This is a genomic window from Soehngenia longivitae, from assembly GCF_004684055.1.
In the GTDB taxonomy this organism is placed as follows: domain Bacteria; phylum Bacillota; class Clostridia; order Tissierellales; family Tissierellaceae; genus Soehngenia; species Soehngenia longivitae.
In genome coordinates this window covers 173,014-230,684 of record NZ_SRIB01000002.1, presented here as the reverse complement: position 1 = coordinate 230,684, position 57,671 = coordinate 173,014, and the positions used below count along the sequence as shown (strand labels likewise).

The window sequence follows — 57,671 nt, the reverse complement described above, 5'->3', positions numbered from 1 at the left end:
TAAACATCAGCTAAATAATTGTACCACAAAATTTTATTTATTTCAACTACAACCAAATTTTATTTCTCATTTCTTCAATAAATTCTTCATTAGTCTTTGTTGATACGATTTTGTTTATTAAAAATTCAGTTACCTCTTGAGTAGATGCATTTCCAAAAGCTTTTCTCATAGCCCAAACTGTTTCTAATTCTCTTTGGCTCATCAGAAGTTCTTCTTTTCTAGTCCCTGATTTATATATATCTATAGCAGGGAATATCCTCTTTTCAGATAACTTTCTATCTAAGTGGATTTCCATATTTCCTGTTCCTTTAAACTCTTCAAAGATAACATCATCCATTCTGCTTCCCGTTTCAACTAAAGCTGTAGCAAGTATAGTAAGGCTTCCGCCTTCTTCTAAATTTCTTGCTGCTCCGAAAAATCTCTTAGGTTTGTGAAGTGCTCCTGGATCAAGCCCTCCAGATAGAGTTCTTCCAGTGGGAGGAATGCTTAAATTATATGCTCTCGCAAGCCTAGTTATACTGTCTAAAAGTATTACAACATCTTTCCCATGCTCTACAAGTCTCTTTGCTCTTTCTAAAACCATTTCAGCAACTCTCGTATGATTTTTAGGTAGTTCATCAAAAGTTGAGTAAACAACCTCACCTTTTACAGACCTTTTCATATCCGTAACTTCTTCAGGTCTTTCATCTATAAGTAAAATTATCATTTCCACTTCTGGATGATTTTTGGCTATACCGTTGGCTATCATCTTTAAAAGAGTTGTCTTACCTGCTTTTGGAGGGGATACTATCATCCCTCTTTGACCTTTCCCAATAGGTGCGACTAAATCTATTATTCGAGTAGCGTATTCGATAGGACTTGTTTCAAGTCTTAATCTCTGATTTGGGTAAATTGGAGTAAGGCTTTCAAAGTCTGGTCTATTGATTGCAGTAGCAGGAGGCATGTCATTGACTTCTTTAACATAAAGTAAAGCACTGAATTTTTCTCCTTGTTTAGGAGGTCTTGTTATCCCAGTTATTTTATCTCCGGTTTGAAGGTGAAATCTTCTTATTTGAGATGGGGAGATGTATATATCATCATCTCCCGGCATATAGTTTTGGCGTCTTAAAAAACCATATCCATCTGTGTGAAGCTCTAATACCCCTTCTGCTAAATCTATATCTTCTAATTGCTCCATTTCAACACTTGCATTTTCAGATAGATCTTCTATATCCATGTCTTTTATGTCTATTTTGACATCTTCTTTAGATTCTTCTTCATTTTCCAATGCATCATCAACCACGTCATCATATATTGCCAACTCTTCATCAGAATCTTCATAAGGGTCTTTTCCCATGATTAGGTTTATTAGCTCTTCCTTCTTGTATTTATAGTAGCCTGGGATATTGTATGCTTTTGCAATTTCTCTTAACTCTTGTAGTTTCTTACTGTATAAAATATCCTGATCCAAATTCACACCTCTTAACTATTATTTTGCATATCTAGGTTTTTTATCGAGTTGATGTATAGATTTTATAAATCTTACAGTACCCGTTTCTGCCCTTAAAACTATAGTTTCTGTTGTCGCTTTGTTGTTGTCTAAATATTTAACTCCTGCTAAAAGTTCACCATAAGTAACTCCAGTTGCAGAAAATGCAACTTCGTTTCCTTTTACTAAATCATCTGTAGTGTAGACTTTATCTAAATCTACTCCCATTTTTTTGCATCTCTCTATTTGAGCATCATCTTCAGGCAACAATATTCCTTGAATTTCTCCCCCTAAGCATTTGAGTGCGCATGCCGCTAATACTCCCTCTGGAGCTCCTCCACTGCCCAATAAAATATCTACATTGGCTTCTTCAAAACAAGTATTCATAGCCCCTAAGACATCGCCATCTGTTATAAATTTGATTCTAGCACCAGCTTGTCTTATCTCTTGAACCAAGTTTTTATGTCTTTCTCTGTCTAAGACGCATACAGTTATCTCTGAAACATTTTTATTGAGAGCTCTTGAAACATTTAATATGTTCTCTTTAACAGAAGCCTTGATGTCAATTACCCCTTTAGCCTTTGGGCCAACAGCGATTTTTTCCATGTACATGTCTGGGGCATTGAGCAAACACCCTCTAGGTGCAACTGCTACAACAGATATGGCATTCGGATACCCATTTGCCACAGATTGTGTGCCATCCAGTGGATCAACCGCAATATCTACCTTTATGCAACCTTCAGTTGAGTGACCTATTTGTTCACCGATATATAGCATAGGAGCTTCATCCATTTCACCTTCTCCTATTACTACAACTCCGTCGATGTTTATCGTGTCAAACATTCTTCTCATCGCATCGACCGCTAACTGATCTGCCTCATTTTTATCTCCTCTACCCATGAGTTTTGCACTTGCAAGTGCAGCAGCCTCAGTTACTCTGGCTAAATTAATCGCAAGACTTCTATCCATTTTTCTCCCCCTTATTTAGTTTTAACTCCTTCCCAGTCCTTTAAGAACCTTTCAATACCACTATCAGTCAATGGGTGATTTAACATTTGCAAAAATACTTTATACGGTATCGTTGCAATATGTGCCCCAGCTTTAGCCGATTCGATTACGTGCATTGGATGTCTTATGCTTGCAGCAATTACCTCTGTCTTAATCGAATAATTGTCAAATATTTGAACTATATCTTTGATAAGTGGTATCCCTTCTGTACTTATATCGTCAAGCCTGCCAATAAATGGGCTTACGAAACTAGCCCCAGCTTTAGCTGCTAGCAAAGCTTGGTTAGGAGAAAAAACAAGGGTTACATTTGTCTTTATGCCCTCTTTTGATAAAACGCTCACTGCTTTAAGTCCTTCTTTAGTCATAGGGACTTTGATAGTGATGTTTTTGTGAATTTTTGCAAGTTCCCTTGCTTCTTTTAACATACCTTCTGCTTGAAGTGAAATTACCTCTGCACTTATAGGCCCGTCTACAATTTTTGTTATTTCTTCAACAACCTCTTCAAAAACTCTTCCTTCCTTGGCAATCAGACTTGGATTAGTAGTCACACCGCTTAATACTCCCCAACTATTGACTTCTTTAATCTCATCAATATTTGCTGTGTCGATAAATAGCTTCATAATTATTCTCCTTTCAATGGATGTTAATAGAGCAATTTGTATCAAACGACCTGCATATAAAAAGGGAAAAATTTGTAATTTAGAATGAGCGCCTTCTATACAAGCCTATAGAAAAGATAATTGATACTAAGAATTCTTAGTATCAATTATATCATATTTTTAAAAAATATTTAAGCGTTTAATGGTTTTAATCCTAATATTTCTCTAGCTTCATTTGGAGTGGCTATTTCTCTCCCCAATTCTTTAGCTATTCTTACTACTTTTTCAACTAATTCACCATTGGATTTTGCTAAAACACCTTTTGAAATATAAGTATTATCTTCAAATCCTACTCTTACATGTCCGCCCATTACGATGGCTAATGCTGCCATAGGGAATTGATTTTTCCCAATACCTGCAACTGTCCAAGTAGATCCTGCTGGAATTGAGTCAACAAGAAATGCTAAATCTCTAGCAGTTGCTGTCATTTGTACTCCCAAAACAAAATCAAAATGCATTGGAGCTTTTATAAAACCTTGCTTATGGTATTTTATAGCATAATCTACCATTCCTTTATCAAAAACTTCAATTTCAGGTTTTATATTTCTTTGATTCATGATATTTGCAAAATTCTTTATCGTGTTTTCAGTGTTTATAAATATTTCATCTCCACCGAAGTTCAATGTGCCACAGTCAAGAGTTGCCATTTCAGGATATAATTCAGTTGGTTGAAGTCTTTCTTCGTCAGACATGCCTACTGCTCCACCAGTTGATGGTTGTATGATTACATCTGGGCATTTTGCTCTAATTGCATCCATGCATTCTTTAAATCTCTCTTTTCTTTGAGTTGGGGTGCCATCATCTTCTCTGACATGAAGATGAATGATGCTTGCTCCAGCTTTATATGCACTTTTTGCTTCTCTTGCTATTTCCTCTACTGTATAAGGAACACTGGGGTTATTTTCTTTTGTTACTTCAGCCCCACATATTGCAGCAGTTATTATGAGTTTATCCATCTTATTCACCTCTTATTTTCTTTTTTTATCTTTTGGTACTACGCAAGTCCCTTCAGCTACGCAGACTACAATTGGTTCTTCTAATACATCACATGCTGAATCATTTATGTCCGGTCTAGCTTGAATTACTTTTCTCGCTTCAAACTTCATCTTTCTTGAAGTATTTCCAACGCTTACAATTTCTCCGTAAGCTTCTATATAGTCTCCTGCAAATACTGGAGCTTTAAATTCTACTTTGTCGTATGCTACAAATAATCCTTCATCGCCATCTAACCTGATGAGTAGTTCTGTAGCTACATCTCCAAAAAGTCCTAACATCCTCGCTCCGTCAACTAAATTTCCACCATAATGAGCGTCATGTGCGCTCATTCTCATTCTTATCATAGCTTTTTCCATAATAAATCCTCCTATCATTTGATCTTTGTCTTAATTATAACATACAGAAAACGTTTCTTCTAGTGAGTATATATTCCTTATATTTACAATTTTCGTAAATGTTTTGTAACTATTTATATCTCTAGATATGATAAACTATTTAAAAGATCAGGAGGTGATTTATTCTGAATGAAATAATAAAAACCAAAAACCTACGAAAAGTATATAAAATGGGCGATGAAAAGATAATTGCTCTAAATGATGTAAATTTAGAAATTTACAAGAAGGAAATTGTTTGTATAATTGGTACTTCAGGTTCTGGCAAGAGCACATTGTTAAATATGATGGCAGGCTTAGAAAAACCAACAAAAGGTGAAATTATTGTCAATAATATGCATTTAGAAAAAATGAATGAAAAGCAATTGACTAAATTTAGACAAAAAAATGTAGGATTTGTATTCCAATCGTATAATCTCATCCCAACTCTTACCGCATTAGAAAATGTGAGCTTAGTTCTTACATTTAGAGGAGTTCCTAAAAGAGTACGTGAAAAAAAAGCTACAGAGATGCTCAAAAATGTGGGATTAGGAAAAAGGTTACATCACAAGCCATCTGAAATGAGTGGTGGTCAGCAGCAAAGAGTAAGTATAGCAAGAGCTTTTGTGGGAAATCCAAAGATAGTATTTGCGGATGAACCTACCGGAAACCTTGATACTAAGACGACATTTGAAATAATGGATCTAGTGACATCCATGGTAAAGGATTTAAATCAAACTTTAGTAATAGTAACTCATGACGATGAAATCTCAAGCTATGCAAATAGAATATTTCACATGAGAGACGGAAAAATCGAAAAGGTAGAAGAACTGCCACTTAAAGGAGATGTTGTCAATTGAAAAGAATAATAAGTTTTACGCTTGTCTTAATTCTTATATTAATTCCACTTTCTGATTTAGCATATGCATCAACCGCCATAGCAGAGCCAAACATCACGATAAAAAATCAAGATATGCCTGAATTACAGGCTGGGAAAGTAAACACTATAAAACTCCAGCTTGAAAATACCAACTCAGCCTTTAACATTGTTTGTACTCCCCAGATTGGAGAGGACACACCTTTTTTACCAAGTAATATAACTGAAAGTATTTCTATATCGAATCCTAATCAACCCTTTGAATTGAAATTAAACGTGCTTCCAAATACACCAGCGGGAATATATCCTTTGGAATTAAATTTCCAATATGACTATAGCAGTGGTACTACGGACAGCTATACTATACAGCATGGAAAGAAAGATATAACTGTGTATGTAAAGATAAGTAGTTCAGCAGTACAACCCAAAATCTTAGTTACCAAACTTACTACAAATCCACAATTCATTGCTAAAGGTCAAAGCTTTCAAGCAAGTATATTCTTTCAAAATATAGGAGATGCAGATATATCAAACATTTCCACAAAATTATCAGGGCTAAGTAAAGACACCATATTTTTAGAGTCAGGTTCTGATTCAGGATTTATTAAGAACATAAAAGCTAATGGCAATGGATATATCACTTACAACTTAAAGGCCGCATCCACAGTTGCTAGTGGAACATATGAATTAGAAATAACTTTTAAATACAACGGAATAGAGGAAACGCAAAAAGTATATATAACAATAAGCCAGTCATCAACACAATCATCAAATGTAATTATAAAAGACATGATCTTCGACACAAAACAGATAACGCCTAATGACAATTTTCAAGTTAGTTTTAACTTGTTAAATTCAGGTCCAATTTCTGCATCAAATATAATTGTAAAAGCAGAAAGTCAAGACCCTCAAGTAGTACCTAAAAGCACTTCGATAATAAAAATAGACAATTTGAAATCTGGAGAAAGCAAAAATATTAGATTTTTATTTTCCCCAACACAAGATGCAATCACAAGAAATTATCCAATAAAAATAACTGTAGAATATCAGGATATTTACAGTGGAGCAGAAAAATATACATTTGAACAATATGTTGGATTAAATGCATATGTAGCAGCTAAACCAGGTGAAGAAGATACTCCTAAGGGAAAGCCTAAATTGATAATTGATAAATATAGTTTTGAACCAAAATTAGTAAAAGCTGGACAAAATTTTACGATGAGTTTGTCGTTCTTTAACACAAATAGCACAAAAACTGTTAAAAACATAAAAATATTTTTAACTGCTGATACTGTAGCAAATCCTGACAGTCCATCTTCAGGTGGAAGTGTATTTACTCCCGTAGATAGCTCTAATACATTTTATATCGATAGCATCGGACCAAAAGGAAAAATTCAAAAAAACATCGTCATGTATACTGTCCCAGATGCTCAAGCAAAAACTTATACTTTAACTGCGAATTTTGAATATGAAGATGCCAATGGAAACGAATACACAGCAACTGAATTAATCGGAGTTCCCGTAGTTCAAGAGTCAAAACTTGAGATAGGCGAACTAGGGTATATGCCAGAAGCTTATTTAGGACAATCAACTCCGATTTCAGTTGAATTTTTTAACACTGGTAAAGTTACACTATACAACATGATGGTAAAATTAGAAGGAGATTTTCAAACCGAAAATGGCCAGTATTTTGTCGGAAACTTTGAATCAGGAAGCAGTGAATTCTTTGAAGGCTATGTAATTCCAAACCAAGCTGGTGAATTAAGCGGAGCATTAGTCTTTTCATTTGAAGACTCCACAGGTCAAATGCAAGAGATAAGAAAAGAATTTACGTTGAATGTAATGGAAATGGCTCCTCAACCAGAGTTCCCTGTAGAACCACCTATTGAACCTGATAACGGAGGAATAAGTATGTGGGTTTGGATAGGACTAGGGGCTGTAGCTCTCGCAGCAATTGGAGTAATAGTCCGTAGAAAAAGAAAAGCCAAAAAAGAAATAGAGGATTTAGAAATAAATGAATAGCATAGATCTCATTTATATGGGAATTAAAAATCTGTGGAGAAGAAAATTAAGGACATTTCTTACAGTATTGGGAGTGGTGATTGGGGCTACATCTATTATTGTAATGCTCAGCATTGGGTTTGGATTGACACAGTCATTCGAAGATCAAATCTCTCAATGGGGAAGCTTAACTACCATAAATGTATACCCCAAGTGGTCCGATCCAAGTATGCCAAGTACAGGAAATACTCAAGTGTATTTAAATGACGAAGCAGTCACAAGCTTTAAAGCCATACCCCATGTTGTCGCAGTAAACCCAATTATTGAAACATATGGTACAGTAATAGATGGAAAATATATAACTAATATCCCTATAAGAGGAATTGACCCAAGCATAATGGAAGATTTTGAATTTGAAGTAGCTGATGGCAGATTATTAGATGAATCAGATGAAATGACAGCGGTGTTCGGAGGACAAGTCGCCATGAGTTTTTACAATCCTAAAGCTACTGTTTGGAGAGAACCTAAGGTAGATTTAATGAAAGATAAATTAGTCATTACATTAAATCCTAATTACGGATGGTCTGATCCCAATCAAGAGACTATAAATTACAAATCTTATAAGATAAAAGTAGCAGGTATACTTACAGAAGACAATTATGAATACAGCTACGCAGTTTATATGCCAATGGCAGATGTAAAAAAGATGATTAAAGAAAAAGAAAAAGCTGAAAATGTAAAACCAAGCCCTAACAAAAGCAAAGACGACTATCAAAATATAACAGTCAAAGTAGATGATATGGATAATGTTAAAGATGTTCAAGATCAAATAAAATCATTAGGATATGAAGCATATAGTTTAAATGACCAGTTAGAATCCATGAAGCAAACCGCTAGATCAATTCAACTTGCACTAGGCGGCATAGGGGCAATATCTCTATTAGTTGCGGCTATTGGAATAACAAATACTATGGTAATGAGCATATATGAAAGGACAAAAGAGATAGGTATAATGAAAGTAATTGGAGCATCTATAAATGATATTAAAAAATTGTTTTTATTCGAATCAGCTATGATAGGTTTATTTGGCGGAGTAATAGGAATAGGATTGAGTTATCTATTGTCTTTCCTAATAAATAAATTTGGAGCTAACTTTGGAAACTTCATGGGCACTGGCATGGGTACTAAGATTTCTATCATACCAGTATGGCTTGTATTTGCAAGTCTTGCTTTTTCAGCATTAATTGGAGTAATTTCAGGATACTACCCAGCAAGAAGAGCTATGAATCTTTCTGCAATAGAAGCTATAAGGACAGAATAAGTCGGATCTAATGATCCGACTTATTTTTTTCTTTATATACTAAGCTCGCCCTAATAAAGTCTTTAAACAGCGGATGACTTCTAGTAGGTCTTGATTTGAATTCAGGATGAAATTGAGAACCAATAAACCAAGGATGCTCTTTTATCTCTACCATTTCTACCAATCTTCCATCAGGTGAAAGCCCTGAAAAAACCATTCCCTTATCTTCCATAGGCTTTCTAAATTCATTGTTGAATTCGTATCTATGTCTATGTCTTTCATAGATTATTTCTTCATTGTATATATTTCTCGCCTTTGTGTCTTCCATCAATCTACAAGGATACACACCTAATCTCAAAGTTCCTCCAATTTTATATACATCCTTTTGATCGGGCATTAAATCTATTATTGGGTATTTAGTATCTTTGTCAATCTCAGTGGTATTTGCATCCTCAAGTCCCAATACATTTCTCGCAAATTCTATCGTTGCAAGCTGCATGCCTAAACATATTCCAAAATAAGGCACTTTATTTTCTCTTGCATATTTTATTGAGCTTATCATTCCTTCTATTCCTCTATCGCCAAATCCACCCGGAACAATAATTCCATCATAGCTACCTAATATAGTATCCACATTCTCATCATTTATATTTTCAGATGATATCATGTCGATTAAAACCTCTGCGTCATTGTAGATTCCACCATGATTGAGCGCCTCGATAACAGAAAGATAAGCATCTTTAAGCTCTATATATTTGCCCACTAATGCGATTTTTACTTTTTTATTTAAATTTTTAACTTTTTCTACAACTTTATTCCACTCTGTTAAATCAAGTTCTTTACAATCTAGATTAAGATGTTTAACTACCAATTCTCCTAATCCTTGGTTTTCAAGCATTTGAGGTATTTCATAAATGCTTTCAACGTCCCCATTTTCAATTACTTCGTCTTTATCTAAATCACAAAAAAGGGCTATCTTTGCTTTTAAATCTTCCCCTAATGGCTTTTCAGTCCTGCAAATGAGAGCATCTGGTTGGATTCCAATACTTCTTAGCTCTTTTACGCTGTGTTGTGTTGGTTTTGTCTTTAACTCACCAGCTTTGCTTAAATAAGGAACTAATGTAACATGAATATACATGACATTTTCTTTTCCAACATCGTATTTTATCTGTCTTATTGCCTCTAAAAATGGCAACGATTCAATATCTCCTACTGTACCGCCTACCTCTGTAATAACTACATCGACGTCTCTATCTTTAGATGCTCTGATGATTCTTTCTTTTATTTCATTGGTGATATGTGGTATTACTTGGACAGTTCTTCCATTGTATTCTCCGTTTCTCTCTTTGTTTAATACCGTCCAATAGATTTTACCAGTTGTTACACTGCTATTTTTAGTTAAATTTTCGTCGATAAACCTCTCATAATGCCCTAGATCAAGATCAGTTTCTGCTCCATCCTCTGTTACAAAAACCTCTCCATGTTGATATGGGCTCATAGTCCCTGGGTCCACATTTATGTATGGATCAAATTTTTGAATTGTTACTTTTAGCCCTCTGCTTTTTAATAATTGTCCTAAACTAGCTGCAGTTATTCCCTTTCCCAGAGAAGAAACAACTCCTCCAGTTACAAATATATATTTTGTATTCATAAAAACCTCCTCATTAAATATTCCCATTAAAGATAATATGCTTTTTTGATCTATAAGACAAGTCTTAATTAACTGTAACATTAATTTAATATTAAATCAGTAAAACTATAGTATAATTAAGTAAAAGGAAGGGGTAATATGAAAAAATTAGTAATAATACTTTTAATATTTTCTTTATTTTTATCTATACCACTTAATTATGGGTATGCAGATAATGTAAGTATAGCTGAAAAATTAAATAAACTTGGAATATTAACTGGGGATGACAACGGAAATTTAAATCTTGATAGCTATTTAAAAAGACAAGATATGGTCGTAGTAATTAGCAGACTTCATAAAGAAGAAAGCACCGCTAAATCATATCCTGTAGTAAATAAATTTGATGATTTTACTGAAGAAAATTCATTCTATCACAGCTATATAAGTTGGGCAGTTAATAAAAAGCTAATAGAAGGTGTAGGAAATAATAAATTTGGATTTGATGAGGCTGTTACTGTAGTACAATTCCAAACTGTCTTGTTAAGAGCACTTAACTACACTGAAGAAGCTAAATTAAATGAATCAATACCTGATATAGCTAAAAAAATTGGACTGATGGAGGGTCTTAGTCATTTATCTCCTAAAGATAGTTTGACTAGAGGCGATATGGCTGTTATGATATATAACGCTTTAAACACAAGAGCAAAAGGAAGTCCTTTGAAATTAACCGAGATATTGAAAGTTGATTTATAAAGTGGAGATTAATCTCCACTTTTTTCTTTATCTAACTTGTCTTTGTCTTCGTTTATCTTTTTTAAATTTTCAAAAATCGCTTTGTCTAATTCTTCCATTGTTTTACCAAACATTATCTCCACACCATCTTTTACATCCTCAATAGCATAGATATTAAATTTCCCTTCTCTCACTTTTTCAACAACTTCATCTTTCAAAATTAAATTTTTAACGTTGCTCTTTGGAATTATAACCCCTTGTTCTCCAGTAAAGCCTATTTCTTTGCACAATCTAAAAAAGCCCTCGATTTTTTCATTAACTCCACCAATTGGTTGAACCCTACCTTTTTGATTCATAGAACCTGTTATAGCTATAGACTGTTTAATTGGATAGCCTGATAAAGCTGAAAGAATTGCATAAAGTTCTGCGCAAGAAGCACTATCTCCTTCAATGTATGAATAGCTTTGTTCAAATCCTAGCCCTATAGTTACTCCTAGAGGTTTATCTTTAGCATATCTTTCGCCAATATATCCGTTTAAGGTTAGTACTCCTTTAGTGTGAATTGGCCCACTTTGTTTGGTCTCTCTTTCTATGTTTAATATACCATCTCTTCCACTGTAAACAGTTGCAGTTATCTTATTTGGTTTTCCAAAAGAATATTCACCTGTTCCAATGACAGCAAGTCCGTTTATCTCTCCCACTCTTTCTCCATCTATGTCAAGTATTAAAGTTCCCTCTTTAAACATCTCGTTTATCTTCTCTTCATATTTATTTACTCTAGAAATCTTTTCATCAATAGCACGTAATACATGGTCTTCATTTATTAATAGAGCTTTATCTTCATTGGCCCAAAAATCAGCTTCATATAATATTTCAATTATTTGATTGAAATTTGTGCTTAACTTATCTTTATGTTCAGCAATCCTTGAACTGTATTCAATAATTCTCTCTACTGCTTTTTTATCTAGATGCTTTAGTCCATTTGTTTTACACTGGTTTGCAATAAAATATCCCATATTTGCTAGGTTTTGTGAATTCTTATTCATTTCCACGTCAAAATCAGCCATTACTTTGAACAATTTTCTGAAATCATCATCATATGTGTATAATAAATCATATGTGTAATTATCTCCTATTATTATTACTTTAACATCTAATGGTATAGGCTCAGGTTTTAATGAATCAGTTATAGCTAGTCCTAAAAGCCGATTATAATTTTCAATATTTATTTCCTCCGTCTTTAAAGCTCGCTTTAGCATTTCCCAAGAAATCGGATTGTTTAATATTTCTTTCATCTGAAAAATAATATAACCGCCATTTGCTTGGTGTAAAGAGCCTGGCTTAATTTGAGTAAAATCTGTCGTCAAAACTCCCATTAAGCTCTTATATTCTACATTGCCCATAAGGTTTATATACACTGGATTTGTCTCATTTATGATAGGTGCATGCTCTAAATTAGAATTATCTACGAACAAATTCACTTTATATCTTGTGAAAAAACTCTCTTCCATGTTTTCATAAAAAGGAAATCCATAATTCATCGGTGTGATTTTCTTCTTAAATCTATTGATATTCTCCATTATGTCTTCTTCTAGTCTTTCAAAAAAATTCAGGGTCTTCTCAGAGCCATCATATTTATTTTTTAATTTATTGATTTGAAATGTAACTACTTCACTAGCTAAAGTCTTATCAAGTTGTATAAGGCTCTTTTCTAATTCTTCATCTAATATCCTCAAAGCATCAAACTCTTCAACTGTAGCACTTCTTAGTTCTTCATAAGAAGCTATCAATTTCTCTCTTTCTTCTAAAGAAAGGTTTGCATATTCTTCCTCACTTATTGGTTTGCCATTTTTCACCGGAATAGACACTAATCCTGTTTCACTTGGTGTATACACAAACCCATATTGAGTAGACTTCTCGTTTAATTTTTTAACAATATCTGATTTCTTCTGATTTATTACTTTAAAAATATCATTCATTCTGGTCTCATATTCTATGCCTTGAAATTTCTCTGGAATCTCTTTTCTTAAATCATTTATTGCTCCCTCTAAATCTTTTTTAAATTCTTTGCCCTTCCCCGCTTCAAATGATAGAGCCTGAGGAGAGTCATTATTCGAAAAATTGTACACATACACCCAATCTTTAGGTACAGGTCTTTTCTTGCAAAACTCCTCTGCAATAGAATAAGCAAAACTACTCCTCCCAGTTCCACTCATGCCCGAAACATATATGTTATATCCCTTTTTATTCATCATAAGTCCAAATTGTAGAGCTTTTGTGCCTCTTTCCTGCCCTATTATACCTCTTAAAGGTTCCAAATCTTTTGTTGTTTCAAAATCAAATTTATCTAAAGAACAATTGCTCTTTAAATCTTCAGGATACAGTCTATATTGTTTATTCACTTATACCCACCCCCTATGAATATGTATTATATACCCAAAAAATTAATAAATGCACTTAATACATAAGTGCATTTATAAATATAGGTAGTATCATGGCTACTGCTAAAATTACAACTAAAATACGAGATATTAATTTATTGTTTAACATTTAATCCCCCCTAACTAACTATAAAGTTACCGTTGAAAGATGTTAAAATATTTTTTAATTCATTTACATCTTTTACCTTTGAATTAATCCAAATTTCTTCATCTTCTTTTCTTAAAATCGAAGGCATTCTGTCGTGTATATTTGCTATTTTTTTATTTGCATTCGTTGTTATGATTACAAATGATAAATGTTTTTCTAAACCCCATGTATGTATATTATATATTCCGGCCAAAGAAAACAAGGAATTCTCCTCTAACCTTATCTTTCTCTTTATTTTCTTTCCATTTACCTCTTCCCATTCATAGTAACTATCTACTGGTATTATACACCTTCTATTTAAAAATGCATCTTTAAATGTGTCCTTTGTATCTATCGTTTCACATCTTGCATTTATAAGAGGCCTTTTTGAGAAATTAGTTGGGAATCCCCATTTTAAACTTCTTATCTCTCTTTCATTTAATTCTAAAACAGCTAAAGCATTATCAGTAGGAAATATCTCATTTCTAGGAGTATACTCACCCGCCTTGTTTACAGCTTTATATCTAATAATTAAATCTTCCATTTCCTTATCAAGTGAATATCTTCCACACATTTAAATCTCCCCTAATCTTTTTTGATAAAACTTATATCCTGCCAAAATTAAATATGATAAACTCAACGCAATTATAGAAACTAAAAATGGGGATCTGCTGTTATAAGCATAAATAAAACCAGCTACAAGTGCTCCTAGCATCTCACCAAGTGATTTTGAAGCATTGAATATACCAGATAGAAGTCCAGCATTGTCTTTATTTTTCTCCACTGCAAAACTTTGTAGTATTGGCAGTTGAATTGTATTTAAAGTAAAGTAAATTAAGCTTGACAGTAAAAATAATATATTGTTGCTTCCTATATAAATAAATATAGAAATAACTATTGAAATTAAAATAGAATACCTCAAAGCTTTTTTCAAATCAAAATGTTTTATCAAATACACATTTATCGTCAAATTGCTGACTAGCCCAAGTATACCTGTTAAAGCCTTTAAAGCTCCATTTATTATTGGCATAAAACGAAGTTCATCTCTTAAGTAATAGTTAAAAGCATTGTTAGTCGATGAAAATGCTAAAAATATAAAAAATGTTACGCTTAGAAAAACAATTATCCAAGGCGATTTTATACTTTTTAATTTTCTCTTGTCCATTAATTTATAACTCGTACTGGTTATTTCTAAAGTACTTTTTTTAGGAATGTCTTCACTAAATAGCATAAAAAGAATACTAATTAAAATCATGCCTACCCCTTGTATATAAAAAACATATCTAATGGGAAGATATCCTAAAAGTCCCCCGATTAAAAATCCAATTGAAGTAAAAATACTAAGTACGGCCGAATAAGTTGCCATATTTCTTGATAGATTGTCTGAACTATCTATCTCTACAATCATTGCCATTAGCCCTACAACTATTCCACCAGTAAACCAACCTGCCATAGCTCTAAGTAGCAGTATTTGCCATAAATTGTAAGAAAATCCATATAAAAATTGAGCAATCCCGTAAAAAAGAGTTGAGATTACTAAAGTTTTCTTTCTACTGTACTTATCTCCTACAGCTCCCCAAAATGGTGATGATAGAAATGAGAAAAAACCCATCATCGCATAAGAAGTCCCAAATACATGACTTGGCAAATTTAGCTCTTCAAAAAAAGCTGGATTTACCGGATGATGAAAGTTCATCAGCATCCACATAAGACTTGCAAATATCATTAACTTTTTAAAGTTCATAGTATTCTCCATAAATGTTTTTTAAATTATATCATAGATAGCTATTTATTGCATAAAAAATAGAGGGTCCCCTCTATTTTTTTAATCTTCTTCATAAAAAATCTTAATATTCGGGTCAATTTTCCCCTCTTTTAAATATCTACTTCTATAGTCTTTTAAAAGCCTAAAAAATACAGGACTTAGTATCAAAATGGTTAAAACATTTAAAAATGTCGGTATGGCTGAAGTCAAATCTGCAAATAGCCAAAGTGTAGTTCCAGGCATCTCGCCGAATACCGCTATCAAAACTATAATTATCCCTGGTACAGGATAAAATAGTCTGAAGAATTTAAGTATCTTGTCTCTAAGTGATATTTTGTTTTTCATTAAATGCCTTAGGATTATTTCATAATATGCGTACCACCCAGTAGTTGTAGTTAAACCAAATAAAAATACTGATATAGCGATTATATACCTTCCGATTGAGCCTATTTCCATTTCAAAAGCTGTAAGAGTAAGAGTAGCTCCTGATTCTCCCGTTTCCCATGCCCCAGTTAAAACAATAACTAGTGCTGTTACTGAGCAGACTAAAATAGTGTCTACGAATACTTCAAACGCACCCCAAAGCCCTTGTTTTACAGGATGATCAGTTCTTGCTGTTGAATGTATCATAGGAGATGTCCCCCAACCAGCTTCATTAGAGTATACGCTTCTTGCCATGCCCATCTGCATTACTTTAGAAACCGTAGCCCCAGCAAATCCTCCTACTGCAGCTGTACCAGTAAATGCAGATTTGAATATTTCAGCTAACCCAGATGGCAATATTGTTATGTTTTTTAGTATTATGAAAATGCCTGCCAATAGATAAAACAAGGTCATGAAAGGAACTATCTTACTAGCAATCTTTCCTAAACCAGGTATACCATTGCTTATTATTAAATATACAAACAATATATATACAACTGATACTGCCAATATAGGTATGTTAAAAGTATTGCCTACTGCTTCTGATACCGTGTAATTTTGCATAGTTATAAAATAGGTTGAAAATATTCCAGCGCCAAATAAAATAGCTATTATGGGCCATATCTTTATATGTCTTTCTTCTCCAAGACCTTTTTCCATATAATAAGTTGGTCCACCGTAAGGGTTCCCTTCTTCGTCTTTTGAACGATAATAAACCGCTAGAGTAACCTCTACCATTTTTATTATCATTCCAAATAATGCAGCAACCCAAATCCAAAACACTGCACCAGGGCCTCCAGAAGCTATAGCAGTAGCTACGCCTCCGATATTTCCCACTCCAACAGTTCCTCCTATAGCAGTTGAAACAGCCTCAAATGGGGATAATACTCCTTCTTTACCCTCTCCCTTATTTTTAGACGAGAGCTTTCCAAAAGTGTTTTTCATGATATGCTTAAAATGAGTAAATTGAAAAAAATTAGACCTAATACTAAAATAAATTCCAGTCCCTAAGATTGTTACTATCAAAGGAATACCCCATAGCCAACCTGCTATCTTTTCTAGAATCTCCATACATTTCGCCTCCCTTAATTTTTTATAAACTATTATAATATCAAAATTATTTGTTGTAAATAATAAATTTGTAATTTTCTATATTATTTCAATAATTTAATAAAATAAACCTCCGTCAAATCAATTTAACGGAGGTTTTATTATTTATTTTTATACGGCACAAGGGCTATAACCACAGTCTTGGCATTCTTCACATCCACCAGAATGGTTCATTTTACCGCCACACATAGGACATGTATCAGGGTCTTTTTTTAGCTCTTCTTCTGCTAGTTTATTGATTTCTTCTTTTAATTCATCAATTCTCTCTAGATTTGACTTTTTCTTTTTATCTGTAATTAATATTCCACTTCTTGCACACCCATCTCTGTAAATAGTTATTCCCTTAAGTCCTCTTTCCCATGCATACATATATAAATCTTCAACTTCTTCTACAGTAAATTCATTTGGAACATTAACAGTAGAGGAAATGCTTGCATCAATGTATTGCTGCCATGCAGCTTGCACTTCGATTCTTTCTCTATAGTTTAGATTTGATGTGGTTACTATAAAATCTGGCAACTCTTCCTCATATGAAAGATTGTTCTTATCCATATATTCTTTTACTATAGGTGTAAATACTTTGTAATAAGTGTCCTCAGAATGTAGAGATTCTGATTTTCTTGTGTAGGAAACTTGAAATATTGGTTCTACGCCATTGCTGCACCCTATCAAAGTTGCGATACTTCCTGTTGGAGGTATAGTTAAGAGTTGACTATTCCTTAAACCGTGCTCTTTAATCAGTTCTAGAACATCATCATCGGCATTAGAAATTAAAAATGGTGAAGCTAAAACAGCATCTCTTTTGTATTTAGGGAAAGGACCATATTTAGAAGCAAGTAGAGCTGATTGTCTTAGTGCTTCATTTATCATTATCCTTCCAATTTGGTGTATTAAAGAAATAGATTCGCTGCTGCCATATCTTACTCCCATCTTTATGAACATATCTGCAAGTCCCATGATCCCGAGTCCAATTTGTCTATATGCCTTTGACATCTCTCTTTGTTCTTTCAGAGCATGCAGATTCATATTTTCATCCAACACTTCGTTTAGATAGATTACCCCGTTTCTGACCATTTCCCCGAATTTTTCAAATTCAAATCTTGCGTATTTTGTGAATGGATGTTTTACAAACTCGCTCAAATTTATTGAAGAAAGATTGCAACTGCCAAAAGCTGGTAGAGTCTCTTCTGCACAAGGATTTACTCCCGCAAATTCAAATTCATCATCTTCACTCAATAAATGCCATGAATTTATCCTATCTACATATAAAACCCCAGGTTCTGCCATATTCCAATTGTTGTATGCTATTTTTCTAAATATGTCTCTTGCTCTTACTATTTTTTCAATCTCTTCACCTGTAGCATCAACCTTAAAGTACAATCTAAAGTCTTTATCTTCTTTTACAGCTTTCATAAATTCATCGGTTATATTTACTGATATGTTTGCGTAGGTTACTTTTGACAAGTCATTTTTGACATCTATAAAGTCTTCAATATCAGGATGATTTATATCCATATTTAACATGAGAGCTCCTCGTCTGCCTCTCATGCCAATAAGCCCAGTTACCATTGAAAAAAGGTCCATAAAACTAACCGCACCTGTAGTCGTGCTAGCAGCATTGTTTACTTTAGCTCCTTTTGGTCTTAGCTTTGATATGCTAAGTCCTACTCCGCCTCCATAAGAATAAGTCTTTGCCATGTATTTTGCTGTGTCAAATATCGATTCAATATTATCTTCAACCTTTGGCATTACATAGCAATTGCTTAATGTTACTTTTCTACCTAATTTATCTAACCCTCTACCAGCTAGTATTCTACCTGCTGGCATGAATTTTTTGTCTTTTATAGCTTTCTTAACAGGACCATTTCCACCGCTTACTCTTTCTAAGAAGTCTTCAAAGGATTCAGAATCATATCTGTATTTCTTTTCGTATATATCCCTTTGAAGATCAGACATGCTCCAGCCTTGTTCTCTTAGTTTTGCCCTTTCTTCACGATAAATTATATATTTTCTAGCGACCTCGGGTCTGGTTTTCATAAGTTCAACTTCTACAAAGTCTTGTATCTGTTCAATATTTACTACATCCAAGTCTTTGAAAGTCTCATACGCTTTTTCACTTATCTCTTTTGCAAGTTCCTCATCAATACCTTTTTCGGTCTCTTCCATAGCTTTTTTTACTGCAATCTCTATCTTTTCGCCCTCAAAATCTACGATCTTTCCATTTCTTTTCTCGACTCTAACCATTTAAAATCCTCCCTTGTTTATAACTAACTATACTATATATTGTATGTTTTTTATATTTATATACTATATGTATACAATATAGCATACAAATAAACCTTAAACAAGGAAATAATTATTAATCTTTCTTCATTATTTATAATAGCTATTTAAGTTCTTCATCTAATTTTTTAAAAACATCAAATAAAATCTCAATAAATTTATCTCTGTCAATGTCTAAGAGAGCAAAAGTGTTTGTATCATCGTGATTTATCCATTCCCTTAAATCAGCTGCCGTTCTTCCTCTGTGTAATGTATCTGAAGTATCTATTTGAACTGATAAATTTTGCCCTTTAAAAATATCTTTATTTAATACGTACATCACTGCACATACATCATGTAGGGGGAAATTTTCATAACCTTCATTCATATGAAACTTAGTGAAAAATTTTAATAATTTAGCACACATTCCAGTTACTTTGCCATTTATTTTCTCAAGTTCTAAGATGTCCTCATTGGTGATGTATGCTTTATGTGTTACATCTAACCCACTCATCACTATAGGTATACCGCTATTAAAAACTATATGAGCTGCTTCAGGGTCAGCATATATATTGTATTCAGCGAAAGGCGTCACATTTCCTTTGTATATAGATCCTCCCATTAAGGATATATACTCAATTTTCTCTCTTACTTCAGGGAAAGCTCTTAGCAATAACCCGATGTTTGTCAAAGGTCCTGTAGCAATCAAAACAACTTTTTCATCACAATTAATCAGTGCATCCCTCATAAATAATAACGCATTTGAAAAATCCACATCCACTGTTGGGATAGGAAAATCAAAGCCATCAAGTCCACTTTCTCCATGAACAAATGCTCCAGTTTGTAATTGCCTAATAATTGGTCTATCTGACCCTACTGCGATTGGTGTCTTTACTCCAAGATATGTATAAAGCTTTCTTAGATTTAACGTAACTTTATCTAGTGTTTGATTGCCCGCTACGGTGCTCACTCCTAATATATTCAGTTTATCTCTATTCGCTAGAGCTAAGAGAATAGCCATTACATCATCGTGTCCTGGATCGCAGTCGATCAATATATTTGTTTTTCCCATGTAAATTTCCTCCTATCAACAAAATTAAGAGGATGCTAGGCATCCTCTGTTTAAGCTAATTCTAAAGCTATTTCCATCATCTTTGTGAAACTTTTTTCTCTTTCTTCTGCAGTTGTTTCTTCTTTTTTTACTATTGAATCACTTACAGTAAGGATAGTTAATGCATTTACTTTTGCAAAATTCGCATTGCAATAAAGTGCATATGCTTCCATCTCAATACCTAGTATATTCATCTTTTGCCATCTTTCAACTTCAGTATCATCTGCTGAATAGAAAGTATCGCTAGATAAAATATTTCCAACTCTTACAGGTATGTTTTTTTCTTTTGCCACACTTACTGCCTTTTCTAGCAATTCAAATGAAGCTATAGCAGAATATGTTCCAGGAAGATTATATTGATGAGCATAATTTGAATTTGTGCAAGCACCCATTCCTATGATTACATCATATAAATTTAAGTCATCTTGTATTGCTCCACATGAGCCGATCCTTATCAAGTTTTTAACTCCATAGAAGTGGATGAGCTCATAAGAATATATACCAATTGAAGGGATTCCCATCCCAGTTCCCATTACCGATATTCTTTTGCCCTTATATGTTCCAGTGTATCCAAACATATTTCTTACTGTATTAAATTGAATTGGATTTTCTAAAAAATTATCTGCAATAAATTTTGCTCTTAGAGGATCTCCTGGAAGTAAAATGGTTTCAGCGATATCACCTTTTTTTGCACTATTGTGAGGTGTAGACATTTAATCACTCCTTTTTAATTTATTCCTTTATATGATACCATAATTTTAGTTAAAATAGCATTGTAAAAAATTGATAAATATATATTTAATTTAAAAAATATGGGTATTATGTAGATACAGATATTTTTATTATATCTTGAGAAAGGGGAGAGTAATATGAAAAAAATCTTAGTGCCACTCGACGGATCAGAAAACTCAAAAAGAGCTTTGGCAAGAGCTAAAGAACTTGGCGAATTGTATAAAGCCCAATTAATACTCCTTACTGTAATTGATAACGGAAGATTTTTTAGCATTGAATTTAAAGATGAACTAATTAGAATTTTAGAACAAAATGCTAAAGAATTATTGGAAAAACAAGAAAAAGAATTAGAAGATTATCCATTTGGCGTAAAAACAATGTATAAATTAGGAGATGTACCAGATGAGATAATTAACGTAGCTGATGAAGAAGATGTAGATTTAATAGTCATCGGTACTAGAGGTTTAGGAGCTTTCTCAAGGGCAGTTCTAGGCGGTGTATCGCATAAAGTTGTCACACATGCAAATAGATCAGTTTTAGTAGTCAAATAAAACTGGCATATCAATTGATATGCCAGCTTTGTTATTCATTTTTTAAAGGATTTAATTCCCATTCTTCTTGATTCGTGTGCAACAGTTTATGAGATGTATGTGAAAGAGGTTTTTGTAAGTATCTTTCATAACATTCGATGACAGCTGGGTTTTCGTGTGAAAATCTTAAATCATTTATTTCGTCTAATCCATATAAGACCTTTGCTCTCTCTTCCGCTAATTCCTCTCCATCCCATATAGGTTGCCCTCCACCTCCTGCACAGCCACCAGGGCAAGCCATGATTTCTACAAAATCATATGAGACTTTACCACTTCTCAATGTTTCAATTAGTCTTCTTGTATTACCCAGCCCACTTGCTACTGCAACATTTAATTCTATTCCATCAATAGTAAATTTAGCTTCTTTCCAACCTTCTTTATTTCCTCTGACGTCTTTAAAAGCATCAGGCTCTGGGTTTTTACCTTCAACTAAATAATATGCACTTCTCAAAGCTGCTTCCATTACTCCACCCGTAGCTCCAAAAATAACTGCAGCTCCTGTGCTAATTCCGAGTGGGCTATCTAACTCTACCTCCTCTAAAAACCTCACATCAATATGCTCAGATCTAATCATTCTGTCTACTTCTCTAGTAGTCAATACTACGTCTACATCGTGACCAGCACCTGCATCATTTAGGGCTTCTACTCCCGCCTCATATTTCTTCGCTGTACATGGCATGATAGACACTACAAATATCTTAGATGGATCGACATTTAATATCTCTGCATAATAGCTCTTTGCTATAGCTCCAAACATCTGTTGAGGCGATTTTGCTGTAGATAGTTGATTAACCATATCTGGATATTGAGTTTTTATAAATCTAACCCATCCAGGGCAACAGGAAGTAAACATAGGAAATTTTTCATTCTCCCTATTTTTAAGTTTCTCAACAAATTCACTGCCTTCCTCCATTATGGTTAAATCTGCAGCAAAATTTGTATCAAATACATAGTCAAATCCCATCATCTTCAAAGCACTAGCCAACCTATTTACTGTGGCTTCTTCTCTTTTTAATCCAAGGGATTCTCCCCATGCAGCTCTTACTGCCGGAGCAATCTGAACTACTGTGATTTTTTCTTTATCTGCCAATGCTTCAAATACCTTGTCTGTATCATCTCTTTCTCTTAATGCACCAACAGGGCAATGTGTTATGCACTGTCCACAAAGTGCACAATCAGCCTCTTCTATTCTCCGATTTTTAGATACGTCAACTCTCGTTCTTGATCCTGTGTTTGCTATATCCCAGATATTTAAGCCTTGTATTTTATCACAAACTTCTATACACCTCATGCATTTAATACATTTCTCATAATTTCTAACTAGCGGAAATCCTTCACTCCATTTTGCGTGAGGCAATTGCAACTCATAAGGTATATCCAATATACCTAAATCATTTGCTATCTCTTGCAAACTACAGTTGCCGCTTCTAACACAGCTAGCACATCTGGCATCATGTTGAGAAAGGATAAGCTCTACATTTGTCCTCCTTACTTCTCTTACCTTTGGACTATTAGTGTAAATTTTCATTCCTTCTTCTACTACATTGTTGCACGCAGTTATAAGCCTATTTACTCCCTCGATTTCTACAACGCAAACTCTACACGCACCTATCTCATTTAACCCTTCAAGGTAACATAAATTTGGTATCTTTATGTGATTTAGTTCCGCAGCTTTAAGAATTGTAGTTCCCTCTGGGACAGTGACTTTTTTATTGTTTATAGTTAAATTTACCACTTTTCAGTCCTCCCTCCTTTAAATACTCCAAACCCGAAGTGGTCACACCTTAAACATCTCTTTGACTCTTGATTTGCTTCTTCTAAGCTCATTGGGCACTCAGCTAATAAAAAGTCATCTATTCTTTCTTCAATAGGTCTTTCTTTCATGTTAACTCTCCCACAAGGAACTCTATCCGCTAATCTAGGTTGAGGAATGCTAACATCAGATTCAATCACATGATGATATCCTAAGTAGTTGTCTATATTTGCAGCAGCAACTTTCCCTGCAGCAATAGCTTGAATAACAGTTGCAGGTCCGGATATACAGTCTCCGCCCGCAAATACTCCAGGTATATCCTTAACTCCAGCAGAACTTAGCGCATCAATTACTCCTCTTCTTACAGGTATCCCATCTTTTTCAAAATCCTTGGATTCTATACCTTGTCCTATTGCTATTACAACAACATCGCATTCAATTGAAATGGGTTTTTCTTTGGCATCCTGCATCTTTGGCCTTCCATTTTCTATCATTCCAACGATCTGAGGTTTTACTATTAAAGCTTTGACTCTTCCATCTTCGTTTGATTCTACCTTTATAGGATTTGAAAGTTCATACACTTCACATCCTTCAGCAATAGCAGCTTCTACTTCTTCTTTTAGTGCTGGCATATCATCTTTTCTTCTTCTATAAATTATATTTGCATTTTTAGCGCCTAATCTGATAGCAGATCTTGCAACGTCAATCGCAACATTTCCACCACCAATTATGGCAACTTTCTTGTCTTTAAAATCAGGATATATCCCATCTCCAATTTCTTTCAATATGTCAACAGCTGAATATACTCCTAATATATCCTCGCCCTCAATCCCCATATTTTTGTGGATTTGAGCACCTATGGCAATGTAAACGCTGTCATATTTATCTTTTAGATCCACAACAGAGATATCTTTACCCACAGTAACATTTGTAAATACATTTACACCATACGAAAGCAATGTATCTATTTCTTTGTCTAATATTTCTCTAGGTAATCTATAACTTGGTATACCGTATCTAAGCATGCCGCCAAGTTTATTTCTTCTCTCGTAAATATCTACCTGATGTCCCATCATAGATAAGAAATACGCACATGTAAGCCCACTAGGCCCAGCACCTATTACAGCAACTTTTTTACCTGTCAAAGGCATTCTCTCAGGATTTTTAACTTCACTAGCATTGTCAACAGCAAATCTCTTTAATCCTCTAATATTTATTGAGTCATCAATCATGTTCCTTCTACATCTAGTTTCACATGGGTGTTCGCATACATATGCACAAGTTGCTGGCATCGGATTATCTTTTTTTATTAACTTAATTGCATCATCATATCTTCCTTCTGATATAAGAGCTATGTACCCTGGTATATCTACACCTGCTGGACAAAGAGATACACAAGGAACTGATTGATATATCCCAAAATTGCATCTATCTCTGAGTATATGCTCCTCAAAATCATATCTAAAACCTTCTATCCCTTTTAACACCATGTTTGCAGCTTCATACCCAATTGCACAGTCAGCTGATAAATAAATACTCCTCGCTGTTTTTTCAATTAAATTGATTGTATCAAGTGTTGCTCTACCGTCAAGTACATCTCCAAGTAGTGCTTCCAACTGTCCTAGTCCTACTCTACATGGTACGCACTTGCCGCATGTCTGAGCATGTGCCATCTTTACGAAAGATATAGTTAAGTCAATAGGACACAAGCCAGGAGGTGAAGCGATGATACGTCTTTCAAGATCTTTATACATCTCTTCAACAGTAGCTTGGGCTTTATCTTTTGTAATCATACTAAGCCTACTCATAAAATCTTCCCCCTTTGTTATTAAACTAACATAATTATATAGTATTATGTAAATAAAATAAAGAATATTTTTTTAATATTTGCAATATTGCACGTTGTAAATAGCATCGTTAATTATTTTTTAAACAATTCTGAGAATACTACTTTTCTCTGCTATATTTTTTTTAAGCTGGGTATAACTATGATAATAGGAGGGGATTTTTATGAAAAAAATATTAGTGCCAATTGATGGCTCAAAATGCTCTCAACTAGCTATGCAAAAAGCAAAAGAATTGGCTATTGCTTTTGATAGTTCAATAACTGTTATCACCGTAGTAGACAGTATAAAGTACTTAGACATGGAATATCGATATAACGCTGTACAAAAGGATATTGAATATGCAAAAGAACTTCTAAAATCAGCAGAAATGTTCTTTGCAGATCTAGAAAGAGATATTAACACTCTTTATAAAACTGGAGATGTAGCCGAAGAAATAGTTAATTTATCTGAAGAAGGGAATTTTGATTTGATTGTTATTGGTTCGCGAGGAATGGGAAGATTTTCTAGGGCAATTCTCGGGAGTGTAAGTCAAAAAGTGTCCCAAGTAGCTAAGACCAATGTGCTGATTGTTAAGAAACCTTAATATTTTGCGAATGTATTGATTTTATCAATTTGAGCAGATTTAAAACTCTTATTTCAATTACTTTAATTTTTAGAATATATTGAAATATTTTTATTATTATAGTAATCTATTAGTAATAACTATACTTATAGTTAGCATATTAATAGGAGGTGTATTAAATGAGAGAAAAGAAACAAGCAACAATTGGTTATGCACTAATACCAATAATAGTTCTAATCGCTTCACTATCTTATGGAATCATAGTTTTAGGTGCAGATCCACATATTCCTTTGCTTGTTGCAATTGTTGTAGCTTCTTTAGTTGGAATATTTGGTTTAGGTTTTAAATGGCAAGAAATCGAAAAGGGTGCTGTAGAAACTATTTCAATGGCAATGCAGGCAATACTTATTTTAATGGTTATTGGTACAGTAATAGGTTCTTGGATACTTAGCGGAACTGTACCATCAATGATTTATTACGGTCTTAAAATTTTATCTCCAGGGATATTCTTAGTGGCTACAACTCTAATTTGTGCTGTAGTATCTCTGGCAACTGGTAGTTCTTGGACTACTGCAGGTACTGTAGGTATCGCTCTTATCGGTGTTGGACAAGGTCTTGGAATCCCAATACAAATAGTCGCAGGAGCAATAATATCCGGAGCTTATTTTGGCGATAAGATATCTCCTCTCTCAGATACCACCAATCTCGCACCAGCAATGGCTGGCTCAACTTTGTTTGAACACGTCAGATATATGCTCTATACTACTGTTCCAAGTTTGATCATCGCACTTATACTTTATGGAATTATCGGCGCTAGATATGCTGGAAAAGCCCTTGATACAGCAAATATAGATACAATACTCGGCGGACTATCAGCAAACTTTTATATCTCACCAGTATTGCTAATTCCACCTATAGTTGTAATTATCTTGGTTATATTAAAAGCTCCTGCTTTGCCAGGGTTACTAGCAGGAACAGGGTTAGGTGCTATATTCGCAGCAATTTTCCAAAATGCAAATCTCGGGGAAATAGTAAGCACTATTCACTACGGTTATTCAATTGAAAGTGGAAATGAAATGATTGACAGTCTATTAAACGGCGGCGGACTGGATTCAATGATGTGGACAGTATCTTTGATACTTTTGGCTATGACATTCGGCGGAATAATGGAGAAGACTGGAATGCTTGGTGCAATAGCTAATAAGATCTTGACAGTAGCAAATTCTACTGGATCATTAGTAACTGCTACAGTTTTATCATCAATCGCTATAAATATATTGGCAGCTGACCAGTACTTATCAATAGTTATCCCTGGTAGAATGTATAAAGATGCATATGATAAAATGGGTCTTGAGCCAAGATTGTTGTCAAGAACACTTGAAGATGCAGGAACTCTAACTTCACCTCTTGTTCCATGGAATACTTGCGGAGCCTACATGTATAGTGTATTGGGAGTATCTGCATTAGGTGCTGGTGGATATTTGCCATTTGCATTCTTAAACTTGATTAACCCACTTGTAGCTATATTCTATGGATTTACTGGAATTAGTATTAACGATCCTAAAAAACCAAAGAAGAAAAGAACTAAGTAAAAAAGGCAGCTTAAGCTGCCTTTTTATATTGATTAAAAAGACTTGATATAGTATGCTTTTATTAAAGAAGGTGATCAAATGAAAAAAAAGTACATATTAATCATTATCCTAATAGTTTTATTATTGCCTTTATTATACTTTAGAAATGAGATTAAATTTTTAAGCTCAGTAGTTACCAGTAGTGTGCCCAAATCCGAAAATCAAAATGGAGAAGCTTTGGAAAATCCATTTGATAAATACATAAAGGATGAAAATTTAGATTTAGTCCAAGACACAGATCCAAGTGATATAGCTATAGACAAGGGAAACATCAATGTTATCAATAAGAAAAACAATAACCAAGTTGACAATCCTCAAACAAATACTACAGTAAATAAAAGATCTCTCGATCAAATCATCAATGTTTATGATCCAAAATTTAAAGCACTAGAAAATGAATTCAACTCACTCCTTGATAATTTAATTAACGATGCTCTTACAGACTATAATTCAGGCAATTACACTAAATTTCAACTTGCGAGATTTTATTTAGATAAGGGTTACAAAATAGAAAAAGAATCCGATGCAAAATTTTATTCACTTGTAAAAGAATTAGAGAAAGAACTAAAGAACAATTCTCTAGATCTCTCTCTAAAGGATGAAATTGTAAATTATTATGAAACTGTGAAATCAGCAAAAAAAGACAGTCTTATAAATAAGGGAATGGCCTTAGTAAATGGTGATTAATTTATATTGAATCGTAAAAGTAAGTCCATTCTCTCCACCCAAACGCACTCATTTTATTTGGACATATTTTTAAAGATGCATCAAAATGTCTAACTACATTCTTCTTATCTAAGTCATATTTATCAAGCAATAACCTCACAAGGAAAATCGCTTTTTCTTTTGTAATTTCCCAGTTATTCCCTTCATTTACACATAGCTCAATGCCTATTGAATTGGAATTAGTTATTCCAAACCTTCCCTTGCCATCTCCACAATGATAACTTACATCTTTATCTTCTACTAATTGAATTATATGATTTTCATCGATCACATAGTGACTTGAGGCATTCACATTTGGTTTATCGAAGTATTTAAAATGATTTATCGCATTGGCACTCTTTTTTGTATTTCCTGTATCGTGTATTACGATATACTTTATTTTTACTGAATTTCTAGTTGAAAAATTATTTTTAATTAGCATCTTCTCAATCATCATATCTCTCCATTTGTTCTCTTAATTTTTTGTGTGCTCTTCGCTTTAGCTCTAGCACAGTTCTATAACTAATATTGTGCAATTTACTTATCTCTTCTACGGTTAGTCCCAAGTAGTAAAACTCTATTATTACCTCTCTTTCCTTTAAAGATAGATTTATAAATAAATCTTGTATGCGCTTAGAAAAGTCTTTATTTATAACCTCTTCCTCTAAATTTACTTCGCTCTCCAGTAAGTCTATCATTTCAGTATCCTCCTCGTTTTTTTGGTTTAATGAAATAATGTCTTTTTTAGAATTCAGTTTATTCAAATAGAAAAATCTAAGTCTTGTCTTCACAAATCCACTAAAATGAACATTTTTACTTACATCAAAATCTTTGATACATTCAAGCACTATGAGTTTCCCATCTTCTACTAAATCTTCAAATTCAGAATAATTGTTGTAGTATTTTTTAATAGAAGAGATAATCAACGGATAAAATCTCTCCACCAATTCGTATTTTGATTTATCATCACCTTTTATCGACTCCTCATAAAGTCTTTTTATTTCCTCCATCATTTGCTCCATTCAAAAGAGCGCTCTTTACTTATTCCTAGGTGAGATAAGCTTAATATAAGTTTGCAAAAAAATAAAAAGTAGAGTTTGTATTATTCTCACTCTACTTTTTTAATATCTACTTTATTCTTTCTAAGATATCATCTATCTTCATAAATAGCCTTGCTATGTCAGACTTCATAGCAGGAGAATCCTCATTTTGATAGTAAACTAGTGCCTCCTTAATTTTGTCTTTCTCTACTTCTTTATGTAGTTTCTCGACTAATTCTCCATTTTTTAGTTGCTTTATAGCAGTATTTAAACTACATAATAGTTTAAACTCGGTCTTATTTTTTAACCGAATATATGTATCTCCATTAGTTGAATATATTTTATCCACATAATTTAATTTAAAATATCCCATAGCCCCATCGTCTTTGCCAATAGGTTCTCTTACCTTTAATTGAACATATATAAGAGCTGTTGATATTGGAATAGGAATGGCTGATTTGCTTGTTAAAATTTCACTGTAATAGTTGTTAGATGCTTTTAGATCAAATTGATAATGCATACATAGATTTTTTATCACAGTTTTTACGGTCTTTCCCACCAAAATTTCTTTTTCTTCATAAATAAGCTTTGTAGCATTTCCTAATTTGTCATCATAACAAGGTATCAAAGCTACAAGCTTGTCATTGTATAGTCCCTCATCATTTCGCATCACACTTCCTCCTTAACATTCACTCTCACGATAGATTATGAGATGAATATATCAGAACATGTGTTCGATGTCAAGAGTTAATTAATTTCTTCGTAAATCAAAGTCCCTACTTTTTCCCCTTCTAATAATTTAGAGATTATTCCTTTTTCCTTGCCCTTTACAACAGCTAGAGGTATCCCAAATTTATTTACATGCTCAGCAGCTTTAAGTTTCGTACTCACTCCCCCCGTGCCAAAAGAGCTTTTTTGTCCTATATCTATCTCTTTTTTAATACCTTCTACATCATTTATCTCATAAATGATTTCTGCGTCCTCATGATCTTTTGGGTTCTTATCATAAATCCCTTCTATGTCACTCAATAGAATCAACAAATCAGCTCCCCACAATACACTTGAATAAGCTGCAAGCATATCATTGTCCCCGATTTTAATTTCATCAACACTTACAGTGTCATTTTCATTGATTATAGGTATGACACCCTCATCAATCAATGTAAACAATGTATTTCTAATGTTCAGAGTCCTTGATTTCGATCCAAAATCATCTTTAGTCAAGAGGATTTGAGCCACATGTAATTGTTTCTCCCAAAATATCCTCCTATATGAATCCATGAGTTCAACTTGACCGATAGCACACAACGCTTGTTTATAATGAATATCTTCTTTTCTAGACCATTTACCTATGGTAGAAACCCCTGCAATCCTCGCTCCAGAAGAAACTATTACCACTTTCTTGCCTTGATCAACGATCTTTCTTATTTCGTCAGAAAGTTCCTTAATGAATTCCTTATCAATATTACCTTCCTCATCAGTCAATGTGCTTGATCCTATCTTAATCACTATTTTTTTTGCAGATTTTAACATATTTCTATCCATTCTACACCTACTTTCTAATCTGACCATTACCCATGATTACATATTTATATGTCACTAATTGTTCTAGTCCAACTGGGCCTCTTGCATGAAGTTTCTGTGTGCTTATCCCCATCTCAGTTCCAAAACCAAATTCAGTGCCATCTGAGAAACGTGTAGATGCGTTGACATATACACAGGAAGAATCAACTCTTTTTTGGAAAACTAATGCATTGTTCAAATTATTGGTGATAATTGACTCTGAATGTTTAGTTCCATATTTATTTATGTGATCTATCGCATCATATAAATTATCAACCACTTTTACAGCAAGTATATAATCCAAATACTCTTCATACCAGTCACTTTCTTTTGCAACTTTAGCTGGAATGATTTCTCTTACTCTCTCGCAACCTCTTAATTCAACTTTGTCCCCAATTTCTTCGTATAATAGTGGTAAAAAATCAGTTCTAATATTTTCATGAATAAGCACTGTTTCACACGCATTGCATACTCCAACCCTCTGTAGCTTTGCATTTTTTATGATGTCAATAGCCATTTTAAAATCTGCTGTTTCATCTACAAAAATATGGCAATTACCTTCTCCTGTCTTTAAAGTAGGTACTTTTGAATGCTCAACTACATAGTTTATAAGCTCTTTACCTCCTCGTGGGATTAAAAGGTCCAAAGTGCCAGTTAAATTCATCATTTCATCAGCCACTTCTCTTCTTTCATCTTCTATGAAGAAAACAACATTTTCTGTTATGCTTGAGTCCCTAAGCCCACTCTTTATAGCTTTTACAATTGCAGTATTAGTGTTTATGGAAGAAGAACTCCCTTTCAAAAGAATAGTATTCCCTGATTTTATTGCCAAACTAAATGCATCAACTGTAACATTTGGTCTAGATTCATAAATTATCCCAATCACTCCAATAGGAACAGTCATTTTAGCAATTGTCATGCCATTAGGTCTAGTCCAAACTTTGCTAGAGTTCCATATCGGATCATCAAGTTTTACTATCGAATGAATATTGTCGACTATATCAACTAATCTCTCATCGTTTAAATACAGTCTATCAACTAACCCCTCTTTCATCCCTTTTAATCTAGCATTAGCTATATCGATTTTGTTCATTTCTAAGATTTCTTCTCTATTTCTTAATAGACTATCAGCAACTTTGAGCAATGCTTCATTTCTTTCTTCAAGACTCGACATTTCGAGTTCTCTTTGACTCTTTTTTAATTCGCTTGCCATAGCTTTTATATCTTGCATTTTCATCACCACCTAAACGTTTTGTATATTATAGCAAAATAAATACAATTTGTGAAATATTATTAGATAATGCTGAATATTTCTTTTATTGAATTGAGGTTGTATAATATCTTCATTAAAATAAGTTGATTTAGCATATTATAGTGATATCAAGGTTTTGAAAGCGACTCAAGATAAATCTATTATTTTTTTTAAATTATCTTAATTTTTTGATTGATAAGAAATTGGCAAAATATGGCCATACATTGCCTCTTGTCAAAATATTAAAATAATGTTAAACTTAATTTGTCGTAGATCAATTTTATAAAAGGGGGAAAACATATGAAGAGCAAAAAACTATTGATTTTGCTAAGTTTGCTTCTAGTTGTTTCAGTGTTCGTATCAGCTTGTAGCTCTGGTGAAGAACCAACTACACCAGAACCTGAAGAACCAACTACAGGCGAAGAGCAAACAGGTGAAAAAATACTTCGCACTAACAACTCAAGTGAACCTGGTTCATTAGATCCAGCACTTGCACAAGGTACCCATGAATCATGGATACTAAATAACTTATTTGAAGGACTCATGAAACATGATTCTACAGGACAGATTGTTCCAGGTATGGCAAAAGAATACACTTTGTCAGAGGATGATTTGACTTATACATTCACTCTAAAAGATGACATTAAATGGTCAAATGGAGATCCAGTAACTGCACAAGATTTCGAATTTGCATGGAAGAGAGCTCTTGATCCTGAATTAGCAGCGGACTATGCATATCAGTTGTACTACATCAAAGGAGCTGAAGCATATAACTCTGGAGAAGGTACAGTAGATGATGTAGCTGTTAAAGCTCTTGATGACAAGACCCTAGAGGTAACTCTCGAGTCTCCAACTGCTTATTTCTTAGACTTATGTGCATTCTACACATATTATCCAGTAAATAAAGCAGTAGCAGAAGCTAACCCAGACTGGGCAAAAGATCCATCAACTTACGTTTCAAATGGACCTTTTACACTAGAATCTTGGGAACACAATGCAAAGATTAAATTGGCTAAAAACGAAAATTACTACGACAAAGACAATATAAAATTAGACGGAATTGACTTTGATATAATAGAAGATGAAAATACTGCATGGCAAAAATATGAAGGCGGAGAATATGATATCTTAGTAACTCTTCCTCAAGCAGTAGTAGCTCAACTTAAGGCAGAAAATAATCCAGAACTTCAAATTGGAGCAGATGTTGGAACTTATTATTTCAACTTGAATAATGAAAAGAAACCTTTCAACAACAAAAAAGTAAGACAAGCATTGGTGTATGCTCTCGACAGACAAACTATCGTCGACAAGATAGCTCAAGGTGGACAAATCCCAGCAACTGGTATTGTACCTCCTGGATTACTTGATGAAAATGGTGAAGATTATAGAGCAACTACTGGTGACTTCATAGGTTATGATCTTGAGAAAGCAAAGACACTGCTAGCTGAAGGTCTAGCTGAAGAAGGTATGACTGTTGAAGATTTCAACGCACAAGGCTTTGTTCTACTCTACAACACTTCAGAAGCTCACAAAAAAATCGCTCAAGCTGCTCAAGAAATGTGGAGAACGAATTTAGGTATTGAAATCGGTTTGGAAAATGTTGAGTTCCAAGTAAAACTAGACAGAGAAAAAGCTGGAGATTATGATATCTCTAGAGCAGGTTGGATTGGCGACTACAGTGATCCAATGACTATGCTAGATTTGTTCTATACTGATGGACCATTCAACGATGCTGGCTACAGCAATCCAGAATATGACAGACTTATCGACATTGCAAAAAGCACAGCTGATCAAAAGATAAGATTTGATGCAATGAGAGAAGCAGAAGCTATATTGATGGAAGATGTTCCAATTGTTCCTGTTTATTTCTACACTCAACCATACGCTGTGAAACCATATGTTACAGGAGTATATAAGATTCCTATCCAATATCCTACAATAACATATGCAGATATAAATAAATAACCAGTCAGAAATATTATATTTTTTAAGAGAAAATCAGGAGCAATGCTCTCTGATTTTCTCTTATTAAAATATATGAAAGGAGCTAAATCATGAAAAAATACTTGCTCAAAAGATTTGTTATGTCTATCATAACGCTATGGGCTATCGTAACAATAACTTTCTTTCTGATGCATGCTATACCTGGTAATCCTTTTGCAAAAGAAGGGAAGATGCCTCCAGTTGTATATGAAAATCTTCAGAAAAAATATGGACTAGATAAGCCATTATATCAACAGTACTTAATTTATTTAGGAAATCTAGTAAGAGGAGATTTTGGAGAAAGTATGAAATCTCGTGTTGAAACAGTCAATGACATGATAGAAAGAGGCTTTCCTGTTTCTGCTAGATTAGGGGCTCAAGCATTAGTATTTGCTTTGATATTTGGACCTGCACTTGGTGCTATGGCCGCCTTGTATCAAAATAAAATGCCAGACTACATATCGATGATTGTAGCAATAATAGGTATATCTGTGCCTAGTTTTGTAATGGGAACATTTTTAATACAATTCGTGGCCAAAAATGTAAGTTTCTTGCCGATTGGAGGATGGGGAGAATTTAAACACACCATACTCCCTTCATTTGCACTTGGGCTTATGCCACTTGCTACAATGGCAAGACTTATGCGTTCTAGTATGCTTGAAGTTTTAAACCAAGATTATATTAAAACCGCAAAGTCTAAGGGGCTTACAAAGTTTGCTGTAATCATGAAACACGCTGTAAGAAATGCAATACTTCCTGTTGTTTCTGTTTTAGGAATAACTATTTCTAACTTATTAGTAGGAAGTTTTGTTATTGAAAAAATATTTGGTATCCCTGGTTTAGGTATGTTCTTTGTTAAATCCATTGGAAACAGAGATTACACACTTATAATGGGAACTACTGTGTTTTATGCACTTATACTTGTATTAATGCTTTTGTTAGTAGACATAACATATATGCTTGTTGACCCAAGAATTAGACTTACTGAGGAGGGACATTAGATGACAGAACTCACAAAAGAGATGTTTGAAAGAGCTTCAGAAGAGCAGAGAAATGCTGAAAAAATAAGACGCCCCAGTATAAAATACTGGCCAGATGTCTGGAGAAGATTAAAACAAAATAAACTAGCTATGGTCGGTTTAGTTTTGATAATACTAATAACAGTAATGGCGATTGCAGGGCCAATGATAAGCGGATACACTTATTATGAACAAGATTACTCAAATATAAATGTAAAACCAAATTCAGATTTCTGGTTTGGAACAGACGAATTAGGTAGAGACCTATTTACTAGGACATGGTATGGAGCAAGATATTCTCTTCTAATAGGAATATTAGCTGCTGCAATAGATTTTACAGTTGGTATATTATATGGTGGTATTGCCGGTGTTTCAAGTAGAAGAGTTGACTCGATCATGATGCGTATTGCAGAAGTAATATACAGTATTCCTTACTTGTTAGTTGTTATTTTGATGTCTGTAGTATTTTCAAGTCAAGGCTCTGGTACTTCATTGTTTGTAATTATACTAGCTATGACTATCACAGACTGGGTCCCCATGGCAATACTCGTAAGAGGTCAAGTATTGCAGTTGAAAGAAGCTGAGTATTCTCTTGCTTCTGAGTCACTTGGAGCTGATCAGGGTTGGATACTAAGAAAACACATAATTCCAAACACTCTCGGACCAATACTAGTAAATGTAACTCTTACTATCCCAAGAGCAATATTTGCAGAGGCAACTTTAGGATTTTTAGGTTTAGGTTTACAAGCTCCTAAATCAAGTCTTGGAAGCTTGGCAAATGACGGCTTAGCAGGAATGGCAGTAGGACTTACTTATCAAATTATATTCCCTGCACTTTTGATATCTCTAATCATGTTCTCCTTTAATGTATTGGGAGATGGTCTTAGAGATGCATTAGATCCAAGGCTGAGGAAATAGGAGGGGGAAAAATGGAAAATATACTAGATGTTAAAAACTTACAAGTCTCCTTTAAAACCTTCTTTGGTGAAGTCGAGGCTGTTAGAGATATAAGTTTCACTGTAGGCAAAAAAGAAACCGTAGCAATTGTTGGAGAATCCGGTTGTGGTAAAAGTGTAACAGCAAGTTCAATCATGCAACTCTTACCTATGCCACCAGCATTCTATAAAGGCGGACAAATCCTGTTTAAAGGTGAAGATATAGTAAAGAAAACTGAAAGGGAAATGCAACATATAAGAGGAAGTAAAATTTCAATGGTCTTTCAAGATCCTATGACTTCCTTAAACCCAACTATGAAAATTGGCAGGCAAATTGTCGAAGGACTGATGAAGCACCAACATTTATCTAAAAAAGAAGCTAATAAAAAAGCTATTGAAATGCTTAAGTTAGTCTCTGTGCCACAGCCTGAAAAAAGAGTTAATCAGTATCCTCACGAATTTTCAGGTGGTATGAGACAGAGAGTAATGATTGCGCTTGCTATGGTTTCAAATCCAGAGCTATTGATAGCAGATGAGCCAACTACGGCTTTAGATGTTACTGTTCAAGCACAAATATTAGACTTGATGAAAGAACTCCAAGATAAATTAAATATGTCAATAATTTTAATAACCCACGATTTAGGTGTAGTTGCAGACATGAGCGACAAAGTAATTGTTATGTATGCAGGACAAATTGTGGAACAAGGAACTGTCAATGACATATTTAAAAATCCAATGCACCCATACACTATAAAATTATTAGCAAGTGTCCCTAGGTTAAATATGAAACGTGATGAGAGTCTTAATTATATAGAAGGTACTCCACCTGATTTGTACATTCCGCCTAAAGGGTGTGCATTCTTTGATAGATGTGATCATGCTATGAAAGTATGTAAAGACTATATGCCAGATCCAGAGTACCACTCTAAAGAACACTACAGCAGATGCTGGCTAAATCACCCATTGGCTAAAGATGTACGACGTGAAGGGAGTGTAAGATAATGGCAGAGCCTATTTTATCAGCAAGAAACATAAAAAAATACTTTAATGTAAGTGGTGGAACTTTAAAAGCAGTAGACGGGATAAGCTTTGACATATACAAAGGAGAAACTCTTGGCTTGGTTGGTGAATCAGGCTGCGGAAAGACAACTGCTGGTAGAACTATAATAAGGCTTTATGAGCCTACTGGTGGGGAGTTGTTCTTCGAAGGTCAAGACATTTACAAAATTTCAAGGCACAATATGAAACCCGTTAGAAGAAACTTTCAAATGATATTTCAAGACCCCTATGCATCTCTTAACCCTCGTATGACTGTTGAAGAGATAATTGCTGAACCTCTTGAAATTCATGGTATTTATAAATCAGAAAAGCAGAGAAGAGAAAGAGTGTATGAACTTTTGCAATTAGTAGGTTTAAATGAAGAGCATGCTTTAAGATTTCCTCACGAATTTTCCGGAGGACAAAGGCAGAGAATAGGTGTCGCTAGATCTTTAGCTTTAAACCCTAAGTTTATCGTCTGTGACGAACCAATATCGGCACTAGATGTATCAATTCAAGCTCAAGTAGTAAATCTACTTAAAAATTTGCAAAATCAAATGGGATTGACTTACCTTTTCATCGCTCATGATTTATCCATGGTAAGATATATCTCCGATAGAGTTGGTGTAATGTATTTAGGTATGATGATGGAACTTTCTAAATCTGAAGAATTATATGACCACCCAATTCATCCATATACACAAGCACTGCTCTCTGCAATCCCAATCCCTGACCCAGAAATTCAAAGGTCTAGAAAGAGAATAATACTTGAAGGAGATGTACCTTCTCCTATTGACCCACCTCCAGGATGCAGATTTGCAGATAGGTGTTTCTATACTGTAGACGAGTGCAGAAAGGTAACTCCTGAGTTCAAAGAAGTAAGACCTGAACATTTTGTCGCTTGCCATAGATCAGGCGAAATCCTAGCAGGTACTGCAGCTATGACAAAATAACAATAAACTCCCAATAAGGCAGATTGCCAATATTGGGAGTTTGTTTTATTCATTTAATATGAGCATCAAAAATTCTAAGTCCTCATCACCAATTGCTTCTATAGAATGAAATTCACCGGGTCTACAAATAGTAAAATCTCCAGACTCTAAAAACACTTCTTTTCCGTTATCATTATACATTGCATGACCATTTAATATGTAATATGTTTCTTGGTCTTTCTTGTGTTGATGATAACCTATTGAATTTCCCGGTTTGATAATAGCTTTTCCAAATAATTTACCCTTTCCTAAAAAGTCTTCTTCTTCTAATAATCTAATTATTGTCACATAACCTTTGCCATCTTTTAAATTTTGTACTACCTCTACTTCAAAATCATCAAAATGCTTTACCATATTGGCCTCCTCTGTTATACACCTATTAGGCAGCCCCAACGGGCTGCCTAAGATCAACTATTTAGTTGGAATTAATATGATTTGTCCAGGATAAATCAAGTTAGGATTCTTTAATTTATTGTATTGAGCTAATTCTTGCCATGGAACTTTGTATTTCAACCCAATTCTATAAAGAACTTCTCCTTTTTCTACAATGTGTTTAATATCTCCTGCTGGTTCAGTTGGTTCAGTAGGAGTAGTAGGCTCTGTAGGTGCTTTTACTGCTTTAATCCTTCCTTCAACTCTTGGTCCTATCATCTCAGTTAGAGAAATATATTCAGCTAGTACGTCTGATAATAAACCACCCTCACCAACAAATGGTTTGTTAGTAAACATAGTGTATCCGTCTCCACCAGCAGCTAAAAAGTCATTTGTAACCATAGTGTATGTTTCAGTCTTATCAATTGGTTCCCCATTTATTGTAACAGAGACTATCCTTTGCCCAACTGGTTTTGATGGATCAAAAGTGTAGGTTAACCCACTTACATGTGGAAAATGACCTGCTGGTTCAGGATATGCGTCAACACCATGCTCTAATGCTTGTAATACTTCTTCACCAGTAACTTCTATGACTGCAAGAGTATTGGTAAATGGGAACGCAGTGAGTATTTCACCTAATGTTATTTCGCCTTCATCGATTGATGCTCTAATTCCTCCACCATTTGTAAGTGCGAAATCTGCACCAGTAGATTTTCTCATAGCATCGGTTATTAAATTACCTAGATTGGTTTCACCAGCTCTAACAAGTTCTCTAGTTCCTTCAAGTTTTACTTCAGTCTTACCTATGACTGTATTTTTTAAAGGTTCATTCTTAGCAACTAATTCTTCAACCATCTTTGCAATTTCTGCATTGGGTTCTGTAGCTTTTAAATCTTCATATGTCATGACCTCAGCTGTTTTCTTAACTAATTTACCGTCTTCAAATTCTAATTTTACAAGGCCAACATCTTGAGTATATGACCCTGCTTGAACTATCAAAGTGTCATTTACGATCATACCTTCTTCAAGCATATGATGACTATGTCCATCGACGATTAAATCAATCCCTTCTACATTTTCTGCTAATTTCTTTGCAGTATTGACACTTGATTCATCTATGCCTAAGTGGACTAATCCAATTATAACATCTGCACCTTTATCTTTTAATTCTTTGACATATTTATCTGCTGTAGTTACAGCATCAGCGAATTCTATTCCTATTGTATTAGATGGGTGTGATTTATATTTTGTTTCATCTGTAGTAAGTCCAAAGATACCTACTTTCATCCCATTTTCCATGTCTTTAATGATATATGGCTCAAAGTCTGATGTTTTGTCTGATTCCTTTATAATATTTGCTCCTAAAATCGGAAATTCAGCCATTTCCTTTAACTCTAATAATCTATTGTATCCATAGTTGAAATCGTGATTTCCGGGAGTCATTGCATCAAATCCCATTTTATTCATGATCTTTACTATTTCTTCACCTTGAGTTAAATTAACGTCAATGGTTCCGTGGAAAGTATCTCCAGCATTTAAAAACAATACATTTGGATCAGTAGCTCTCAATCCATTGACAACGCTTGCAAGTTTTGCAAATCCTAGTTCACTATTCCCTTCATTTTCTGCTACCCTTGCGTGCATATCGTTTACATGAACAATAGTCAAGCTCTCGTTACTAGCAGCTTGAGTAACATTTGTCGGTACAATTAGAAAGCCTAAAACCATTGCAAAAGAAAGAACAATACTTAGAAACTTTTTATTCCTGGTAATCATAAAAATCCCCCTTTATTTTTTATTGCGTTTTTTACTGCGTCTTTTATATACCCATGAATTGTAAAAAATACACATGATTAATAAAATCTTATTAAAAAATTCAAAGAAAAAGCACCATTTCTATATGTTTCGAAATGATGCTTTAAAATTAAAAATTGATTTTTTATTAAAGTCTATAATATTTTCTGGCTCAACTGATTCATTCTCCAGAACTCTTTTAGGATTTATCTCAGTGAGCTTAACAAAATCATCTTTGCTTATGACATTTTCAAGTTTTTTCAATGCATCTGAGACCTTTGGAGATCTTACTCTGTCAGAATGACTATCTGTGCCTACAAACTGAATTAAATTATGCTCTAATAATTTTTTTGCTGTTTTATACGTCCTATCGCCGTACAATCCTGTTAAGCTATGCAAGTTCAATTGTGCAAGTACACCTTTGTTTAGAAATTTATAAAGAATACTTGGGTCATGAATTATCTTAGCATTTCTTTCTGGATGAGCAATTATTGGAATATACCCCTTTATCTGCAGTTCATAAAAGATGTCGTCAGTATAAAGGGGAATGTCATTAGCTGGAAACTCTATTAATATATATTTACTATCACTTATCGTTAGATATTTTCCCTTTTCTAAATCTGTTATTAAATCAAGCGAAATATATACTTCATTTCCCAAATGTAGATTTAGTTCTATTCCATTTTCCTCTAATAAAAGCTCAAGTGATTTAAATGAAGCTTTTATTTCATCTACTGCTTTACTCTTGCCTTCTCCAAGATAATGAGGAGAACAAACCACATCAGCAAAACCATTTTCTACATATTGTCTTGCCATTTTTAAAGACATTTCGCTATCTTTAGAGCCATCATCTACCCCATAAAGCAAATGTGAATGTAAATCTATCATTTTCTTTTTGCCTTCTTGTCATCAGATTCGGATTCATTATAATAATCTTCATATTGGAGATATGAGTATCCATAATATTTATTATTCTTAACAGGTATCTTGTTTAATACCACACCGATAATATTAGCATTCACTTTTTTGAGTAGATCCACTGAATGTTGTGCTAATTCAATCTCTGTTTCTCCAACATTTATTACTATAATAGTCCCGTCGACAATAGTCGAAATTATGGCGCTGTCTGTAACTAATCCAATAGGAGGTGTGTCAAATATCACTATATCATAATCGTTTCTAACTGTCTCAATAAAATCTTTCATCCTTTTTGAACCTAATAATTCAGCAGGATTAGGTGGCAATGGTCCACTAGGTAATATGTGAAGTTCTTTTCTCTGTTCATGTATGCTCACAACTTCAGAAAAGCTTTTTTCTCCTATTAAAATATTTGTAAGCCCTTTGAGATTAGACATATTAAAATTTCTGTGTATCATGGGTTTTCTTAGATCGCAATCTATTAAAAGTACATTTTTGCCTGATTCTGCAAATGAATAGGCTAAGTTTGATGCTATTGATGATTTCCCTTCTTTAGATTTAGATGATGTTACTACAATTGTCTTGAGTTCCTTGTCTACACTCGAAAACTGAATGTTTGTTCTTAAAGTCCTATAAGCTTCAGATATAACAGATTTTGGGTTTTCCAAAATAAATATCTTGCTTTCCTTTCTTCTTTCCATAACTAATCCTCCACTTTTGGAATTGACCCTAATACAGGTAAATTTAAGTACTTTTCTACATCTTCAGGTGTCTTAATTGTGTTGTCTAAAAATTCAAGTAAAAACGATAAAAATACACCGATCATAAGCCCTAAAACAGCTGCGATTGCAATATTTAAAATGACATTTGGGCTAACTGGTTGTGTAGGAATCTCTGCTTTATCAATTACATGGACATTGTCTACTTTCATGATCTCCTGTACCTTATCCATAAAAACATTTGCTGTTTCATCAGCGATTATCCTTGCAACTGAAGGGTCATTGTCTTTTACTATTATTTGAATTAATTCTGTGTCTTTTACAAGACTTACATTTACTTTTCCTTTATATTGCTCATAGCTTATATCTAAATTGAGATTGTCTATAACTTCTTCTGCAACTGCTCTCGTTTTTATAAGTTCGCCATACGTTGAGACAAGTTTTTGGTTTAGCAATAGTTCATTGTATTGAATATTTGCATCTGAAGCATAATCTTTAGGCCTGCCGACCATAAGTGTAGTATTTGCTTGATATTCCTTGTCTAAAACAAATATGCTTATTATACTACTCAACAATACTGCTATTAAAAATAATGATAAGATCAGTTTAATTCTCTTTTTTAAGATAAAGAGAACTTCCTTTAAGCTAATTTCTTCCAAATGTATGTCCCCCTTAAATCATATATGTATATTGTATCAAAAAATATGTATTAATCAACATAAAATGCAAAGCAATGCTTTGCATTTTATGTTGTGATTTATAACTTACGACTTTTATTAAACATCCTGCTGATCTGTTGCTTTAAGGGTAATATTGTATGTCAATGTTTGCCCATAATTATCCACTAATGTTATCTCTACCTTTATTTCACCATCGTTGTTTTTATAATCGTCTAAAATTTCATTATTAAATGTAATGCTTGGTGGTACCACTGTCAATGTTGTTCCGTAGTCTGGTTTGTATTTTTCATATTTTTCTTTATATTCGGTATTTTGAGCTATTTTGTCTTTTACTATCTCTGTTTCTTCTTCACCTTTTATTAGCGTTAAATCTTTGATTTCTACAGCATTTGAAAATGTGGCTTCTATTTTTGTAATTGGCGTATTAGGATCTACCTCTACAGTTATGTTGTTGCCAGTTATTGTAATTCCCTCTACACTTTCATTTAATTTTACACTTCCACTATTTAATGTCAAAGCTGGTGGTATATAAACTCCACCGCCACCAATTGGAGGTGTTTCAGGAACTGTTACATTTTCTGCTCCTTCTTCTACTACTACTTTTCCTCCTTCTGTTGATATGACAGTATTGTCAGCAGTAGGTTTTACTGTTATCTCTGTAACTGTACCATCTCCTAAAATAGCAGTTTTAGGAGCTTCTGTTACTAGTTTGGTTACAGTTCCCATAACTTCAACTTTAGCGTTTTCAGCCTCTTTGCTTATGTTTAACAAATCAACTTTTGATGTTTTATCTACTTTTACTAATGCATTTTCTGCATTTATGTTGAGTTCTTTAATTTGAGCATTGTTAAGTTGTAATTCTACATTTTTGTCAACCACGACTTTATCTAGTGTGCCTTCTAATATGACTTCATCTTTACCATCTGCTAAGTAAAGTACTTCTACTTTAGCTCCTGATTCAACTGCTACTCTTACAGCTCCATCAAGTCTTGAAACTATCACTTGCCCAACTGTAGAGTTTCCTTTAATGATTATTGAATTAACTCCGCCGCCTCTTACTATAAGTCTTCCTTCTATCGCTACATTGTCAAGAGTGACTGTTCCGTTAGCTACACCTTCACCGATTATAAGGTCCCCTTCTACTGTGCTATCCTTTAATACTAATCCTGATGTATTGACCATGACATTGCCTGTAAATGTCAAATTTGCACTGCTAGCCTTTACATATGTCTTGATTATGTTGTCCATCACTTGTGCAAATTCAGCTCTTGTTATAAGCCCTTTAGGGTTTATATAGCCATTTGAGCCATTGACATAGCCTGCATTTATCATCGCATAGAGTTCACCTTTTGCCCATGAAGATATATCATTTAAATCTTTATATCCTTCTGGTTGGGTTGCACTTGGCTCTAATTTCAATGCTCTTGCTAATACTATGAAAGCTTCTTCTCTTGTTATGAAATTCTCTGGATTTAGTCTTTCCCCATCACCTTTAAAAGTTTGCATCTGAACTGCTTTTGCCATTTCATCATAGTACCATGATGTTACTGAAACATCAGCAAATTTAGATATAGGTGCTTTTATATATGCCCCAAATGCTCTGTTTACAACCGTTGCCATTTCAGCTCTCTTTAAATTGTCCTTTGGCCTAATCTTTCCGTTATCTCCTACCAATAATCCATTCTCTACAGCTTTCTCAAGTGCTGGTTTAGACCAGTCATCTGGCATATCTGAGAATTCAGCCGCATAAGAAAAGTTTGGCACTAATGTTAAGACCATAAGCAGCGACAATACTATCGACATAGCTCTTTTCATTTTCATACCTCCTCATATTTTTCCATATATTTGTTTATAGTTATTATATCAACAAAATTGTTAATATTCAACCAATGTTTTTTGAATTGTTTGTCAAATTTTGATATATTGTACTTAACTTAAATGTAATATTAAAATACTGTGTTTTGGTGTATAATTACAGTATAAAACTAAAGGGAGTGATTTTATGAAGCGCATTATGTCTTTTGTGCTGGCATTGATACTACTGATGAGTACAGGATCAATAGTATCTGCAGACAATCCTTACACAGAACAAGGGGAATTTCTAAATAAATTAGGAGTGCTTCTTGGTGACGAAGAAGGCAATCTAAATCTCGATAATAAACTTACCCGAGAGCAAATGGTAGTACTCATATCAAGGCTTTATGGCAAAGAAGATGAGGCGAAAAACTATAAAGGAGTAAATGTATTTAAAGACTTGGGTTCTAACCAAGCTTACTACATCCCCTATATACTGTGGGCAAAAAACGAAGGCCTCATAGTAGGTATGACAACGACTCAATTTGGATATGGTCAAACTGTTACAGTTCAACAGTTTCAAACAGTTCTCCTAAGAGCTTTGGGTTATACTGATGAGGCAAAAAATTGGTCTAATGTGCCAACTCTAGCCCAAAATCTCGGGATTATGAAGGGGTTAAATTTCGCTGCATCTCAGACACTAACTCGTGGAGAAGCTTCTGCTATGATATACAATGCACTAGCACTGCCTGTGAAGGGAAGTACTATTTCCCTCATGGCAGTGTTGAATTTAATTCCACTTGATATTAGCTATGATGCAAAAGTGGTAAATGACTCTTTAAACTTAAAGGGTTCTGTAAAATATGTCAGTGAATTGAAGCTATACTTAAAATCAAACAATGGAATACAGACTTTAAATATCCCTTTAAATGATGATGGTTCTTTTGACTTTACAAAAAATGATTTAAGCTTAGGAGAATACAGTTATATTATTTTTAGTGGAACAAAATCTACAGAAATAAAGACTTTCTCGATCACAAATATAAAATTTGACCTGTCAAGTGTCTTTGCTGACAATTTAAAAGAAATAAAGATAAATCTAAATAAACCTGTAGATACAAATCTTTCAAGTTTTGTATATAACTATGAGACAAATGCAGGTGCTATAAACAGAGTTTACTATGAAAATGGAGATAAAACAATTGTACTTGTATTAAACGGCACGATGGAAAATGGCAAAGAATATACTCTAACAGCTAAAAATATCAGATCTACCACAAATGAAGTTGTAGAGTTTAGCAATAAAACTTTCACTGCAAATGACACAACTCCTCCTAGAGTGACTGGTATTGATATTTTAGGAACTACTGGCATAAGAATAAATTTCTCAGAGCCTATAAAAACAGTTCCTTCAATGAGTAACTTCAACATAAATGCTACCACATCTTTGTCAAATCCTGTGCTATCATATAAATCAATAGAGTTAAGATACTCTACATCAACTACATTAGCCCCTGGAACATATACTATACTGACACAAGGTTTAGAAGATTTTGCAGGAAATAAAATAAACATTGATACAAGATCATTTACTGTTGTAAAGGACACATCTGTTCCTGAAATAGTTAAATCTACGGCTTCGGTGGATCAATTGACAGTTGAATTCAATGAGCTCATAAATCCAATAACAGTTACTAAAGAAAGCATCTACTGGAAACAGGATGGGGTATACAGAAAATATCCAGATTCAATTACTGTGGATGGGAAAAAAGTAATCGCAACCTTTAACACAACCCCTATTCCAAATAAAGAAACTAGCATTTTTATCGAAGGAATAGGCGATTATTCTGACAACAAAATATCTCAAGTATTGATAAAAGTAACTCCAACTGTAGATACAAGAAAACCTGAAGTGGTGTCTGTCATGGTAGGAGATACAGGTAAATTCATAAAAGTCATATACAATAAATCAGTACTTGGAAATGTACCAAGTAGTTATAGCGTAGTAGATGCTAATGGCAGTATGGTGTTGATAAAAGATGTAGTTGGAAGTGGCAGAGAATACACGATAAACTTTTACAGTACCTTGCCAAAAGGCGCAGTAAAACTTACGGTATCAGAAATTAAAGATGTAAATGGAACGAAGATAGAGCCATATACCACTACACTCAATGTAAAAGATTTTGAAAGTCCAAGACTATTAAATTATTCAGGCTACGGAAATACAATTATCATGGAGTTTTCAAAGCCAATGGACGAAAAAACAACCAGTTATTTGTATAACTACATCGCAAAAATTGGCGGGACTGAAGTTTATCTAATACAAGGTACTCAAATTAATTTAAGCCCAGACTTGAAAACTTTAACTATCGTCCTTCCAGACTATATGTATGGCAAAAAAGTAATGATAGGTGCTGCTGATAACTTGACAAATCTTGAAGTAAGAGGTTTAAAAGATACATCTGGCAATTTCACTGATCCTCTGATATTGAGTTTAAAATTTGAAGGAAGTGCAACTGGAAATGGAAAAGTTGTTGACTACTATCCAAATATAACAGGCAAACAAGCTGTATTGACAGAACCTAATCTCATTAAAGTAAAGTTCAATATGCCTATAGTAAAAGCCGATGTAACAGATTTTGTAGTAGCAGGTCATACGATTTCAAGAGTTATCGTTGACGGAACAAATATAGTACAGATTGTTCTTTCTGATAGTACAACATACATTCAGCCTAATACAACGGTGATTCCAAATACCAATAAGATAAAGACATCAATTGGCACAAATGTAGACCCAGGGCTATTTAATGTAGTGGATGAAGTAAGCCCTATTTTGAAGAGTACCCAAGTGATGATTGTAGGAAATAATCTAGAAATCACATTCAGTGAACCATTAGAAGAAGAAGGTGCTAGTTTATACAGAAGGGATTTACAAATAATAAGGTTAAGCGACAATAAAGTATTGAGTACAGATGATTACACTACATCTATTAAGTCTACAGACAAATCAACTTTAGTAATTACCTTAAAATCAAAACCAATACAATCCAAATATTCGATAAGAGTTATCGACAGCCCTATATATATAAGAGATTTGAGTGGAAATCTTGTAAAGCCATCTCAATTAATTGAAACAATCTATCCATTTTAAAAAAACTCAGTGAACAAATTGTTCACTGAGTTTTTTCATGCTTACTATAATACTTTTTGAATCAAATTCATAAATATTGTGGAAACGCTAGCTCTGTTTGCAGTACTTTGAGGATCGAATTTGTTTTCACCTATGCCTTGAATTAATCCATATTCGTGAATTTTCTTAACAGAATCTATTGCCCATGAGCTTACTTGATTTATATCAGAAAACTCTGTTGTTTGTTCTTTTTCTATGTCGATTCCCTTGTAATTTAGATACCTGTCAAAGATAACTGCCATTTGTTCTCTAGTTATTTCATCGTCTGGTCCAAATTTAATTTCTGAATACCCATTCACTATGCCTTTCTCTACAGCCCAAGTAACTGATTTTTCATACCAAGAGTTATTTATGACATCTGTAAATTTAGTATTGGAATACTCTTGTAAGTTTTCGCCATCTAATCTTGCTAGTGCAGTTACAAACATAGCTCTTGTCATTGATCCCTCTGGATTGAATGTGTTATCGTCTACGCCTTTGAATATTTCTCTTGCTGATGTAAATTTAATTGCGTCATAGTACCATGAATCTGATCTTACATCATCAAAGTCTAATTGATTTTCCCCTATGACATATTCTGAGAAATGATTTGTTATAAATCTCATTCCTCCATCCTCAGAATAAAGGCTAAATGGTACTACTTTTAAATCCCCATTTTCTAGCACTTGATATACCACCTGTGCAAGTTGGTTTTCGTTAGCCACATAAGGAATAGTTACTTTCACTGATCCTAGGTTGAAGTTATCAATAACTTTATCCCCAGATTTAATCGTAAATTCATAAATAAAGTCGCCTTGAGTTTCACTTAATTCATTTGGTTTTATAGTGATATTTATATCTAAATCTTCATCAGCTGATAGAGCTTCATTTAATTCAGAAAGGGCAGCTTTATTAAATTCTAGATTGACTTTATTTGTATTTATATATAGAGCATCAGTCTCTTCTATTAATGTTTGCAATGATTGGCTAGAAAGATTTATGCTGAAATTATTAGCCTGTGGATAGCCATCAATATTCATCTCTACTATTACCTTGCCATTTTGCTCATCTTTATTTTCTTTTGCATATTCTAATGCATTATTTAAGTTAGATAAACTAAATTTAGCTGATAAGTCATCACCAGAGATATTAATGTCAGGAACTATTTCATTGCTAGTAGGAGTATCTGGTATTATCGGAACTGAAGGTTCAGAACTACCCAGTACTACTATCTCACTTCTATCTCTTATTCTTATTCTAGGTAAATATTCAGTTTCTGATGACATATTTTCACCAACAGAAGATATACCAGTTACTTCTACTCTATCTCCTACCTTGATATGAGATAGTGATACATTTTTAGTTATATATCCATTTATATAGACTATTACATCATCAACTATCAATTGTCCGACTACACCATTTGCGTCAGTTTTTATTTCTTCTACTGTTCCTGTAAATTTAACTAGTTTACCAATATTTTCACTTGCTATTGCCTCTTGAGGTGAAACTGTCAAAGGTTCTACAGGATTTATAGCGCTGTCTATTACAGTTAATTTCTGTACTGTAATCTCTTTTTCTCCCTGATATTCTTCAATTGTTCCAAGTACTCTTACCTTTTGCCCCACTTCTACACCAGAAGATACTGGAAATACATTTATGCCTCCTGTTTCATCTTGGATGTAGATACAATCAAAGAATCCTTTGTTCTCATCTGTGCCATTGTATACATCTGTAGTAACGATGCCTTCTACCATAACCTGTGTCCCTATTGGCAATGAATGAACCTCTGATATTTTATTTACATCTTTTAATGAGATTAATATATTCTCTACTATATTGTAATTGCTATAAGGTAGAGTTCCAGCATTGTCGACTTCGACTTGAACTTCAAAGTTTGACATAAATGCTCCACCTGCTGCAATTACTGTTGCTGTCTTGCCATTTTCATAAGTTATATTTTCACTGGCCATTAAAAGATGTCTGTTGTTATATTTAGGAGGAAGTGGATTCCCATCTTTGTCATCATCTGATGAAAAAGTTGATTCGTGTCCACTTATGATTGGCAGTATGCTGTTTGGTAATACAGCTGCAGGTTCACCGTTTTCATCTACTGCATATATAGTTGAACCTCCATATTGGCTAAATACTTGAGATGAATCTACTCCTTGAGTAAATGGATTTACGTAATTATTATGGTCTGTTAGATAAAGTCTTTGTGATTGTCCTCCATTTAATACATTGTCTTTAGCCTCATCATCTGTTATTCTAAGCTTAGCTCCTATAGCTTGTAATATCTTATTTTGTTGAGCAGCCATGTGTTGATCTGGTTTAAAATTAGTGTCATCTTTTAAATTAGTGTAGTTTTCATAGTAGTCTCCCCAACCAGTTACTATTATAGTTTTTCCTTCTTTAGCAAAGCTTTCAATTGCTTGAATTTCTTCTTCAGAGTAACTCTTCCATGGAATTCTCCCTATAGATCCATTTCTTCTGCTAGGAACTGTAAATACAAACATCTCATACTTAGGATTATTTAATGCTTCTATCAGTTCTTCAGAAGTATTTAATTCTACCACTCTGATATCATAATTTGCAGCTAATGCAGCAAAATTTCCCATGCTCGCTTTATAGTTTCCTGCTACATATTCATTATGATGTGATGCATCTATCCCTACATATATCAATCTATCTCTGTCTCTTACATTAATTTCTAAATCTTTAGTAAATGTCATTTCTTCCCCATTTGATTCTATCACTGCAGTAACGAGGATAGTGTATTTCCCAGGTGTTGTAAATGTATGAGAAATCTCATGAGTTAGCATGCCTCCACTTGCAGATATAGGCAGATTTAGATTTTCATTATATATTACTGAGCCATTTTTGAGTTGATACTGCAATGATTTTAGAGTGGCTTGTGTTATTTCGTTGTTAAATAATTTTGTTGTTATTTTTAAGCTCTCATCAGTAACAGGCATCATCTGATCATATTCAAGACTATCTATACCTAATTTAGGTGCTGATCCTAGCCAAATAGGCGCTGTTACAGCTATATCTCCATCTTCTTGTACAATTTGTACAAAGTAGTATCCTGGAGTTGGATCTTCTATAGTTGTCTCAAATTCAATGGAGTTAGCTCCTATTGTTTCATTTACTACAGCTTTCCCGCCGTTTGATAATATTGAAAGTGTTTGAATTTTATCATTTGCATCTGGATCATTAACCGAAACCTTGATGTTTGCACTTTCTGGGACTTCTTCTAAAATCGTCCCTAATAAGTGATCATTTAAAGTGTAAACAACATCTAGATTGTTATCTTCAGTAGCCCAAACTCTCATTTCTCTTAATGCTGCATAAAGCCCATCTAGTGAAAGGTCGTTTGTGTATATTACAGTTCGAGCAGTATTTGCATCTCCCCATTTACCTTTATGATTGTCTTGGTTGTTTGTAGGAGCAAGATGCCATCCTTTATCTAAAGCCTTGATATATTGATCGTATGATCTAAAGTAACCGCCACTGCCAACAGCTCCTTCACCGTTTCCAACTTCAATCAAGCTTATTCTTTGATCTATTACTGGATCTAAATATCCAAAATCAGCAAAATTCCCAAATGTTGGCCCCGGATGGTTAAATTGAGATATCGAATTTGGAGTGTCCTTTAATAGTTGATAGTATTGTCTAAGTCCTAAATTATTAGATTTATTGTTTAATTCTGTGTTATTTCTACTTACAAATCCAGTAGTATTAAAAGTATTCATATGCCCAGGCCCACCAGACCAAGTCATTTCATACCCATATATGCTTATAAAATTTTCATCTCTTGCTTCTTCTGCTGCCCTCAATCCATTTTGCCATTTTACATTATTTGAATTATAATCCACTAAGTTGTAAGTTGGATATACATCTTTTGATGATGCTGTGTCAAATGAATTAGAGTGATCAGTTACAGCAAAGAAATCTAATTTTGCCACATTTTTAGCATATGCATATGCTTCTACTAAAGTTCCTGAACCATCTGAGTTTTCTGCTGTATGTGAATGAAGTTGACCATAGTAATTTCTGTATGGTGCATTTGACTCAAGATAGTAGCTAAAAACTACTGGATCACTATTAAGATAACCTTCCTCTATAGCATATGCTGTTATTTCCATCGGTAAATCTTCTTCGTTAACAACTATTGGTTCAGTGTAAGTGAATTCTTCACTTATACTCTCCTCTTCTGTATTAACGTTGTATGCTATAATATATTTAATTACAGCATTTTCAGATGCTGATAATGTTATTGTATCTCCATCGGAAACAGCTCCTAGAGGACTTGCCGTAACCGCTCTAGTCTTTGCTTGATTATATACAAAAGTGTTTGTGTAGCTCTCTTCTTCTCCTTTTACTGCTCTAACTACAATAGTTGCCTTATGTTCTTCGTCAAATTCATTTATCACAACTTCAGCTGTATTTGATTCGACTATTACTTCTTCTCCGCCATTTAACGAATAAACTATGTGAGCATCTTCAGTTAAAGTAGAGAGAGTTATAGTAGTTCCAAGTTTAATAGATGATCCATTCGCTGGATCTGCAGTTACCTCAACTACTGATGGGGGTTGTGATTTTACTACATCAGTTCCATTTGCCTGAATTTGAGGTGAATTGTAATATCCTATGACCCCTATTATATCTACGTAGTCGCCAACTACTTTGTCAGTTATCCCATGTGATCTTAGAGTAATTTCTGTGCTATTTTGTTCGATTTTATTATTAACTACTTTGGTTGTATCTGTTCCCCCTATTGCTGTAAGCTTTGCTCGCGAAATTTTGACCAGCTTACCTTCATGTGCCCTGTTTGAGGAAAAAATTTCAGGAATTGTTAGCTCAAGGGGTTGTGGCATTGTAGCTGCTTCGTTTACTATAACTATGTCAGTTACTAGTTGAGGTACTATTTGTACCATGCCGCCGTATGAGCTTATTTTACCAGTGATCTGAACTTCTTTACCAACTAAATTTGGTAGATTAAGAGAACTATTCCCTCCACTGTCAATCGCAACTCCACCGGTTTCATCTTGCATAAAAACTGTCCTTTTTTGAGTCGAATAAGTGGCAATTCCCTTTACTGTAACTATTTCATTTGCAGCCTTGGTTTTAGCCTCAGAGATTGAAATTACATTTATTTCTGGGGGTTCTGGAGGTTCGGGTTCAATAGGTTCTTCACTTCCATTATCCCCTGTATATAATGAATTCCTTGGTGTAGGATCTGCTATATAAAAGTCTTCAATGTTGTTATTTGTATCCCAGCCATTAGTTGTCCCGTTAGAACTTCCATCATTGTCTTTTCTTTGAGCACTCGTACTGTTGCTTATCGCAGAAGTTGGTAATCCTTCAGATTCGTCTGCTGAGCCAACTCCAACAAAATCTACTACATTGTTGTTGTTATCTAGAAGTCTAAGTTTTAAGTTTGAACCTGACATGCCTATAGCACAGGTTTCATCTGGAGTTGGTAAATCTATTGTCCCACCTGTTCCTTTAGCTGCTTGAATTAGAAAATACCCACCTGCTTTTATTACGGCATTTACAAGTACTAAATTGTTGCTCCCAAATGTTCCTGTAGCTGATGCATATTGGATTTGCCAACCCGATATGTCTATGTCAGTTGATGTTGGGTTGTATAGCTCGATGAAGTCATTTTTTAAGGTCGCGCCGCTGTTTCCTCCACCGCCATAAACTTCGCTTATAACAATATGATCCGCTTGTGCAGCTAATACATATGCAGGATTCATTGGAATCATGGTGATTAGCATGGCAATGGCAAGAATTAAACTTGTTAAAATTCTCCCTCTTTTCATTATTCTCCTCCTTTTAAATTTCTATATATTCAGTTTATCACAAATTTTCAATATATTTATTATGGAAATGTACAATTTTAATCAAATAATAGTTAAGATTTTTGTCTAATATATACAAAAGAGGAGTTTTCACTCCTCAAAATTATACGTCTTAACTATTCTTTTTACATATGATCTTACTTCTTCATCCCCTAAATCATTGATTGCCTTTCTCAGCTCTTTTAAGCTGTTTTCTAATTCTTCATAGTCAATGTTTGTGGGTTTAGCTACGAATATCTTCTTATGCTTTGTCGCTGTAACTCCTTCTTCGTCTAATATGAGTTCCTCATAGAGTTTTTCTCCAGGTCTAAGCCCTGTGATTTTTATGGGTATTTCTGTGTAAGGCTCAAACCCTGATAGTTTGATTAAATCCTCAGCTAATTTTATGATCTTTACTGGTTCTCCCATGTCTAATATAAATATTTCCCCACCCTTAGCCATAGCTCCAGCTTGAATAACCAATGAAACAGCTTCAGGTATAGTCATAAAATACCTAACTACATCTTTATGTGTCACTGTGACTGGTCCGCCTTCTTTTATCTGTTTTTTAAATATTGGTATTACACTGCCATTGCTTCCTAAAACATTTCCAAACCTAACTGCCACAAAGTCTGTATCGTGTCTTTCATTGAATGCTTGAATTACCATCTCACAAATTCTCTTGCTTGCGCCCATTATATTAGTAGGGTTAACAGCCTTATCTGTTGATATCATGACAAATTTTTCTACGCAATTTTCAGATGCAGCTTTTGCTAAATTTACAGTGCCGAATACATTGTTTTTTATTGCTTCTTTTGGACTAGTTTCCATCAAAGGCACGTGTTTGTGTGCCGCAGCATGAAATATCACATCAACTTTTTCTCTTCTTAAAATCTCTCTGATTCTCTGCTCATCTCTGATAGAAGCTATGTATACAATCAAGTTCAAATTTGGAAATCTCTTTCTCAGTTCGTTTTCAAGCATATACGCATTGTTCTCATATATATCTAATATGATTAACTTCTTAGGGTTTTGTATTGAAATCTGCCTTGCTAGTTCAGAGCCAATTGACCCTCCTCCACCTGTAACTAAAACTATCTTTCCATTTAGGTATTTACTTATTTCTGATAAATCAGTTTTGATCTCTTCTCTACCCAATAAATCTTCAATCTGCACATCTCTTATAGCGCTTACACTTACAACTCCATCTGTGAGTTCATACATGCCAGGTAAAATCTTTAACCTTGCTTTAGTATTTTTTCCGATTTCGACAATTTTACTCAATTCAGATTTGGGTGCTGAGGGCATGGCAATAACTATTTCGTCGATATTATATTTCTCTGTAAGTGCTGGTATATCTTCTCTAGTCCCAGCCACTGGCACTCCATAAATCACTTTCCCTTTTTTACTTTTATCATCGTCTACAAAAACTACGGGTTTATATATATAGGAGTAGTGATTTTTAAACTCCTTTAATATCATAGCACCTGCATCGCCTGCTCCCACTATCATAACTCTTGTGATTTTGTCTTCATTAGATTTGACTTTGTGGGTTAATTTTTCATTAGCAGTTCTTAGAAGAAATCTAAAACCTCCAATAAATCCTATATCAAATACTGTCATCATGACATACACAGATCTAGGTAGTGAAGTCTGTAAAAATGAAAGCACTGCAATAGCTGCTATATTTGCGACAACACCTGCTCCCATTATCTTTAGCATTTCATCTATGCTTGCGTACTTCCAAATACTTTTATAAAGTCCAAATAAATAGAATACTACAATCTTTGAAAATGAAATAAATAGAAATGTGCTCTTATACACTTCAAAATAATCTAAGAATTGAGGATTCGTTATGCTTTCAAACCTTAATAATAGAGATAATAACGCAGAAATGTTGATAATTAAAAAATCAATAAAAATCATTAGCATTGTCTTTTTGCCAAACCGCATGTCAATTTCCCTCCCTTTAGCCCTTTAGAATATACTACAACAATAATTCATTATTTTCAATAAGCATTGTCTAATTATCTCTTAAAAATACTCACCAAATGGTGTATAATACTTGTATACTAAAAAATTTAAGGAGGCATACATGGCAAAGAAAGATAAAACTATAAAGAAGAAGTACAAATATGACATATGGATCATACTACCCCTTATTGTAGCAGTAGCAATTATTCCTTTAATAATCTACCTCAAGGTAGTACCTGTACCTGAAGAGCTGAAGTATTTCACAAATGGTCAGGATAATGCTGACTTTTTCTCATATTACAAAATGGTTTGGTTAACCATAACAGCGGCTGTCGGACTATTTATGTTTTTCTCAAGGTGCTACTTAAATAAAAAAATCGAGTTGAGAAAAGATAAGTTCTATTATCCGATGTTAATTTATGCAATCTTAATAATTCTTTCAGTTATTTTTTCAAGCTATAAATCTGTCGCAACAAAAGGGTTCATTGATAGATATGAAGGAATGTATGCACTTCTTTCATATTTGAGTTTGATGTTTTTAGCATACAACACTATCGATAATGAAAAACAAGTGAAAGTATTAGTCTATGCTCTATCTATTTCATCAATTGTCATGACTCTGATAGGATTAACTCAATTTTTAGGAAGAGATATTTTTATGACAGATTTTGGCAAGAGTTTAATCCTTCCAAGTGCTTATGAACATTTAAAAGACACCTTAAACTTCACATTTGCAGCAAACAAAGCAACATACGGCACACTCTACAACATAAACTATGTTGGAGTCTACACTAGCATGCTATTTACCATATCTGTCACACTTGTACTACTATTGAAGAATAAAAAAGAAAAACTTTTCTTCTTGATAGTAAGTGCAGCAAACTTTCTGACATTGCTTGGCTCTAGATCTAGGGCGGCACTTTTAAGTCTTGGTGTTTATATAGTACTTGCTCTAATCTTTTATAGAAAACAAATTAGACATAATATAAAATTTTTTGCACTGTCTTTTATCACCATACTAGTTATATTCTTCGGAGTAAATACTGCTTTAGATGGAACAGTAACAGATAGATTGATATCAGGAGTTAAGTCTTTAGTAGAAGTAAGCTACATAGATTTTGAAGATATAGTGTTAGATGAAAACAGTATAAATATAAAATTTAATGACCATGAAATAAAAGTAGTCAATGAAAATGGTTTCTTTATCTATTATGATGAAAACAATTCACCGCTTGAAGTTGATATGATTGGAGAAGGCGTATATAAGATAAAAAATGAGCCATATAATAAGCATACATTTAGGTTGTTAATGTCTGATACTAGAGGGCTTATAGTAGAAGCTAATTTAGCAACAAATAAAGGAGCAAAATCCATCCGGTTTGCGTATGATGAAAATAGCAATGCAAAAGCATTGGGGTATAGAGGAGAACTCCTCGGAAATGAGGAGATAAGGGCAGAGTACTTTAACTTTGAGGGTAGAGAATACATGGCTTCTAACAGAGGTTATATATGGTCTAGGTCTATTCCTTTGATAAAAGATACAATATTAATTGGACATGGTCCTGATACCTATGGCATATACTTCCCTAACAATGATTTTGTCGGAAAGATAAAGGGGTTAAATAGTATTTATACAGTAGTTGATAAGCCACACAATATGTACCTGCACACCGCAATAACCACTGGACTATTGTCTTTGTTAGCAGAATTGGCTTTGTTTTTAATGTATTTTGTTTCAAGCTTCAAAGCATATTTTAAAAAGAATAAATACAATTCATTTATGGAATCTGCAGGACTTGGAATATTCTTTGCGGTTTGCATGTACCTATTTACAGGGTTATCAAATGATAGCATATTGTCTGTAGCTCCTATCTTTTGGGTTCTGTTGGGTACAGGCTTTATAATCAATAGAAAAGTAGTTGAAACTGATAAAGGGATTGATTGATCAATCCCTTTAATTTAGTTTAGTTTCTATGACTTTAGATAACTCAGTTATACTTTTAGTTAACTCATTTAGCTTTCCTTCGATTCTCACTAATAAAAATAGCGATATGACTATAGGAAAACCTAAGTTAGCTATGTTTGTATAAAGTTCTTCCATGTTTTCACCTCTTTAAATTAAAGGGAGCCTAGGCTCCCTTTTTTAAAATTCTATTTCTGTAGTTGATGTTGTAACTATGTTAGCTTTGCTTGGTGTTGTCAATAGACCATTTCTTGATACAAAGGCATTTAGTCCGACAAGCCCTGTCATAGCTTGGTGTATCTCTTCTTGAGTTAAGTCTGCTCTGGGGTTGTCGACTGATATGTTGTATGCTCTGTTTGCAGCGTCTAAAAACTGCATGATTAGTTTAGTCTTCTCCATAAATACTCTCCTTTCTTATTTTATTCTGTTATGATAGCTTCCTCAATTCTTTTGACATTGATAAGTGCTTTTTCTTGAAGTCCTGAAATCAATTCTCCTGCAGACAGTATATTTTCA

46 protein-coding genes (1 of these 46 running past the window's edge) are annotated in these 57,671 nt (G+C 33.9%); 15 read left to right on the top strand and 31 right to left on the bottom strand.

Features of this window, described 5'->3' with window-relative positions; all coding sequences use genetic code 11:
• Positions 1 to 46: 46 nt before the first annotated feature.
• The 5 genes from rho to kal form a co-directional block, all read right to left on the bottom strand.
• On the bottom strand, positions 47 to 1,456 hold the full coding sequence (gene rho / locus E4100_RS02620; protein WP_425596608.1) for a transcription termination factor Rho: 1,410 nt from the start codon (positions 1,454 to 1,456) through the stop codon (positions 47 to 49).
• A 12-nt stretch (positions 1,457 to 1,468) separates the two neighbouring features.
• Positions 1,469 to 2,437, bottom strand: coding sequence for a class II fructose-bisphosphatase (gene glpX / locus E4100_RS02615; RefSeq protein ID WP_135270480.1), 969 nt, complete (start codon positions 2,435 to 2,437; stop codon positions 1,469 to 1,471).
• 11 nt (positions 2,438 to 2,448) lie between these two features.
• Complete coding sequence (gene fsa, locus E4100_RS02610; protein WP_135270479.1) at positions 2,449 to 3,096, bottom strand: fructose-6-phosphate aldolase; 648 nt, start codon at positions 3,094 to 3,096, stop codon at positions 2,449 to 2,451.
• Between the two features lie 170 nt (positions 3,097 to 3,266).
• Positions 3,267 to 4,091 carry a 3-keto-5-aminohexanoate cleavage enzyme gene (gene kce, locus E4100_RS02605; protein ID WP_135270478.1) on the bottom strand — a complete coding sequence of 275 codons (825 nt, stop codon included), beginning with the start codon at positions 4,089 to 4,091 and terminating at the stop codon, positions 3,267 to 3,269.
• 12 nt (positions 4,092 to 4,103) lie between these two features.
• Positions 4,104 to 4,487, bottom strand: a complete 384-nt coding sequence (gene kal, locus E4100_RS02600) for a 3-aminobutyryl-CoA ammonia lyase (protein WP_135270477.1) — start codon at positions 4,485 to 4,487, stop codon at positions 4,104 to 4,106.
• A gap of 209 nt (positions 4,488 to 4,696) precedes the next feature.
• Between kal and E4100_RS02595 the strand changes: the two genes are divergently transcribed.
• The 3 genes from E4100_RS02595 to E4100_RS02585 are packed head-to-tail and all read left to right on the top strand — an operon-like array spanning position 4,697 to position 8,701.
• Positions 4,697 to 5,362, top strand: coding sequence for an ABC transporter ATP-binding protein (locus E4100_RS02595; protein WP_209315228.1), 666 nt, complete (start codon positions 4,697 to 4,699; stop codon positions 5,360 to 5,362).
• Positions 5,359 to 7,401: a COG1361 S-layer family protein gene (locus E4100_RS02590; protein ID WP_135270475.1), complete on the top strand. Its 2,043-nt coding sequence runs from the start codon at positions 5,359 to 5,361 to the stop codon at positions 7,399 to 7,401. Before E4100_RS02595 ends, E4100_RS02590 begins: the two co-directional genes overlap by 4 nt.
• On the top strand, positions 7,394 to 8,701 hold the full coding sequence (locus E4100_RS02585; RefSeq protein WP_135270474.1) for an ABC transporter permease: 1,308 nt from the start codon (positions 7,394 to 7,396) through the stop codon (positions 8,699 to 8,701). Before E4100_RS02590 ends, E4100_RS02585 begins: the two co-directional genes overlap by 8 nt.
• A gap of 7 nt (positions 8,702 to 8,708) precedes the next feature.
• Here the strand turns inward: E4100_RS02585 and pyrG are convergent, their stop codons facing one another.
• Positions 8,709 to 10,331 carry a CTP synthase gene (gene pyrG / locus E4100_RS02580; protein ID WP_135270473.1) on the bottom strand — a complete coding sequence of 541 codons (1,623 nt, stop codon included), beginning with the start codon at positions 10,329 to 10,331 and terminating at the stop codon, positions 8,709 to 8,711.
• A 138-nt stretch (positions 10,332 to 10,469) separates the two neighbouring features.
• On the opposite strand from pyrG, the gene E4100_RS02575 reads away from it, so the two are divergent.
• Positions 10,470 to 11,063, top strand: coding sequence for an S-layer homology domain-containing protein (locus tag E4100_RS02575; RefSeq protein WP_135270472.1), 594 nt, complete (start codon positions 10,470 to 10,472; stop codon positions 11,061 to 11,063).
• Between the two features lie 8 nt (positions 11,064 to 11,071).
• Here the strand turns inward: E4100_RS02575 and E4100_RS02570 are convergent, their stop codons facing one another.
• From E4100_RS02570 to deoD, 7 genes are all read right to left on the bottom strand, one after another.
• On the bottom strand, positions 11,072 to 13,444 hold the full coding sequence (locus E4100_RS02570; protein ID WP_135270471.1) for an ATP-binding protein: 2,373 nt from the start codon (positions 13,442 to 13,444) through the stop codon (positions 11,072 to 11,074).
• A gap of 158 nt (positions 13,445 to 13,602) precedes the next feature.
• Positions 13,603 to 14,184 carry an SOS response-associated peptidase gene (locus tag E4100_RS02565; protein WP_135270470.1) on the bottom strand — a complete coding sequence of 194 codons (582 nt, stop codon included), beginning with the start codon at positions 14,182 to 14,184 and terminating at the stop codon, positions 13,603 to 13,605.
• Positions 14,185 to 15,354, bottom strand: a complete 1,170-nt coding sequence (locus tag E4100_RS02560) for an MFS transporter (protein ID WP_167792053.1) — start codon at positions 15,352 to 15,354, stop codon at positions 14,185 to 14,187. It abuts the gene before it with no gap.
• Positions 15,355 to 15,435: 81 nt separating this feature from the next.
• On the bottom strand, positions 15,436 to 16,869 hold the full coding sequence (locus E4100_RS02555; protein WP_135270468.1) for an alanine/glycine:cation symporter family protein: 1,434 nt from the start codon (positions 16,867 to 16,869) through the stop codon (positions 15,436 to 15,438).
• 150 nt (positions 16,870 to 17,019) lie between these two features.
• Positions 17,020 to 19,152: an adenosylcobalamin-dependent ribonucleoside-diphosphate reductase gene (locus E4100_RS02550; protein ID WP_135270467.1), complete on the bottom strand. Its 2,133-nt coding sequence runs from the start codon at positions 19,150 to 19,152 to the stop codon at positions 17,020 to 17,022.
• 142 nt (positions 19,153 to 19,294) lie between these two features.
• A complete protein-coding gene (locus E4100_RS02545) occupies positions 19,295 to 20,242 on the bottom strand; it encodes a nucleoside hydrolase (protein WP_135270466.1) in 948 nt (315 codons plus the stop codon).
• 50 nt (positions 20,243 to 20,292) lie between these two features.
• Entirely contained in the window at positions 20,293 to 20,994 is a 702-nt protein-coding gene (deoD, locus tag E4100_RS02540) for a purine-nucleoside phosphorylase (protein ID WP_135270465.1), read from the bottom strand.
• 156 nt (positions 20,995 to 21,150) lie between these two features.
• Here deoD and E4100_RS02535 point away from each other — a divergent pair, with 156 nt between their 5' ends.
• A complete protein-coding gene (locus E4100_RS02535) occupies positions 21,151 to 21,564 on the top strand; it encodes a universal stress protein (RefSeq protein WP_135270464.1) in 414 nt (137 codons plus the stop codon).
• Between the two features lie 31 nt (positions 21,565 to 21,595).
• On the opposite strand, the gene E4100_RS02530 is transcribed toward E4100_RS02535, so the two are convergent.
• Positions 21,596 to 23,338, bottom strand: a complete 1,743-nt coding sequence (locus tag E4100_RS02530; protein ID WP_135270463.1) for an NADH-dependent [FeFe] hydrogenase, group A6 — start codon at positions 23,336 to 23,338, stop codon at positions 21,596 to 21,598.
• Positions 23,332 to 25,164, bottom strand: coding sequence for an NAD(P)-binding protein (locus tag E4100_RS02525; protein ID WP_135270462.1), 1,833 nt, complete (start codon positions 25,162 to 25,164; stop codon positions 23,332 to 23,334). The genes E4100_RS02530 and E4100_RS02525 overlap by 7 nt, the downstream gene beginning before the upstream one ends.
• Positions 25,165 to 25,366: 202 nt before the next feature.
• Here E4100_RS02525 and E4100_RS02520 point away from each other — a divergent pair, with 202 nt between their 5' ends.
• The 3 genes from E4100_RS02520 (at position 25,367) to E4100_RS02510 (ending at position 28,083) form a co-directional block, all read left to right on the top strand.
• Positions 25,367 to 25,786, top strand: a complete 420-nt coding sequence (locus E4100_RS02520) for a universal stress protein (RefSeq protein WP_135270461.1) — start codon at positions 25,367 to 25,369, stop codon at positions 25,784 to 25,786.
• A gap of 158 nt (positions 25,787 to 25,944) precedes the next feature.
• Positions 25,945 to 27,357 carry a Na+/H+ antiporter NhaC gene (gene nhaC / locus E4100_RS02515; RefSeq protein ID WP_135270460.1) on the top strand — a complete coding sequence of 471 codons (1,413 nt, stop codon included), beginning with the start codon at positions 25,945 to 25,947 and terminating at the stop codon, positions 27,355 to 27,357.
• A gap of 78 nt (positions 27,358 to 27,435) precedes the next feature.
• Positions 27,436 to 28,083 (top strand): hypothetical protein, encoded by a 648-nt coding sequence (locus tag E4100_RS02510; protein WP_135270459.1) that lies wholly within the window; start codon positions 27,436 to 27,438, stop codon positions 28,081 to 28,083.
• A gap of 1 nt (position 28,084) precedes the next feature.
• Here E4100_RS02510 and E4100_RS02505 read toward each other — a convergent pair whose 3' ends face one another.
• The 5 genes from E4100_RS02505 to E4100_RS02485 all read right to left on the bottom strand — a co-directional run bounded on the left by E4100_RS02505 (position 28,085) and on the right by E4100_RS02485 (position 31,935).
• On the bottom strand, positions 28,085 to 28,555 hold the full coding sequence (locus E4100_RS02505; RefSeq protein ID WP_245196344.1) for a peptidoglycan recognition protein family protein: 471 nt from the start codon (positions 28,553 to 28,555) through the stop codon (positions 28,085 to 28,087).
• The gene (locus tag E4100_RS02500; protein WP_167792052.1) at positions 28,548 to 29,111 is read right to left on the bottom strand and encodes a sigma-70 family RNA polymerase sigma factor; all 564 of its coding nucleotides are present in this window, start codon (positions 29,109 to 29,111) and stop codon (positions 28,548 to 28,550) included. The genes E4100_RS02505 and E4100_RS02500 overlap by 8 nt, the downstream gene beginning before the upstream one ends.
• A 118-nt stretch (positions 29,112 to 29,229) precedes the next feature.
• Positions 29,230 to 29,811, bottom strand: coding sequence for a competence protein ComK (locus tag E4100_RS02495; RefSeq protein ID WP_135270456.1), 582 nt, complete (start codon positions 29,809 to 29,811; stop codon positions 29,230 to 29,232).
• A gap of 77 nt (positions 29,812 to 29,888) precedes the next feature.
• Entirely contained in the window at positions 29,889 to 30,686 is a 798-nt protein-coding gene (proB, locus tag E4100_RS02490) for a glutamate 5-kinase (protein WP_135270455.1), read from the bottom strand.
• 7 nt (positions 30,687 to 30,693) lie between these two features.
• Positions 30,694 to 31,935: a glutamate-5-semialdehyde dehydrogenase gene (locus E4100_RS02485; protein ID WP_135270454.1), complete on the bottom strand. Its 1,242-nt coding sequence runs from the start codon at positions 31,933 to 31,935 to the stop codon at positions 30,694 to 30,696.
• A 321-nt stretch (positions 31,936 to 32,256) separates the two neighbouring features.
• Between E4100_RS02485 and E4100_RS02480 the strand changes: the two genes are divergently transcribed.
• The 5 genes from E4100_RS02480 (at position 32,257) to E4100_RS02460 (ending at position 37,884) form a co-directional block, all read left to right on the top strand.
• Positions 32,257 to 33,921, top strand: coding sequence for a peptide ABC transporter substrate-binding protein (locus tag E4100_RS02480; RefSeq protein WP_135270453.1), 1,665 nt, complete (start codon positions 32,257 to 32,259; stop codon positions 33,919 to 33,921).
• Between the two features lie 89 nt (positions 33,922 to 34,010).
• Complete coding sequence (locus E4100_RS02475) at positions 34,011 to 34,940, top strand: ABC transporter permease (protein ID WP_135270452.1); 930 nt, start codon at positions 34,011 to 34,013, stop codon at positions 34,938 to 34,940.
• Positions 34,941 to 35,876: an ABC transporter permease gene (locus E4100_RS02470; protein WP_135270451.1), complete on the top strand. Its 936-nt coding sequence runs from the start codon at positions 34,941 to 34,943 to the stop codon at positions 35,874 to 35,876.
• An 11-nt stretch (positions 35,877 to 35,887) separates the two neighbouring features.
• The gene (locus E4100_RS02465) at positions 35,888 to 36,895 is read left to right on the top strand and encodes an ABC transporter ATP-binding protein (RefSeq protein WP_135270450.1); all 1,008 of its coding nucleotides are present in this window, start codon (positions 35,888 to 35,890) and stop codon (positions 36,893 to 36,895) included.
• On the top strand, positions 36,895 to 37,884 hold the full coding sequence (locus E4100_RS02460) for an ABC transporter ATP-binding protein (RefSeq protein WP_135270449.1): 990 nt from the start codon (positions 36,895 to 36,897) through the stop codon (positions 37,882 to 37,884). Before E4100_RS02465 ends, E4100_RS02460 begins: the two co-directional genes overlap by 1 nt.
• A 45-nt stretch (positions 37,885 to 37,929) precedes the next feature.
• Here E4100_RS02460 and E4100_RS02455 read toward each other — a convergent pair whose 3' ends face one another.
• From E4100_RS02455 to E4100_RS02430, 6 genes are all read right to left on the bottom strand, one after another.
• Positions 37,930 to 38,277, bottom strand: coding sequence for a cupin domain-containing protein (locus E4100_RS02455; RefSeq protein WP_135270448.1), 348 nt, complete (start codon positions 38,275 to 38,277; stop codon positions 37,930 to 37,932).
• Between the two features lie 57 nt (positions 38,278 to 38,334).
• A complete protein-coding gene (locus tag E4100_RS02450; RefSeq protein ID WP_135270447.1) occupies positions 38,335 to 40,071 on the bottom strand; it encodes a 5'-nucleotidase C-terminal domain-containing protein in 1,737 nt (578 codons plus the stop codon).
• Positions 40,072 to 40,191: 120 nt separating this feature from the next.
• Positions 40,192 to 40,977, bottom strand: coding sequence for a tyrosine-protein phosphatase (locus E4100_RS02445; RefSeq protein ID WP_135270446.1), 786 nt, complete (start codon positions 40,975 to 40,977; stop codon positions 40,192 to 40,194).
• Positions 40,974 to 41,708 (bottom strand): CpsD/CapB family tyrosine-protein kinase, encoded by a 735-nt coding sequence (locus E4100_RS02440; RefSeq protein WP_135270445.1) that lies wholly within the window; start codon positions 41,706 to 41,708, stop codon positions 40,974 to 40,976. The genes E4100_RS02445 and E4100_RS02440 overlap by 4 nt, the downstream gene beginning before the upstream one ends.
• 2 nt (positions 41,709 to 41,710) lie before the next feature.
• Positions 41,711 to 42,385 (bottom strand): YveK family protein, encoded by a 675-nt coding sequence (locus E4100_RS02435; RefSeq protein WP_209315226.1) that lies wholly within the window; start codon positions 42,383 to 42,385, stop codon positions 41,711 to 41,713.
• A 117-nt stretch (positions 42,386 to 42,502) separates the two neighbouring features.
• A complete protein-coding gene (locus tag E4100_RS02430; RefSeq protein ID WP_167792051.1) occupies positions 42,503 to 44,221 on the bottom strand; it encodes an S-layer homology domain-containing protein in 1,719 nt (572 codons plus the stop codon).
• Positions 44,222 to 44,408: 187 nt separating this feature from the next.
• On the opposite strand from E4100_RS02430, the gene E4100_RS02425 reads away from it, so the two are divergent.
• On the top strand, positions 44,409 to 47,351 hold the full coding sequence (locus E4100_RS02425) for an Ig-like domain-containing domain (protein ID WP_135270442.1): 2,943 nt from the start codon (positions 44,409 to 44,411) through the stop codon (positions 47,349 to 47,351).
• Positions 47,352 to 47,395: 44 nt separating this feature from the next.
• On the opposite strand, the gene E4100_RS02420 is transcribed toward E4100_RS02425, so the two are convergent.
• Complete coding sequence (locus E4100_RS02420) at positions 47,396 to 53,200, bottom strand: S-layer homology domain-containing protein (protein ID WP_135270441.1); 5,805 nt, start codon at positions 53,198 to 53,200, stop codon at positions 47,396 to 47,398.
• Between the two features lie 129 nt (positions 53,201 to 53,329).
• Positions 53,330 to 55,171 (bottom strand): polysaccharide biosynthesis protein, encoded by a 1,842-nt coding sequence (locus tag E4100_RS02415; RefSeq protein WP_135270440.1) that lies wholly within the window; start codon positions 55,169 to 55,171, stop codon positions 53,330 to 53,332.
• A gap of 142 nt (positions 55,172 to 55,313) precedes the next feature.
• On the opposite strand from E4100_RS02415, the gene E4100_RS02410 reads away from it, so the two are divergent.
• Positions 55,314 to 57,137 carry an O-antigen ligase family protein gene (locus E4100_RS02410; protein ID WP_135270439.1) on the top strand — a complete coding sequence of 608 codons (1,824 nt, stop codon included), beginning with the start codon at positions 55,314 to 55,316 and terminating at the stop codon, positions 57,135 to 57,137.
• Between the two features lie 9 nt (positions 57,138 to 57,146).
• Here the strand turns inward: E4100_RS02410 and E4100_RS02405 are convergent, their stop codons facing one another.
• The 3 genes in view from E4100_RS02405 to E4100_RS02395 are tightly spaced (at most 42 nt apart) and all read right to left on the bottom strand, a layout consistent with a single transcriptional unit that may run on beyond the window.
• Positions 57,147 to 57,293 carry a YvrJ family protein gene (locus tag E4100_RS02405; RefSeq protein ID WP_135270438.1) on the bottom strand — a complete coding sequence of 49 codons (147 nt, stop codon included), beginning with the start codon at positions 57,291 to 57,293 and terminating at the stop codon, positions 57,147 to 57,149.
• A 42-nt stretch (positions 57,294 to 57,335) separates the two neighbouring features.
• On the bottom strand, positions 57,336 to 57,554 hold the full coding sequence (locus E4100_RS02400) for a DUF2922 domain-containing protein (protein WP_135270437.1): 219 nt from the start codon (positions 57,552 to 57,554) through the stop codon (positions 57,336 to 57,338).
• Between the two features lie 20 nt (positions 57,555 to 57,574).
• Positions 57,575 to 57,671, bottom strand: the end of a protein-coding gene (locus tag E4100_RS02395; protein WP_135270436.1) for a DUF1659 domain-containing protein. The gene runs 113 nt beyond the window's last position; the window shows 97 of its 210 coding nt (coding positions 114-210); its start codon lies off the right edge, out of view; it ends in the stop codon at positions 57,575 to 57,577.

What these genes read in the sequence shown, in the direction of transcription:
- proB (WP_135270455.1), bottom strand. Translation starts at nt 30,686, where the DNA reads ATGGATAGAAATATGTTAAAATCTGCAAAAAAAATAGTGATTAAGATA.
- deoD (WP_135270465.1), bottom strand. Translation starts at nt 20,994, where the DNA reads ATGTCTACACCTCACAATAGTGCAAAAAAAGGTGATATCGCTGAAACC.
- E4100_RS02555 (WP_135270468.1), bottom strand. Translation starts at nt 16,869, where the DNA reads ATGGAGATTCTAGAAAAGATAGCAGGTTGGCTATGGGGTATTCCTTTG.
- E4100_RS02450 (WP_135270447.1), bottom strand. Translation starts at nt 40,071, where the DNA reads ATGATTACCAGGAATAAAAAGTTTCTAAGTATTGTTCTTTCTTTTGCA.
- E4100_RS02405 (WP_135270438.1), bottom strand. Translation starts at nt 57,293, where the DNA reads ATGGAAGAACTTTATACAAACATAGCTAACTTAGGTTTTCCTATAGTC.
- kce (WP_135270478.1), bottom strand. Translation starts at nt 4,091, where the DNA reads ATGGATAAACTCATAATAACTGCTGCAATATGTGGGGCTGAAGTAACA.
- E4100_RS02500 (WP_167792052.1), bottom strand. Translation starts at nt 29,111, where the DNA reads ATGGAGGAAATAAAAAGACTTTATGAGGAGTCGATAAAAGGTGATGAT.
- E4100_RS02480 (WP_135270453.1), top strand. Translation starts at nt 32,257, where the DNA reads ATGAAGAGCAAAAAACTATTGATTTTGCTAAGTTTGCTTCTAGTTGTT.
- E4100_RS02585 (WP_135270474.1), top strand. Translation starts at nt 7,394, where the DNA reads ATGAATAGCATAGATCTCATTTATATGGGAATTAAAAATCTGTGGAGA.
- E4100_RS02425 (WP_135270442.1), top strand. Translation starts at nt 44,409, where the DNA reads ATGAAGCGCATTATGTCTTTTGTGCTGGCATTGATACTACTGATGAGT.
- E4100_RS02415 (WP_135270440.1), bottom strand. Translation starts at nt 55,171, where the DNA reads ATGCGGTTTGGCAAAAAGACAATGCTAATGATTTTTATTGATTTTTTA.
- E4100_RS02420 (WP_135270441.1), bottom strand. Translation starts at nt 53,200, where the DNA reads ATGAAAAGAGGGAGAATTTTAACAAGTTTAATTCTTGCCATTGCCATG.
- nhaC (WP_135270460.1), top strand. Translation starts at nt 25,945, where the DNA reads ATGAGAGAAAAGAAACAAGCAACAATTGGTTATGCACTAATACCAATA.
- E4100_RS02455 (WP_135270448.1), bottom strand. Translation starts at nt 38,277, where the DNA reads ATGGTAAAGCATTTTGATGATTTTGAAGTAGAGGTAGTACAAAATTTA.
- E4100_RS02410 (WP_135270439.1), top strand. Translation starts at nt 55,314, where the DNA reads ATGGCAAAGAAAGATAAAACTATAAAGAAGAAGTACAAATATGACATA.
- E4100_RS02545 (WP_135270466.1), bottom strand. Translation starts at nt 20,242, where the DNA reads ATGGGAAAAACAAATATATTGATCGACTGCGATCCAGGACACGATGAT.
- E4100_RS02565 (WP_135270470.1), bottom strand. Translation starts at nt 14,184, where the DNA reads ATGTGTGGAAGATATTCACTTGATAAGGAAATGGAAGATTTAATTATT.
- kal (WP_135270477.1), bottom strand. Translation starts at nt 4,487, where the DNA reads ATGGAAAAAGCTATGATAAGAATGAGAATGAGCGCACATGACGCTCAT.
- E4100_RS02560 (WP_167792053.1), bottom strand. Translation starts at nt 15,354, where the DNA reads ATGAACTTTAAAAAGTTAATGATATTTGCAAGTCTTATGTGGATGCTG.
- E4100_RS02475 (WP_135270452.1), top strand. Translation starts at nt 34,011, where the DNA reads ATGAAAAAATACTTGCTCAAAAGATTTGTTATGTCTATCATAACGCTA.
- E4100_RS02535 (WP_135270464.1), top strand. Translation starts at nt 21,151, where the DNA reads ATGAAAAAAATCTTAGTGCCACTCGACGGATCAGAAAACTCAAAAAGA.
- glpX (WP_135270480.1), bottom strand. Translation starts at nt 2,437, where the DNA reads ATGGATAGAAGTCTTGCGATTAATTTAGCCAGAGTAACTGAGGCTGCT.
- E4100_RS02510 (WP_135270459.1), top strand. Translation starts at nt 27,436, where the DNA reads ATGAAAAAAAAGTACATATTAATCATTATCCTAATAGTTTTATTATTG.
- E4100_RS02520 (WP_135270461.1), top strand. Translation starts at nt 25,367, where the DNA reads ATGAAAAAAATATTAGTGCCAATTGATGGCTCAAAATGCTCTCAACTA.
- E4100_RS02525 (WP_135270462.1), bottom strand. Translation starts at nt 25,164, where the DNA reads ATGAGTAGGCTTAGTATGATTACAAAAGATAAAGCCCAAGCTACTGTT.
- E4100_RS02445 (WP_135270446.1), bottom strand. Translation starts at nt 40,977, where the DNA reads ATGATAGATTTACATTCACATTTGCTTTATGGGGTAGATGATGGCTCT.
- pyrG (WP_135270473.1), bottom strand. Translation starts at nt 10,331, where the DNA reads ATGAATACAAAATATATATTTGTAACTGGAGGAGTTGTTTCTTCTCTG.
- E4100_RS02430 (WP_167792051.1), bottom strand. Translation starts at nt 44,221, where the DNA reads ATGAAAAGAGCTATGTCGATAGTATTGTCGCTGCTTATGGTCTTAACA.
- E4100_RS02595 (WP_209315228.1), top strand. Translation starts at nt 4,697, where the DNA reads ATGGGCGATGAAAAGATAATTGCTCTAAATGATGTAAATTTAGAAATT.
- E4100_RS02495 (WP_135270456.1), bottom strand. Translation starts at nt 29,811, where the DNA reads ATGCGAAATGATGAGGGACTATACAATGACAAGCTTGTAGCTTTGATA.
- E4100_RS02440 (WP_135270445.1), bottom strand. Translation starts at nt 41,708, where the DNA reads ATGGAAAGAAGAAAGGAAAGCAAGATATTTATTTTGGAAAACCCAAAA.
- E4100_RS02460 (WP_135270449.1), top strand. Translation starts at nt 36,895, where the DNA reads ATGGCAGAGCCTATTTTATCAGCAAGAAACATAAAAAAATACTTTAAT.
- E4100_RS02470 (WP_135270451.1), top strand. Translation starts at nt 34,941, where the DNA reads ATGACAGAACTCACAAAAGAGATGTTTGAAAGAGCTTCAGAAGAGCAG.
- E4100_RS02550 (WP_135270467.1), bottom strand. Translation starts at nt 19,152, where the DNA reads ATGGTTAGAGTCGAGAAAAGAAATGGAAAGATCGTAGATTTTGAGGGC.
- E4100_RS02485 (WP_135270454.1), bottom strand. Translation starts at nt 31,935, where the DNA reads ATGCAAGATATAAAAGCTATGGCAAGCGAATTAAAAAAGAGTCAAAGA.
- fsa (WP_135270479.1), bottom strand. Translation starts at nt 3,096, where the DNA reads ATGAAGCTATTTATCGACACAGCAAATATTGATGAGATTAAAGAAGTC.
- E4100_RS02575 (WP_135270472.1), top strand. Translation starts at nt 10,470, where the DNA reads ATGAAAAAATTAGTAATAATACTTTTAATATTTTCTTTATTTTTATCT.
- E4100_RS02465 (WP_135270450.1), top strand. Translation starts at nt 35,888, where the DNA reads ATGGAAAATATACTAGATGTTAAAAACTTACAAGTCTCCTTTAAAACC.
- E4100_RS02400 (WP_135270437.1), bottom strand. Translation starts at nt 57,554, where the DNA reads ATGGAGAAGACTAAACTAATCATGCAGTTTTTAGACGCTGCAAACAGA.
- E4100_RS02505 (WP_245196344.1), bottom strand. Translation starts at nt 28,555, where the DNA reads ATGATTGAGAAGATGCTAATTAAAAATAATTTTTCAACTAGAAATTCA.